Here is a 57,553-nt window from a genome sequence, read left to right as displayed (position 1 = left end):
GGCGAATGGAACGCCGCGCGGACGCCGGTGCCGCATTTGCGCAAGCCGCACGGATACGCCCTTTGTCGCAAGCCGCACAGGGTGCCGCTTTTCTGGAGTATGACGTTGCCAGCCTCCCGAACCGCGCGGCCTATCACGCCAGAATTGCCTACACGCTGAACCCGAACCAATTATCGATGCGCGACTGGCTTATCGACTATATGGGCGAACGCCCTGCCCCGACGTTGCGGCCTTTGGCATGGCAGCCACCGACTGTTGATCGCGAAATCCGCTATTTGCAGGTGCTCGCGCCGGTGGACGACCGCGAAGAGACCCAAAAGGCAATTGAAGAGATGATCAATTTCTTTGGGGGCGAGTCCTATCCGCGCCCCGATACAGCGACGATCTATCGGCTGTCGTTCTCGGGGGATGATCCCGAACGATTGCAACCACGCCGCATGATCGAACATGAAAGTGAGGACAGCCCCTTGGCGCCCCCGCCACAGGGCGTGTTTCGCGGCCTGTTTCAACTGGACCTGCAACCCTTGGGGCCGGAAACACCGGTTATGCGCCCTGTCTGGACGAACGGGGCGCGCCCCGCGGATGTTTGGCCATTAGAGGCGGGAAATCAGGCAAATGGCCGCGCCATATTGCAGATTGAATGCGTCGATGGCGGCGGTGTCCCTGCATTCATGATGGGATGCACGTTCGGGGTCGAAACGGTTGATATGGGGTTCTTTGATTGGACAATTGCCATTTCGACCGAGGCCATTCAAGTGCCGATGGGCGTTTTTGAAACCTATCGCGTCAGCTTTTCACTGGATGGCGAGATCACGATTTTGGGCAAGACAAACGCCTTGCGTTATGACGCCAGCTACTGGGTTGAACCGGCTTTGAATACCTGGGTCGCCAGCATCTTTACCATGGGCGACCAATATGCGTTTTCTCAGGCGATGGAGGTTGTCGAACCCGCGCAGCCGTAAATCAAAACGGCCCGCAACATCGCAGCGGGCCGTTCGTCATTGTCAGGTCTTGAGGGGTTTACCCCTTGAGAGTTTTCGCCACTTCGGCGGCGAAATCTTCTTCTTTCTTTTCAATGCCTTCGCCGACTTCAAGACGCACGAAACCGGTGATGGAAACGCCCGCTTCCTTTGCGGCTTCCTCGACCGTCTGGTCGGGGTTCACCACATAGGCCTGCCCCAGCAGCGTCACTTCGGACAGAAACTTTTTCATCCGGCCAACGATCATCTTTTCGATCACGGCTTCGGGCTTGCCGCTTTCGCGGGCAATCTCGATCTGAACCTGCTTTTCCTTTTCCACCAGCTCGGGGTCAAGGTCGGCTTCGCTCAGGGAGGCGGGGTTGGCGGCGGCGATGTGCATGGCGACCATTTTGCCGAATGCATCGTTGTCACCGTCCAGCGCGACCAGCACGCCGATCTTGCCCATGCCTTCGGTGGCGGCGTTGTGGACGTAGGACACGACAGTCTTGCCCGACACGGTGGCCATGCGGCGCACCGACATGTTTTCACCGATGGTGGCGACCTTGGCGGTGACCACGTCGGCGACCGTCTTGCCGCCCAGATCGGCGGCCAGCAATTCTTCGGTGGTCGTCACTGATTTGGCGACATTGGCGATGCTGGCGACCATCGCCTGGAAATCGGCGTTCTTGCCGACAAAGTCGGTTTCCGAGTTCACTTCAACGGCAACGCCCTTGCCACCCTCGACGGCAACCGCGACCAGACCTTCTGCAGCGGTGCGGCCGGATTTCTTGGCGGCCTTGGCCAGACCCTTGGTGCGCAGCCAGTCAACGGCGGCGTCGATGTCGCCATCAGTTTCGGTCAACGCCTTTTTGGCGTCCATCATGCCTGCGCCCGTGCTGTCGCGCAGTTCTTTAACCATTGCAGCAGTGATTGCCATCTTTGGTCTCCTTGGAATTGATGAGGGATCGGGCAGGTTGGTCCCCTGCCCGATGAAAATGCCTGAAGGCGCGGCTTATTTGGCTGCGGCGTCTTCGGTTTCCGGTGCTGCGGTTTCCGGTGCTGCGGCTTCTTCAGCAGCGGGTGCCGGTTCTGCCACAGTTTCTTCGACCATCTGTTCCATCTCGCCCATGTCGACACCGGCAGCGCCAAGCTGTGCAGACATCCCGTCAAGGGCTGCGCGCGCGGCCAGATCGGTGTAAAGCGCGATGGCGCGGGCCGCGTCATCGTTGCCGGGGATCACATAGTCGATGCCGTCGGGCGAACAGTTGGTATCCACCACGGCCACAACCGGAATGCCCAGCTTTTTGGCCTCGGCGATGGCAAGGTCTTCCTTGTTCACGTCGATGATAAAGATCAGGTCGGGCGTGCCGCCCATTTCGCGGATCCCGCCAAGCGAGGCTTCCAATTTGCCCTGCTCGCGTTCCATGCCAAGGCGTTCTTTCTTGGTCAGACCTTCAAAGCCACGTTCCGAGGCTTCATCGATTGCCTTGAGGCGCTGGATCGATTTCGACACGGTCTGCCAGTTGGTCAGCGTGCCACCCAGCCAGCGGTGGTTCATGTAGAACTGCGCGGATTTTTCGGCGGCATCCTTGATCGGGGCCTGTGCCTGACGCTTGGTGCCAACGAACAGGATGCGGCCACCCTTGGCCACGGTGTCGCGGATCACGTTCAGCGCCTGATCCAGCATCGGAACCGTCTGTGTCAGGTCCATGATGTGGATGCCGTTGCGCGCACCATAAATGTATTGCTGCATCTTTGGGTTCCAGCGTTGCTTCTGGTGACCAAAGTGAACGCCTGCTTCAAGAAGCTGACGCATGGAGAACTCGGGAAGAGCCATGTCCGTATTCCTTTCCGGTTTAGCCTCAGCGGGGGTATCATCGCGGATCAAGTCCGGGACAACCGGTGGATGCCTTGGGATTTCTCCCCAACACACCCGCCCCCGCCTGCGGGATTAAGTGCGCGCCGTATAGAACGGGTGTGCCGGGCGCGCAAGGGCTTTGTTTGGCGGGGTTTGCCCGTGAAATGCGAGGATGATCGCCAGCCCGCGGGCCGATGTTGCCCCTGCCCCTGCGGCTATCGGGGCATCCCTTGTCGCGCGGGGCTGCCCTGCTATACCGCGCGCATGACCAACGTCGACCTGACCCAAGATTGCGCCAGTTGCGCCGCCCTGTGCTGTGCCGCACTGCCCTTTGACAGCGGGGCGCAGTTTGCCATCGACAAACCTGCCGCCGCGCCCTGCCCCCATCTGTCCGCCGATGCGCGCTGCACGATCCATGCGGGGCTGGCGGATGCGGGCTTTGGCGGCTGTGTGGCCTTCACCTGCTTTGGGGCGGGCCAACGGGTCACGCAAGAGATGTTTGGCGGGCGCTCGTGGCAAGATGATCCCAGTTTGGTGGCGCCGATGTTCAATGCGTTTCAGGATGCCTTGCGGGTGCATAACCTGCTGGTATTGCTTGAGGAAGCGGCCAAGCTGCCCCTGCCTGACCCGGCCGGATGCGCCGCCCTGCGCGCCGCGTTGACCCCCGATGGGCCGCTGACCACCGACTGGCTGCACACTGTGCTGGCAGGCGATATCCAGCCCCGGGTCATGGCCTATCTGCAGACCCTGCGCGGGGTTGCGCGCCCCTAGAAAAATACCCGTTCGACAAACCAAAAACCGCCGACAATCGCAATCGCCACCGAGGCGGGTATCGCGACAATCCGGCGGTAGGCGTGCAACTGGTCGCGAAACGACACCGACAGGAGACACAGGAAAAAGATCGCCGCCAGCGGGACAAAGAACACCAGTGGCGACATTTCAAGGGTCTGCGTCAGCCGTGGCCACGACAGGAAACTCAGCACCAGTGTGGCCAGCAGCAAAACGGAATACAGCACCGTGGCCTGCATCACTTCGTTGCGGCCCCGATCCACGCGGATCGCCTGCACGACACAGATGAACATCACCCCGATCACGAAAAGCTGCCCGACCTCGACCCCGATGTTAAAGCCGACCAAGGCCGGGACAAAGGCATAGTCGGGCAGGCCAAATTCGGCCAATACGCTGGCAAAACCCAGCCCGTGCAACAGGCCAAAGCCAAAGACAACCAGCGGTCGCCACGGGTTCAGCCCCTTGGCAAAGATGTTTTCAACCGCGACATAGACGATCGAGGCGGCGATCAGCGGTTCGACAATCGCGGCCGGCACGTTGACATAGCCAAGCGCGGCCAGCGCCAGCGTGATCGTATGCGCCAGTGTAAAGGCGCTGACCTGCCAGATCAGCGGGCGGATCCGTGCCGCCAGGAAAAACAGCCCCAGAACGAACAGGATATGGTCCAGCCCCTTGGGCACGATATGGTCAAATCCAACCGGGATATAATCGACAAACGTCTGCCAGCCGCTGGCCTGATCGCCGCCCGCGATATTGATCGGGTCAGACAGGGCCCCGCCGCTGAGATAGCCGTCATAGGGGGCTTCGACCCCCATCTGGCGCACCACCAGCACGCCAAAGCGTGGTTCCCAACCCACGGTCAGGAATTGCGCCCCCGGTGGCAGGTCTGCGGTGATCACAAATGTCGAGGCGCGCACAACCGCGACATCGGCCACTTCGGGCACGCTCACGCTGACCAGCGTCAGCGGCAGATCGACACCATCCGCCTGCATGGTGATCCCGGCAGCCATTTGCGGCCAAAAGGCGGTGAACCGCGCGGCCATCTCGTCAGGCGACAGGGCGCGCAGATCGTCATAGGCTTCGGCCTGGGGGGCGGCGCCCGTGTCATCAAGCCCGTCCAGATCAATGGCGGCAACAAAGCTTTCCAGATTGGCGCTGATCGACAGGGTCACGACCCCGTCCGAGACCGTCAGATCACCGATCGCGGGCAGGACCTCATGGGCGGATACCACCGAGGCCAGCGCCAGCCAAAGTGCGACCGCTGTTGACATCACCGCCGCAAGGGACACCTTTGTCATATTGGAAAAGGAAATGATCATGCGCGCACTCGTTCTTGCTTTCTCGGTTCTTGCTACCCCTTTGGCAGCCCATGAATTCTGGCTTGAACCGCTGGCCTATCAGGTCGCCGCAGACGGTAGGCTTGAGGCCGAGATTGTCAACGGTCAATACTTTGAGGGGGCGAAGTTATCCTATCTGCCGCAACGCTTTGTGCGTTTCGAACACTACGCTGGCATTCGCCGCGCCGATGTCGAGGGGCGGCTTGGGTCAACGCCTGCGCTGAATGCGCCCGCCCTGTCGGCAGGGCTGAATGTGGTGATCTATCAATCCAGCATCGCCACCGTCACCTATGACGATTGGGAAAGCTTCCAGCGCTTCGTCGATCACAAGGATTTCGGCGATGTGCGCAGCCGTCACGATGCCCGCGCCCTGCCCGACGCCGGTTTCCGCGAGGCCTATGGCCGCTTTGCCAAGACCTTGATCAATGTCGGGGATGGTGTCGGTCGCGATCTGCGCACCGGGCTCGAGACCGAAATCGTCGCCCTCACCAACCCCTATACCGACGATCTGACCGATGGCATGCGGGTGCAGGTGTTTTACGGCGACGATGTGCGCGCCGACACGCAGCTCGAAATCTTTGACAAGGCCCCCGACGATACGGTCGTCATCACCACCACGCGCACCGACAGCGACGGCATTGCCGTGGTGCCGGTGATCGCGGGTCATTCCTATATGCTGGATGCGGTGCTGCTGCGCGAGCCAAGCGCCGAACTGGCCAGCGGAACCGAAGCCGTCTGGGAGACGCTATGGGCGAATTTGACGTTTGGTGTGCCTGACTAAGTGCAAAAAGGGGAAACGCGGACGGGAACTGCCCCTGATCATGGTAATCACCGTATCGCGGTTTCTTTCGTAGCTTGTGCGTTGACGCCCGTCGATACGCGCGCCACAAACCCGACATGACAAACCAACCTGACATCCTGTGCATCGGATCGGTCCTTTGGGATGTGATCGGGCGTGCGTCCAGCCACATGCGTGCGGGCAGCGATGTGCCCGGCCGCATCACCCGTCTGCCAGGCGGCGTGGCCATGAACATCGCCATGACACTGGTGCAATTCGGCATGCGCCCTGCCCTGATTTCCGCTGTCGGACGCGACCCCGAAGGCGATGAACTGGTCGCCGAGGCCGACCGCATGGAACTGATCACCAGCTACCTTTACCGCAGCGACGATCTGCCTACCGATGTCTATATGGCCGTTGAAGGCGCGAACGGGTTGATCGCCGCGATTGCCGACGCCCATTCACTGGAACAGGCGGGCGCGAAGATTCTGCGGCCCCTGTCGGATGGACGCCTTGGCGATGCGGCGCATCCGTTCAACGGCCCCGTGGCACTTGATGGCAACCTGACCGAAGAGCTGCTGCACGACATCGCCGCCTCGCCGCTGTTCACGGCCGCCGATCTGCGGGTCGCGCCTGCCTCACCGGGCAAGGCAAAGCGGCTGATGGCGCTGCGCCATCATCCTTCGGCCACGCTTTATGTGAATCTGGAAGAAGCCGGATTGCTGTGCAACACCGTCTTTCAATCCTCGGCCGAGGCCGCCGTCGGATTGATCGCCCAAGGCAGCCACCGCGTGCTGGTCACCGATGGAAGCAAATCCGCCTCTGAAGGGGTCGGCGACAGCATCATCACCCTGACCCCGCCCGAGGTTCTGGTGACCCGCGTGACCGGCGCGGGCGACACCTTCATGGCCGCCCATATCGCTGCCGAAAGCGCCGGTGTGGACCGCGAAACCGCCCTTGCCCGCGCCCTGCGCGCCGCCGCCACCTATGTATCAGGAGAGACCCCGCGATGATCCACTATGCCCCCGAAGTGGCCGCCGCCAAGGCCGCAGGCGCGCCGATCGTCGCCCTTGAAAGCACGATCATCACCCACGGGATGCCCTATCCGCAAAACGTCGAGACCGCCCGTCTGGTCGAAGGCGATATTCGCGCGGGTGGGGCCACGCCCGCCACCATCGCCGTGATCAAGGGGGTTTTGCACATCGGGCTTGAGGACGACATGCTGGAGTCCCTGGGACAGGCGCAGGATGTGGCCAAGCTGTCACGCGCGGACTTTGCCGCCTGTATCGCCCGCAGTGGCACAGGCGCGACAACCGTGGCCGCCACAATGATCGCGGCGCGGATGGCGGGGATACATGTCTTTGCCACGGGCGGGATCGGCGGTGTGCATCGCGGCGCTGAAACCAGCTTTGACATCAGCGCTGATCTGCATGAATTGGCGCAAACCCCTGTCACGGTCGTGGCCGCCGGGGCCAAGGCCATCCTTGATCTGCCCAAGACCTATGAGGTGCTGGAAACCCTTGGCGTGCCGGTGATCGCCTATGGGCAGGACAGCCTGCCCGCCTTTTGGTCAGCCACTTCCGCGATGGCCGCGCCTTTACGCATGGACAGCGCTGCCGATATTGCGCGCGCGCATCTGTTGCGCGGGCAGATGGGCCTGCCCGGTGGTCAGTTGATCGCCAATCCGATCCCTGCGGGCGATCAGATCCCCGCCGCAACCCTTGCCCCCCTGATTGATCAGGCCCTGGCCGAGGCCGCGGCGCAGGGTATCGCCGCGAAATCCGTCACGCCGTTCCTGTTGGGGCGGCTGTTTGAGCTGACCAATGGCGCATCACTAAGAGCAAATATCGCGCTTGTGCGCAATAATGCGCGTCTGGCGGCTGAAATCGCCTGTGAAATGGTCAGGATCGACCCGTAAAGCCCAGCAAATGCAACTGCTCGCTTGTGGCTGGCCCGTGCAACACATAAATCGTAGGTCAAGCAACACGGAAAACGTGACATGACGACGAATACCCCACCCGAGCCGCACCGCCGTGGCCTGATCGCGCGCATTCGCGGCAACTTTCTGGCCGGTTTGATCATCATTGCGCCGATTGGTCTGACGCTTTGGCTGATCTGGACGGTTGTCGGCTGGATCGATTCATGGGTCTGGCCGTTTGTGCCGCGCGGCTATCAGCCCGAAGAACTGGTGAACTGGGTCAACCAGATGATCCGCGGCCCCGAGGCCGAGCGCATCAGCGTCAACGTGCGCGGGATCGGCGTGTTCGTATTTCTGACCTTCACGGTCTTTGTCGGCTGGCTGGGCAAGGGGCTGATCGGGCGATCCTTCCTGCGCTGGGGCGAAGGGATCGTGGAACGCATGCCGGTCGTACGCTCGATCTACAGCGGTGTGAAACAGATTGCCGAAACCGTATTTTCCCAGCGCGATACATCCTTTGATAAGGCCTGCCTGATCGAATACCCGCGCAAGGGCATCTGGGCGATCGCCTTTATCAGCATCAACGCCAAGGGCGAGATCAGGACCAAGATCCACGGCGACAAGGAAATCGTAACCGTGTTTTTGCCGACCACGCCGAACCCGACGTCGGGGTTCTTGCTGTTCCTGCCCCGCGACGAGGTGATCGAGCTGGACATGACCGTGGAAGACGCCGCGAAACTGGTGATTTCGGCCGGTCTTGTCTATCCCAACGGCAAGGATCCAACCACGCCGCCTGCGGTCTTATAGCGCGTGTTTACCCCTGCCCTGATTGGTTTCACGACCGGCTTTGCGCTGATCCTCGCGATTGGTGCGCAAAACGCATTCGTCTTGCGTCAGGGTTTGCTGCGCCGGCATGTGTTCTGGCTGTGCCTGTTTTGTGCCGCCTCGGATGCGCTGCTGATCGCGGCGGGCGTCATCGGATTTGGGGTGATCGTGGCGCAGTTTCCCGCCCTGCCGGTTTTCATGGCCTATAGCGGCGCGGCCTTTTTGTTTGTCTACGGCGCTTTGCGGCTTTGGGCGGCCTGGGTGGGGGAATATGCGCTGACACTGGCAGGCACTTCCGCCTCTCTTGGGGCAACCTTGGCCACGGCGGCGGCGTTTACCTGGCTCAACCCGCATGTCTATCTGGACACGCTTGGGCTGATCGGCGCGGTATCCACGGATTTCGAAGGGGTGGCTGCCAAGACCGCCTTTGGGATCGGTGCGGTCACATCCAGTTTCGTGTTCTTCTTTTCGCTGGGTTACGGCGCGCGACTGCTGGCGCCGGTCATGCAATCGGCGCGGGCATGGCAGGTGCTTGACCTGCTTATCGGTGTGGTGATGTGGGCGCTGGCGCTGAAACTTGTGACCTAGCTGAACATGGCCCGCAGATCGATGGTTTCACGTTCGTTCAGATCATCAAAGTGAGACGCCAGAAACGCATCCGCCGCCGCCTGCCCCGCCGCCTTGAGCCGCGCCAGCACCACCGGTGTCGCCAGCGTCTTGGTTGCCACGTTCAGATCGTTCATCAATAAGTCATCGGCAATCATATGCACCAGCACGCGCTTCATCTGGCCCTGTTCGACCTTGCCGTCGGCAATCAGGCGCTGCACGAATTCAATCGCGCGCAATTCGCGCAAAAGCGATGAATTAAAACTGATTTCGTTGATCCGGTTCTGGATCGTTTGCGGATCGGTCGGCACCGTGTCGCGCACCAGCGGGTTGATGTTCACCACCAGGATATCGTCGGGCAAATGGCGCGCGAACAGCGGAAACAGGGCCGGATTGCCGGTATAGCCGCCGTCCCAGAACGCCTCGGATTTGCCGGTGGCGGGATCGTCAAATTCGACGGCGCGAAACAGGGTCGGCAGACAGGCCGAAGCCAAGATGGCATTCGCGGAAATCTCGTGCCCCGCAAAGACGCGAATCTTGCCGCTGCGCACATTGGTGGCGCAGATGTGCAGCTCGGGTCCGTCTTGATCACAGACCGCGTCATAGTGGAATTGTTCCACGATCCGTTCCAGCGGGTTGGCAAACACCGCGCCAAAGACATAGGGCGAAAACATCCGCGACGCGGCGTCAAAGGCGGCGTAGGCGGGCGAATAGGCCAGCGCCTGGGCCATAAAGGGGGTGGCGGGGCCAAATGCAGCCACCCAATCGGTGAATCCCGGTGCTGAAATCGCCCCGACCTGTTTCCAGAGCCAGTCAAGGTTGGCGCGCGCGCCGTCCCGCCCGTTTTCGATCATGCCGGCCTTGAGGGCGGCGCCATTCAGCGCCCCCGCCGAGGTGCCCGAAATCGCCGCGATCTCGATCCGGTCATCCTGCAGGACCCGGTCCAGCACGCCCCAGGTGAACGCCCCATGCGCGCCGCCGCCCTGCAGACCAAGATTGATCCGTTTCACAGCGCGGTCCAGCCGCCATCGACGCTGATCGTCGTGCCGGTGATCTGGGCTGCGGCGTCTGAACACAGGAACACGGCTGTGCCACCCAATTGTTCGACGGTGGCGAATTCCTTGGAGGGTTGGCGCGTCAGCATGACGTTCTTGATCACATCCTCGCGCGACATGTCGTATTCCTTCATCGTGTCGGGGATCTGGGATTCCACCAGCGGTGTCAGAACATAGCCCGGACAGATCGCATTGCAGGTGATCGGTTCCTGCGCAGTTTCCAGTGCGACAGTTTTCGACATGCCGACAATTCCGTGTTTCGCCGCGACATAGGCGGATTTATAGGGCGAGGCCGTCAACCCGTGCGCGCTGGCGATATTGATCACCCGCCCCCAACCGGCCTTGCGCATCAGCGGCAGGGCGGCGGCGGTGGTGTGAAAGGCGGAACTCAGGTTGATCGCGATGATCGCATCCCATTTTCCGCTCGGAAATTCGTCAATCGCGGCGACATGCTGGATGCCTGCGTTATTGATCAGGATATCGCATTTGCCCGCCTGCGTGATCAGGGCGCGGCATTCATCCCCTTTGGACATGTCCGCCTTGATGTAGCGCGCGGTTACGCCGGTGTCCTTGGCGATTGTGGCGGCCAGCGCGTGATCTTCGTCGCTTTCGGTGAACGAGTTGAGGACGACATCCGCCCCCGCCCGCGCCATCTCCCACGCGATGCCTAGGCCAATGCCCGAATTGCTGCCCGTAATGATCGCGGTTTTTCCTGAAAGTGTCATCTGTCGCTTCCCTTGGTGGTGCGGTGATCTGTGCTGCCGTGCAGCATAACCGTTGTGCCAGCCGCCACAAGGCCGCCCCCGCGCCTCAGAATGGCCCCGAAATAACACTGCCGTGAGTTGATCAAAAACTTGAGAGAGCCAGACTCATGCCCAATACAGTTATCAAATCCAGCGAAACCACCTTTATGTTCGGCGATTACAACGCCTTTGGCGAGTTCGTTGTGTGATCGTCAAGGGCGTGAACCTGACCTATGGCGTCGACGGCTTTCCCGATGGCGGCACGGTCAACTGGATCACGCTTTGGACCTGGACCCAAGATCTCACAAAGGCGGTGATGCGTGGCTTGCCTGTCACGGATGTTGCATCACTGAACGCCGACTACCCCGGATGGTCACGCCCGATCAGTTCTTTGCCTTTTGGGATGCCGCAGGCACACCACCCCTGAAGGTCTGGCAGGGCGACACCACCGGTTTCACCGGAAGCGATCAAGCCGACACGCTGGCGATGGGCACCTATAGCGGCGAATTGTTCGGCGCGGGTGGCGATGATCTGCTTTATGGCGGCATCGGCAATGCCAATCTTTATGGCGGCAGCGGCAATGACCGGCTTTATGCCAAGCACGACAATGACCGGCTTTGGGGCAACGCGGGCGATGACCGCTTCTTTGCCTCTGGCGGGGATGACTCGGCCTATGGCGGCACTGGCAATGATCTGATCCTTGGCGGGGCGGGTGATGATTGGATTTCTGGCGATAGCGATGGCTACAGCACGACCGAAATCCCCGGCGCGCCCGGTGGCGATGACAAACTGCGCGGCGGTGCTGGCCGCGATGTGATCTATGGTAATGCCGGTGATGATCGCCTTTTGGGCGACGGCGGCGATGACGGGCTTCATGGCGGTGACGGGAATGACATGCTCAAGGGTGGTGTCGGTGCCGACTGGGTCGTCGGGGATGACGCCGCCGGACTGACCACCGGCGATGATGTGCTGTTTGGCGATGCTGGCAATGACACGATCATCGGTGGCAGCGGCAATGACCGGATGTATGGCGGCGACGACGGCGATCTGATCTACACAGGCTCTGGCAATGACACAGCGTTGGGTGGTGCGGGGCGCGATACCTTTATGGTGGGTGGTGAGGGCAGCAATACTCTGTCCGGTGGGGCGGACGCCGATGTGTTCTATTTCGCAAATTCCGGTGCGTCAGGTGACACGCTGATCAAGGATTTCGATCCGGTCGACGAAGTGCTGATCATCCAATACGCCGTTGCCACAACCCCACAAGACCAGTTGGCCAGCTTTCTCGCCGGCGCCGTGCAAGCGGGACAGGACGTGATCTGGACCAATGACGCCGGAACCCACAGCATCACCCTCAACAACACCGCCCTGACGGATCTGACCGCGGACAACTTCTTTGCCGCCGGGGATACGCCTTACGAAACCTACTGACACCGCACCAAAGCAACACGACCCAAAGCCCCTGCCCGCACCGGCGAGGGCTTTGGGTTTCTGTGCCGGGCGATCTGGCAGGACTGATGACGCACTTCCGTCACTACTATACATAATTTATTCCTGTATAGTAGTTGCGTTACTGAACATGAAACCTTAATGTATAGTAATCAGCATGTGAGGAAACCAGATGGTAGAACTGAGAAGCGTAGCGCGGTCGGCCTATAGTGACCTCTTGCGCCTGCTGAAAGACGATATGGTGGCCGATCTGCGAGGATCTGTCACAAGCAAGCAAGTCGGAGGCAAGCAGCACTGGTACACCACCGAGCGCATCGGTTCCGACGTGAAGTGGTGGTATATCGGCCCCGACAACAGTGACACGCGCCAGCGCATCGAGCGTATACGTGCTCTGCAAGAACATGCGCCGGATCGCCGCAAAGAGCGGGCACGACTGGTGCGCCTGCTTCGCGCCGAGGGGCTCACCCCGGCTGATCGAGAGACCGGTAGCCTGCTGTTCAACATGGCCAAGGTCGGGACGTTCCGACTGGGTGGCACGCTCGCCGGCACCCACGCCTTTCGCTTGATGGAGGGAGAGCTTGGCGTGACCCTGCCCGGTGATGGCGCGGAGAATACAGGCGACATCGACATCGCCCAATTCGAGCGTCTTTCGCTTGTGTTGGAAGACAGAGTTCAACCCCCACTGGCCGAAACCTTCACCGCCCTGAAATTTGATCCCATCGAGTCTATTGACCGCAACAGCGTTTGGCGCTGGCGGCAGGCAAAGTCTGGCACGTTGGTTGAGTTTCTCACCCCGTCTTTCGAGGAAGACGAGGGTATCAAGGCCCTGCCTGCGCTTGGCGTGAGTGCACGGGCGCTGCATCACCTGAATTATCTGATCGCCGACCCCATCTATGCAGCCGCATTATACCGCGAGGGCGTCCTGGTGCAGATACCGCGCCCCGAGCGTTACGCGATCCACAAGTTGATTGTAGCCGACCGCAGGCGCGATGACACCGAGTCAGACAAGGCATTCAAGGACCGTCAGCAGGCCGCATGGTTGATCGAAAGCATGGCCGAGGACCGGCCAGCAGATGTTTGGCAGGCCTATCAGGATGCACTGGAACGCGGCCCGAAGTGGAAAGAGCGAATTGGCCGATCCCTGGACCGGATGCCGACTGTGCGCGACATTCTCGAGGACTGTGCAAACTGATCGGGCCAACACGGTTTCCGACACCCCAAAAAGAAAAAAACGCCAGCACAAGGCTGGCGTTAAGTTATTGAGGCAGGTTTCATACAGGCAAGAAACCTATCGAGCAGTGCCCTCTTTATAAGCAATCTGTCGCGTGTGTCCAAGCTAAAAGTTTGAAAACACTTGGAACCCTGTTTAGGCTCTGCGCCAACAGGCACAGGGATCAAAGGGATTGTCTCCAAAATGACCACAGAGTTTTTCGTCACATTACGCCGGATATCCCGCCGTTTTGTCGCTGCGGCAACCATTGCGCTTTGTGCCGGTTTCGCCGCCGCCGAGCCCCAATATGGCATAGCTATGTATGGGGACCCGGCCCTGCCACCAGATTTTGCGCATTTGCCCTATGCCAACCCTGACGCGCCCAAGGGCGGGCGCATCGTCACGGCCGAAGTCGGCACCTTTGACAGCCTCAATCCCTACATCCTGAAAGGGTCGGTGCCGTGGCAGTTGCGCTTCCTCACCGGAGAGAGCCTGATGGCGCGCTCGCTGGACGAACCTTTCACGCTTTACGGCCTTCTGGCCGAATCGGTCGAGACCGGACCGAATCGCGAATGGGTCGAATTTACCCTGCGCGAGGAGGCCCGATTCTCGGACGGCACCCCCGTCACGGTCGAAGATGTGATCTGGTCTTATGAAACCCTCGGGACGGTCGGTCATCCGCGCTATCACGGGTTCTATGGCAAAGTTGCCAGCATCGAACCGGTGGGCGAACGCGGCGTGCGCATGACCTTCAACACCGAAGACCGCGAGTTGGCGCTGCTGGCCGGTATCCGCCCGATCCTGCAAAAGGCGCAGTGGGAGGGTCTGGATTTCGCCGAAAGCGGACTGGACGTGATCCCCACCACCTCTGGCCCCTATCAGATCAGCGACTTCGAGGCGGGCCGTTTTGTCGAACTGACCCGCAATCCAGATTACTGGGGTTATGATGTCGTGCCTTTTGTGAACGGGCTTTATAACCTCGATACGATCCGGCTTGAATTCTTTGGTGATGAAACGGCCGCCTTCGAGGCTTTCAAGGTCGGCGAGGTCAATTCAAACCGCGAATTCAACGTCGCCAAATGGGAAAGCCAGTATAACTTCGAGGCGATCACCGCGGGCGATGTTGTCCTGTCGGTCCTGCCCCATTCGCGCCCCAGCGGTATCACCGGTTTCGTGATGAACACCCGCAAGCCGCAATTCAGCGATATCAACGTGCGCGATGCGATGATCCAGGCTTTCAACTTTGAATTCATCAACGAGGCCATGACCGGAAGCGCGCAGCCCCGGATCACATCCTATTTCAGCAACTCGCCGCTGGCGATGCAGGACGGGCCCGCAACGGGGCGTGTCGCCGATTTCCTTGAACCCTTTGCCGATAGCATTCCGGCGGATGCGATCAGCGGCTATGCCCTGCCCGTCGGCGATGGCAGCGAACGCAACCGCGCAGGGACCGCCGCCGCGCTCGAGTCGATGGAGCGGGCCGGATATACCGTCAAGGATGGTGTCATGTCCGATGCGGCGGGCAATCCGTTCACATTCGAGATTTTGCTCGGGTCAGGCAGCAGCGAAAACCAGTCGATCATCGACATGTATGTGCAATCGCTTGAACGGATCGGGGTGACGCCGACCATCGCCGTGGTGGACGGGGCGCAGTATAAGGAACGCACCGACGCCTATGATTTCGACATGACCTATATGCGGCGCGGCCTGTCGCTGTCGCCGGGCAACGAACAGAACCTGTACTGGGGCTCTGCGACGGCCAATGAACCGGGCGGACGCAACCTGATGGGCGTGCAAAGCGCGGCGATCGATGCGATGATCGACCGCTTGCTGACCTCGCCCAATCAAGATGATTTCCTGGCCGCGACCCGTGCTCTGGACCGGTTGCTGACCGCAGGGCGCTATGTGATCCCGATCTATCAGTGGAACATCAGCCGGATCGCCCATGACAAGAACCTGCGCTACCCCGACACCATGCCGATCTTTGGCGACTGGCCCGGCTGGCAGCCCGATGTCTGGTGGTACGACGAGGGCTAAGGCATCGCGCCGGGGCATGTCGCCCCGCTTCAACATGGCCGCCTACGTGCTGCGCCACGCCAGCACCCAGCCCGACAAGGTCGCGCTGTCGGTGCTGGGGCCGCATGGCTGCGATGATCTGCGGTACGGCGACCTGCATGCGGCTGTGGCCGGTACGGCCACGGGGCTGATCAGCCGTGGCCTGCGCCCCGGTGATCAGGTCCTGATGCGGCTTGGCAATACGCCGGAATTTCCGATCGTCTATCTGGCTTGCATCATGGCGGGGCTGATCCCCGTGGTCACATCAGCGCAGTTGACGGCGCGTGAAATCACCGCGATCTGCGCCGATCTTGATCCAAAGCTGATCGTCGCCGCCCCCGACGTGGCCCTGCCCGATGGCAACATTCCGGTGATTGATCTTGCGATGGTGGCGGATTTTCACACCCTGCCTGCCGCCGCGCCGGTGATGGGCGATCCAAACCGCCCCGCCTATATCATCTTTACCTCGGGCACCGCGGGCAAACCGCGCGCCGTGCTGCACGCCCACCGCGCGATCCTTGCGCGCCAGATGATGTGGGACGGCTGGGAGGGGCTGCGGCCAGATGACCGCCTTTTGCATGCGGGCGCGTTCAACTGGACCTATACGCTGGGAACGGGCCTGCTTGATCCTTGGGCCATCGGGGCCACGGCCCTGATTGCCGCACCCGCCACAACCGACATGCCTGCGCTCATGAAACGCCACCGCGCCACGATTTTCGCGGCTGCACCAGGGGTCTACCGACAACTACTAAAGTCGAAAATCGCCCCGCTGCCCGCCCTGCGCCACGGGTTGTCCGCTGGTGAAAAACTGCCTGCAACAATCCGCGCCCAGTGGCGTGCCGCCACCGGCACCGAAATCCACGAGGCCTTTGGCATGTCGGAATGTTCCACCTTCCTGTCGGGCAGCCCCGCACGTCCTGCACCCGACGGCACGCTGGGATATCCGCAGGACGGGCGGCGCGTGGCCTTGATTGCCAATGGTGCCCCCGCCGATGCCGGCGTCATTGCTGTGCACCGCGACGATCCGGGCCTGATGCTTGGCTATGTGAACCACGCCGAGGAGACAGCCGCCAAATTCAGCGGCGACTGGTTTCTGACCGGCGATCTGGGGCGTTTTGATCCCGGCGGCGCGATCATCTATGAAGGGCGCAGCGATGACATGCTGAACGCGGGCGGGTTCCGCGTCTCGCCGATCGAGGTCGAGGATGCCCTGCGCCCCCACCCCGCGATCGACGACATTGCCGTGACCGAGGTGCGCATCAAAGCCGACACGACCGTTATTGCGGCCTTTTATCTAAGCGCCGATGTGATAGAGGATGACGCATTGGCCGCCTATGCTGCCACCAGACTGGCCCGCTACAAGACACCCCGTTTGTTTGTGCGCGTCAAAGCCCTGCCACGGGGCGCCAACAACAAACTGCTGCGCCCTGTGTTGCGCCAGAACTGGGAGGCCGCACATGGTCAAACTTGATATCATCTCGGACCCGATCTGCCCCTGGTGCTATATCGGCAAGACCGCTTTGGACGCGGCCCTTCTCAAGGTGCCTGACCACCCGTTCACCATCGAATACCACCCCTTTCAGTTGAACCCCGATATGCCCGCCGAAGGGATGGACCGGCGCGAATACCTTGAAACCAAGTTCGGCGGCAAGGAGGGCGCGATCAAGGCCTATGCCCCGGTTGTGGAACGGGCCGAGGCGGCGGGACTGGCGATCAATCTCGACGCGATCAAGACCACACCCAATACGCTCAACGCCCACCGGTTGATCCATTGGGCCGGCATCGAGGGGCATCAGCTGTTCGTCGTGCACAAACTGTTCGAGGCCTATTTTGTCGAAGGGCGCGACATCGGCGACCCCGAAGTGCTGGCCGATATCGCCGACAGTGCGGGCATGGACGCCGCGCTGGTGGCCAAACTGCTGGCCAGCGACGCCGACATGGACGACATTCGCGCCCGCGACCAGCACAGCCGCAAGATGGGCGTGCAATCGGTGCCGACCTTTATCGTCGCGCAGCAACATGCGGTGCCCGGCGCACAACCAACCGAAACATGGGACAGCGTGATCGCCGAGATCATGACGCAAATCGCCGATCAATGATCACCGCACACCTGCCATCGGGCTATGTGCTCGGGCGGCTTTGGCCTGCCGCGCCACTGGTTCTGCCTGCGGCGCTGATCGGCGGCGTGCTGCCCGATTTCGACTTGATCTGGTTCTATCTGGTTGATGACCGCGCGGTTCATCACCACCGCTACTGGGTGCATGTTCCGGCGTTCTGGGCGATGGTGGCGGGGATTTCCCTGCCGCTGGTCGCGCTGTTGGCGCGGCGCTATCTGCTGGCGGCGGCGGCGTTTTTCGCCGCGCTGATCCTGCATGTCAGCCTTGATACCATTTCCGGTGACATCATGTGGCAATGGCCCTGGTCCGACCGGTTCACCCATCTGGTGACAATCCCGGCGCGCTGGGACAACTGGGTGCTGAACTTTGTCCTGCACTGGGTTTTCGCCCTTGAGCTTGTGGTCTGGGCGCTGGCCATATTCCTGTATCGCAGACGCCCATGACAGCCCCGACCGCCCGCCTGTCGCAGCTGGAATTTGTCGCCCTGATCGCCATGATCATGGCCACGGTCGCCTTTTCGATCGATGCGATGTTGCCGGCCCTGCCCGCCATCGCGTCCGAGCTGTCACCGGGTGCCCCCAACCGCGCGCAGCTGATCGTCACCAGCTTTGTGCTGGGCATGGGACTGGGCACATTCGTGACCGGCCCGCTGTCTGACCGGTTCGGGCGCAAGCCGGTAATGATCGCGGGCGCGGTGATCTACTGCGCGGCGGCGCTGATCGCCTGGGCGGCGCCAACGCTGGAAACGATGCTGGCGGCACGCCTTTTGATGGGGCTGGGCGCTGCGGGGCCACGGGTCGTTGCGGTTGCCCTGGTGCGCGATATCTATTCGGGCCGCGATATGGCGCGGATCATGTCCTTCGTGATGCTGATCTTTGCGCTGGTGCCGGCACTTGCGCCAAGTATCGGGATGATCATCATCACCCTTGCAGGCTGGCAGGCGGTGTTCCTGGCCTTTGTGGTCTTTTCCGGCACCACCGTGGTCTGGCTGGCCCTGCGCCAACCCGAGACGCTCACCCCCGCGCGCCGCCGCCCGCTGGATTTCACCAGCCTGTGGTCCGCGACCCGCGAGGTGCTGGGCCACCCCACAACGCGGCTGTCGATCATTGTGCAGACGCTGGCAATGGGCATGTTGTTTGCGTTGATATCCTCGACCCAGCAGATCTTTGACGTGACCTATGGACAGGGCGATTACTTCCACGTCTGGTTCGGCGGGATTGCCATTCTGGCCTCCTCGGCCAGCCTGCTGAATGCGCGTATCGTCGGGCGTCTGGGGATGCGCCCGATCATCAAGACGATGTTCTTGGTGCAGGTCGGGGCCTCGGCGCTGATGATCGTCGCGATGTTTGCACCGCTGTCGCCCCGCGTGGAACTGTTGATCTTCGCGGCATGGAACGTGTCGGTCTTCTTTCAGGTCGGGATGACGGCGGGCAACCTGAATGCGCTCGGCATGGAACCGATGGGCCATATCGCGGGGATGGCCGCGTCACTGATCGCGGCGTTTTCGACGATTGGGGCGGTGATGATTGCCGCGCCGATCGGACTTGCCTTCAACGGCACGCCCCTGCCGCTCGCGCTGGGTATCCTGATCTGCGCTGCATTGGCATTCTGGCTGACCACGATGATCCGGCGCGACAGCGACGGTTAAGTCTTGCTCGCCTTCGCCTTTTCCGCCTCTTTCACCTTGGCAGCCAGATCACGGGCAATGCCAAAGGCACCCTGAATCTTGTCGCGTTCCTTGGTCCAGTCGCGCCGGATCACGATCTTGTTGTCGCGCACCTTGGCCAGCCCGCGCTGGTCTTCGATAAAGTCGACCAGCCCCTTGGGAGAGACGAACTTGTCGTTGTGAAACTGGATCGTCGCGCCCTTTGGCCCACCGTCCAGTTTGGCAATCCCCGCCTTTTTGCACATCGCCTTGATGCGCACGACCAGCATCAGCGTGTTGACCTCGCGCGGGAGCGTTCCGAACCGGTCGATCAGTTCCGCGGCAAAGCCCTCAAGTTCGACTTTGGTGGTCAGGTCCGACAGGCGACGATAAAGGCCAAGGCGCACGTCGAGATCGGGCACATAGTCTTCGGGAATCAATACGGGCACGCCCAGATTGATCTGCGGCGACCATTCACCATCGTCTTGCAGGCCCTCAGCCTCGCCGGACCGTATCCTGGAAATCTGTTCTTCCAGCATCTGCTGATAAAGCTCGTAGCCAACCTCGTTCATCTGGCCCGACTGTTCTTCGCCCAAAAGGTTGCCCGCGCCGCGAATATCCAGATCCTGACTGGCCAGCGTGAACCCTGCCCCAAGACTGTCTAGCGAACCGAGAACCCGCAGGCGCTTTTCGGCGGTGGCAGTCAGCTTGGTGCGTGGCTTGGTGGTCAGATAGGCATAGGCGCGGGTCTTGGAGCGCCCCACCCGCCCGCGAATCTGGTAAAGCTGCGCCAGCCCGAACATATCAGCGCGATGCACGATCATCGTGTTGGCCGTCGGAATATCGAGCCCGCTTTCGACAATGGTCGTGGCCAGCAACACATCGTATTTGCCATCATAAAAGGCGTTCATCCGGTCATCGAGCTCACCCGCCGCCATCTGCCCCGTGGCCGTGACAAAGGTCACCTCGGGCACCTGATCTCGCAGGAAGGTTTCGATTTCCGGCAGGTCGGCAATACGCGGCACAACAAAGAATGACTGCCCACCGCGATAATGTTCACGCAACAGCGCCTCGCGGATCGTGATCGTGTCAAATTCGCTGACATAGGTGCGGATCGCCAGACGGTCGATGGGCGGCGTGCCGATGATGCTCAGGTCGCGCACACCGGACAAACTTAGCTGCAAAGTCCGCGGGATAGGCGTCGCAGTTAATGTCAGGACATGCACATCCGTGCGCATCTGCTTCAAGCGTTCCTTGTGTTGCACGCCAAAGTGCTGTTCCTCGTCGATCACCATCAGCCCAAGGGTCTTGAACCGGATGGATTTTGCCAGCAAGGCATGGGTGCCGATGACGATATCCACGGTCCCGCGCGCCAGCCCTTCGCGGGTCAGATTGGCATCCCTTGCTGAAACAAAGCGCGATAAGGGCCTGACATTGATTGGAAAACCCCGGAAACGTTCCGCAAACCCCTTGTAGTGTTGCCGCGCCAGCAGCGTGGTTGGCGCGATGATCGCCACCTGCACACCCGACATGGCCGCCACAAAGGCGGCGCGGATCGCCACCTCGGTCTTGCCAAAACCCACATCGCCGCAAACCAGCCGGTCCATTGGCCGCCCCGAGGACAGATCGGTCAGCACATCCTCGATCGCCTGCAGCTGGTCTTCGGTTTCCGCATAAGGAAAGCGCGCAAGGAACTGGTCCCACATGCCCTCGGGCGGATCAAAAACCGGTGCGGTGCGCAGGGCGCGTTCGGCGGCAACACGGATCAACCGCTCGGCCATCTGGCGGATACGCTCTTTCAGTTTGGCCTTTTTGGCCTGCCAGGCACCGCCGCCCAGCTTGTCGAGCAACCCGACCTCGTGGCCGAATTTGCTAAGAAGTTCAATGTTTTCAACGGGCAGGTAAAGTTTCGTCTGTTCCGCGTATTCCAGCAGCAGACATTCATGGGCGGCACCCGCGGCCGTGATCACCTCGAGCCCGACAAACCGGCCGACCCCGTGATCCACATGCACCACCAGATCGCCCGGTGTCAGACTTTGGGTTTCGGTCAGGAAGTTATCGGCGCGTTTCTTGCGTCTGGTTTGGCGGATCAACCGGTCGCCCAGCACGTCAGTTTCCGAAATCACCGTCAGGGATGTCTTGTCGCCTGCCGCGGCGTAAGGCGCGGCGAGCGGGCCTTCAAACCCGTGTTCCAGCGCCCAGACGGCCAAGTGCACGCCGCGTTTGCCCACACGTGACATATCGGTGACGGGGATCGCCTCGGCGATGCCTTCGTCCTCGATCAGCCCCATGAGGCGTTCGCGCGCACCCTCGGAATAGCTGGCGATCACCACCGGTCCATCTTCAAGCTTTGCTTTAATATGCGCCGCCAATGCCCCAAAAAGGCTGATATTTTCCTGCTGGCGTTCAGGTGCGAAATTGCGCCCGATCCGCCCGCCTGCATCCGTCACCCCCATGCCCGTCGCTTGCGGCAACTGGTTGAAGTTCAGGACACGGCGCGCACCAACGGCCGCTTCCCAGGCCGTATCATCCAGATACAGGGTGTCCGGGGGCGCGGGTTTGTAAACCGTGTCCATATGCGACTTTTGCTGCATCGCCTCGCGGCGCGCGTCATATTGGTCGGCAATCGCATCCCAGCGGGCCTTGCGCTGTGCGCCAAACTGATCATCAAGCGTGATGGTGGCGTCGGGCAGATAGTCAAACAGGGTTTCCAGATGATCATGAAAAAACCCCAGCCAGTGTTCTTCGCCCGCGTGTTTGCGCCCCGCACTCACCGCCTCGTATAGCGGATCATCCGAGCCAGCCGCACCAAAGGCGATGCGGTAATTCTGCCGAAAGCGCGTGATCGCCGCCTCGTCGAGAATGATCTCGGACACTGGTGCCAGTTCCACCCGGTCCAGCTTTTCTGTGGTGCGCTGCGTCGCGGGATCAAACCGGCGCGCCCCGTCCAGAACATCACCAAACAGATCAAGACGCACCGGACCCGATTGTCCGGGCGGATAGACGTCGATAATGCCGCCGCGCACGGCGTAATCGCCAGCCTCAAGCACGGTCGGACTTTGGGTGAACCCCATGCGCACCAGAAAGGATTTCAGCGCGGCCTCGTCGATCCGATCGCCCACCGCGGCGCGAAACGCCGCCTCGCGCAACACCTCGCGGGCCGGCACTTTCTGGGTGGCGGCGTTCAGGGTCGTCAGCAGGATGAACTGTGCCGGCATCCCCTGCACCAGCCCCGCCAGTGTGGCCATGCGCGCCGCCGCCACATCGGCGTTGGGCGACACACGGTCATAGGGCAGACAATCCCACCCCGGAAAGGTGATCACCGGCACGGTGGGCGCAAAAAACCGCAGCGCGGCCTGCATCGCCGCAAGGCGTTTGTCGTCGCGCGCGATATGCATTACCGGCGCGCCACTGGCCTGCATTTCCTGCACGACAAGCCGGGCATCAAAGCCTTCGGGCGCACCCGATACGGTGATATGTGCAGGTTTGGCCAAGGGGGTAACGCCTAGAATCCGGGGCCGACAGCAAGGTTTTGATACATGCCGAACATCGCCGTCACAAAGATCGAGATCATGCCGATCACCTGGGTCCAGATCCGGTGGCGATGCAGGCGTCGATGCAGCTCATCGCCTTTGGGTTCGTGCTGCTCAATCAGCCGCGCCGTGGACAGCGACAGCATTCCCACCAGCGTCATCGGAAAGGCGATCAGGAACACTGCCTGGGCAAACTCGATATCATAGACAAAGGCCAGCAGCCCCAGCGCCGTGAGCAGAAAACAGATAAACCCCAGCAGCCAAAGCCCCGACACACGCCCGATATAGAGCAGGCGGTTGACGTTGATGCGCACCATGTCCTCAAGGTCGGCCTCGGCCTGCCCGCCATGCTTTTTCGCGCGCTGGATCAAATCGAAAGGCACCCCAAGCACCCAATGGCTGGCCGAGGACCAGACCACGGCAAGGCCGATCCAGAACCAAAGGTTCGAGAACGATCGCATGTCGATCACTTCAAAGATTACTTGGGTCCAGTTCACGGGGGGCTGCTTGTCCAAATCGGTTTTGCGGGACACTAACGCCGCAGGCCGCCAATGCCCAGACTTGTGAGCACACAAAATCCGTGGCAGGCCTAGGGGTGTGACCAGAAAGGCCCGCCCATGAAACCGACCGTTGCCCCCTTTCCCGCCGCGCGCCTGCGCCGGACCCGCAAATCGCCCGCCCTGCGCGCGCTGGTGCGCCAGAATGCACTCAGCCCAGATGATTTCATCTGGCCGGTTTTCGTCATGGCAGGCAAGGACGCCGAAGACGCCGTGACCTCAATGCCCGGGGTGGTGCGGCGCACGGTGGATCGTGTGGCAAAGGCCGCGCGCGAGGCCCACGATCTGGGCATCCCCGCAATTTGCATCTTTCCCTACACGGACGCCGCCAACCGGACCGAAGATTGCGCCGCGGCCTGGTCGCCCGACAATCTGACCAATCAGGCGATCCGCGCGATCAAGGACGCCGCCCCCGATATCGCCGTGATGACCGATATCGCGCTCGACCCCTATAATATCAACGGCCACGACGGCTTTGTCGAAAACGGCGAAATCGTCAATGACCGCACGGTTGCGGCGCTTGTCAAAATGGCGTTGGCCCAAGCGGACGCGGGGGCCGATATCCTTGGGCCGTCGGATATGATGGATGGGCGGATCGGCGCGATCAGGACCGCCTTGGAAGGTGACGGCCACCAGAATGTATCCATCCTGTCCTACGCCGCCAAATACGCCAGCGCGTTTTACGGGCCGTTTCGCGATGCGGTCGGGGCGTCGCGCGCACTGACAGGTGACAAGAACACCTATCAGATGGACCCCGCCAATTCCGACGAAGCCCTGCGCCTTGTGCAGCGCGATCTGGCCGAGGGCGCGGATATGGTGATGGTCAAACCCGGCATGCCTTACCTCGATATCTGTCGCCGCGTGAAAGACACCTTTGGCGCGCCGACTTTCGCCTATCAGGTCAGCGGCGAATACGCGATGATCCGGGCAGCGGCCGCGAACGGCTGGCTGGACCACGACAAGGTGATGCTGGAAAGCCTGATGGCCTTCAAACGCGCCGGATGTGACGGAATCCTGACCTATTTCGCCCCTGCCGCCGCGCGCCTCTTGGGCTAAAACCTGCGCAACTGCATCTAGGTGCTGACAGGGCGCGGATTACTGCCTATAGTGTCGCCATAACGGCCAAAAAGGCCGACATATCGAGGCAGCACAATGACACATCTTACACGACGCAACTTTGCTTTGGGGGCCGTTGCAGGCACATCTTTGGCCGCATGTGGCAATGGCATCGGCGGACGCGGGGCGGAAACGATCGACGCGCGCGTCAACTCCACCCTGAATTTCATGTATGCGCAATACCCCGGCACCCGCGATCTGGCCAATAAATCGACGGGGATGCTGGTCATGCCGCTGGTGACCGAAGCGGGCTTTGGCCTTGGCGGGTCATACGGGCGCGGCGCGCTGCGGATCGGGGAAACCACGGTCGATTACTATTCATCCGCCGCCGCGAGCGCCGGTTTGCAGATCGGCGCGCAGCAGTTCAGCCATGTGTTGTTCTTCATGACCCAGAACGCGCTGGTGGAATTCCGTCAGGCCAGCGGCTGGGCGGCAGGCGCCAATCTTGAATATGCCCTGCTGGAACAAGGCGAATCCCTGCGCGCGGAAACGACAACGTCGCTTGCACCGGTGATTGCCGTGATCTTTGCCCAGACGGGGCTGCGCGTTGGCGCGACCCTTGAAGGCACAAAATATACACGCATCATTCCCTAAGCGTTTCCTGCGCAGAGATCAGTGCGATGTCTGCGCAGATCTCAGGCGCGCAGGCGTTCGCCCTTGGGGTCAAAGGGTGGCTCGGCCAGCACCACTCCGCGATGCGGTTTGCCAAGGATCATCACGTCGACCGCATCACCCGCCTTGACCCCCTTGAGATAGCCCAGAGCAAGGCTCATCCCGACGCTATAGCCATATGTGCCGCTGGTCACGCGGCCTACAGGCGTGCCATCGGGCAGGAAAACAGGTTCGCCCCCCGTGGCATCGGCGGTGTCGACATGCTGCACGTGGATCAACGATAGAACTTCACGCGATACATTATCTTTGATCTCTATATATGCGGATTTATTCAGGAAATCTTTTTCTTCTTTGATCAAACGATCCAGACCTACCTCTTGTGGCCAGTATTCGGGGCTGTATTCGCGCCCCCAACTGCCATAGCCCTTTTCGACCCGCAGCGACATCAGTGCGCGGCTGCCCACAGGCCCCGCGCCCAGATCCGCACCAGCCTGCAACAGCGCATCGTAAAGGCGCAGCTGATCATCCTGTTTGCAGTGCAGTTCCCACCCCAGATCGCCGGTGAAAGACACGCGCAGCGCGATGACGGACACCCCGGCGATGTCGATCCTCTGCGAGCGCATGAAGGGGAACGCCGCGGTGCTCAGGTCCGCATTTGTCAACTTTTGCAATAACTTGCGCGACAAAGGTCCAGCAATGTTAAAGCCGCAGATCGCCTCGGTCCGGCTTTCGAATGTGGTGCCTTCGGGCAGCGGCACCTCTTTCCAGAACCGTTGGTGATAACGTTCGGCCATGCCAGAGCCGATCACCATGAATTCATCCTCGCCCAAGCGCGTGACGGTGAAATCACCGGCAATGCCACCACGCACGCCGATCAGCGGTGTCAGACAGGACCGCCCGACCGGTTCGGGCATGTTATTGGCAAAGACCGCATTCAGCCAATCCGCCGCGCCCGGCCCTTTGCAGATGTATTTGGCAAAGTTGGAAATATCAATGATACCAGCGGCTTGGCGCAGCATCTTACATTCGCGACCAACGCTGTCAAACCACGTCTGGCGGGTAAAACCGGCGCTGTCTGGCACATCGGCATCGAAATAGGCCGGATGCTCCCAGCCATAGTTCAACCCGAACGCCGCGCCCATTTCCTTTTGCCGCGCGTATACCGGACGGCGCCGCAGCGGGCGGCCCGCCGCGCGCTCTTCGCCGGGAAAATGGATGCTGAAGCGGTGCGCATATTGGTCGCCCACCCGCGCCTTGGTAAAGGCCTTGTCGGCCCAATCGCCAAAGCGCGCCACATCCCAGGCGAACATATCATAGCGGCTTTCGCCAGTGGTGATCCAATCGGCCGCCATCAACCCCATGCCACCCGATTGGCTAAAGCCGGGGATGATGCCGTTACAGCAGAAATAGTTGCGCAGATCGGGGTGCGGACCAAACAACACGTTGCTGTCGGGCGACCAGATCATCGGCCCGTTGATCACCCGCTTGATGCCCGCCGCGCCCACGACCGGCACGCGATCAATCGCGCGCATCATATTGTCCTCGATCCGTTCCAGATCGTCGGCAAAAAGTTCATGTCCAAAGCCCTGCGGCGTGCCTTCCTCGGCCCAGAACCGCACATCCTTTTCATAGGCCCCGACCAAAAGCCCCTGCCCCTCCTGACGCAGATAGTATTCGCCGTCACGGTCCGCAACCGAGGGCAAGCGCCGATCCATCGCCGCAATTTCAGCGATGGTTTCAGTGACGAAATACTGATGTTCGGTGGGTTGCAGTGGCAGCGTGATGCCCGCGAGGGCCGCCACTTCGCGCCCCCACAGCCCGGCGGCATTGACCACCCAATCGGCACGGATATCACCCTTGGCGGTCTCCACGACCCATGTGCCATCGGGCTGCTGCAACGTGCCTGTGACGGGACAAAAGCGGATGATTTCCGCCCCCATCTGGCGCGCGCCGCTGGCATAGGCGTTTGTCACACCGCTGGGATCGACATTGCCGCCGTCGGGTTCATACATGATGCAGCGGATGCCATCGAAATCGACCAGCGGGTGCAGGCGCGCGGCCTCATCGCGCGACACTTCATGGAAGTTCATCCCGTAAAACCTGGCCTTGGCGGCTTGCAGGCGCAGCTGATGTTCGCGCGCTTCGGTCTGTGCCAGATACAGAGAACCCGGCTGAAACACACCACAACTTTGGCCGGTTTCGGCCTCAAGGGCATTATAAAGCTGCATCGTATAGTGCTGGATCCGGCTGATGTTGGTGCTGTCATGCAGCCCGTGAATATTGGCCGCCGCGTGCCAGGTGGAGCCGCTGGTCAGCTCGTCGCGTTCCAGCAAAACCACATCTGTCCAGCCCGCCTTGGCCAGATGGTAAAGGATCGAGCAACCAATGACACCGCCTCCGATAACGACAGCTTGGGCATGGGTGCGCATTTAGAGACCTTTCGAGCGAATCTTGCCCCTACCTTGACCCGCTGCTTTGGCCATCATTTGTATCAAGGCGACACAAGATGTCGCCAATGCGCTATCGTTTTGCGCGCCGTGGCCTGCACTGTGTCCCAACCTGCAGCGGAGTATCCACATGAAAACCACCACCCGGGCTGTCGTTATCGGCGGCGGCGTCGTTGGCGCCTCTGTCTTGTATCACCTCACGAAACTGGGCTGGTCGGACGTGATGCTGCTGGAACGCAGCGAGCTGACATCAGGGTCCACATGGCATGCGGCAGGTGGTTTCCACACGCTGAACGGTGATACGAACATGGCCGCGCTTCAGGGCTATACCATCAAACTTTACAAGGAGTTGGAGGCGATCACCGGCATGTCCTGCGGCCTGCACCATGTGGGCGGTGTGACATTGGCGGACAATCAGGACCGGTTTGACATGCTGGTCGCGGAACGGGCCAAGCACCGCTACATGGGTCTTGAGACGGAAATCGTCGGCCCTGCCGAGATTGCCAAGATCGCGCCAATCACCAATCTTGATGGCATCATCGGCGGGCTTTACGACCCGCTGGATGGCCACCTTGATCCTTCGGGAACAACCCACGCCTATGCCAGGGCCGCGCGCATGGGTGGCGCGACGATTGAACTGCATTGCAAGGTCGTTGAAACCAACCCACGGCTTGACGGCACATGGGATGTCGTGACGGAAAACGGCACGATCCACGCCGAACATGTGATCAACGCTGGCGGGCTTTGGGCGCGCGAAGTGGCAGCGATGGCGGGGCATTATGTGCCGCTCCACCCGATGGAACACCAATATCTGATCACCGAGGAAACCCCCGAAATCTATGAACGCGACGTGGAACACCCGCATGTCATGGACCCTGCTGGCGAAAGTTATCTGCGCCAGGAAGGGCGCGGTTTATGCATCGGGTTTTACGAGCAGCCCTGCCGCCCCTGGGCCGTGGATGGCACGCCGTGGGACTTTGGCCACGAATTGCTGCCTGATAACCTCGACAAGGTCGAAGACTCGGTCGCCTTTGCCTTCAACCGCTTTCCGGTGCTGGAACGGGCGGGCATCAAATCGGTGATCCATGGTCCTTTTACCTTTGCACCCGATGGCAATCCGCTGGTCGGCCCGGTGCCGGGATTGCGCAATTACTGGTCGGCCTGCGGCGTCATGGCGGGGTTCTCGCAGGGTGGCGGTGTCGGGCTGATGCTGGCGCAGTGGATGGTGCAAGGCGAATGCGAACGCGATGTCACGGCGATGGATGTCGGGCGCTATGGCGATTGGATTTCGCCCGGCTACACCCGCCCAAAGGTCGTGGAAAACTACCAGCGCCGCTTTTCGGTGTCCTATCCCAACGAGGAACTGCCCGCCGCGCGGCCCCATCGCACGACCCCGATGTATGATGTGTTTTCGGGGCTGGGCGCGGTCTGGGGGCAGCAATTCGGGCTTGAGGTGGTGAATTACTTTGCAACCGGCGACGAGCCGACCTTTGAAACCCCGTCATTCCGGCGCTCGAACGCCTTTGCCGCGACCGCCCGCGAGGTAAAGAACGTCCGACAAGCCGTTGGCATTAATGAGGTTCATAACTTTGGCAAGTTCAGTGTCACCGGTCCAAATGCCCGCGCGTGGCTTGACCGGATCATGGCCGGGCGCATCCCCAAGGTCGGGCGGCTGTCGCTGACGCCGATGCTGTCGCCCAAGGGGCGGCTTATGGGGGATTTCACCGTGTCCTGTCTCGCCGAGGATCACTTTCGCCTGACGGCCAGTTACGGTGCGCAGGCGATCCATCACCGCTGGTTCGACCAACATCAAGAAGATGGCGTAAGGGTCGAAAATATAAGCGATAAAGTGAACGGGTTTCAAATCGCGGGGCCGCGTGCGCGTGACCTTTTGGCGGCCTGCACGCGTGATCCGGTCGATCTGGCCTTTCTGGACCTTCGCGACATGGTTGTCGGGCAGGTCAATACGCTGGTGCAGCGGGTCAGCTATACCGGCGATCTGGGCTACGAGATTTACTGCGATCCGATGGATCAGCGACAGTTGTGGCAGACCCTATGGGGCGCGGGGCAGCCGATGGGCATCACCCCCTTCGGGATGCGGGCGATGATGTCGTTGCGGCTGGACCGGTTCTTTGGCTCGTGGCTGTCGGAATTTTCGCCCGATTATACGGCGGCGGAAACCGGGCTGGATCGCTTCATCAGTTTCAAGAAGAACGTCGATTTCATCGGCCGTGCGGCAGCCGAGGCCGAGCGCACGACCCCGCCTGCCCGCACCCTTGCCGCATTCGAGGTCGATGCGGCGGACGCCGATGTCACCGGCTATGAACCGGTATTCATTGATGGCGCCGTGCAGGGCTTCTGCACCTCGGGCGGTTATTCCCATCACGCGGGCAAAAGCATCGCCCTGGCGCTGATCCCGCGGACCCAAGCCGTGGCGGGCCGCAAGGTGCAGATCGAAATTCTGGGCGATCTGCGGGATGCGACCCTGATCACCACGCCTCTCTTTGATGCTGACGGGGCGCGGATGCGCGGCTAGTCTGGTCTCATGATCCTGATCCTTGCGGCTGGCGCTTCGACGCGTATGGGCCACGACAAATTGCTGCTTGATATCGACGGCCAGCCGATGCTGCGCCGGATGGTGGATATCGCCGCTGGGGTCGCCCCGGTTTTGGTCACCCTGCCACCGCGTCCGCATGCCCGCTATGGCGCCTTGAGTGGCGCGCCCTGTATTCTGGTGCCGGTGCCGGACAAGGGGTTTGCGGCCAGCCTGCGCCACGGTGTTGCCGCCCTGCCCGAGCACGCGGATTCTGTGCTGATCCTGCCCGCAGATATGCCAGATGTTTCCGCCGAGGACATGCGCGCGGTGATCAAGGCCAGCACGGATCATCCCGAATACCACATTTGGCGCGCCACCACGGCAGGCGGAAAACCTGGCCATCCGGTGATGTTTGATGCCAGCATGTTCGATCTGTTCGGTGCATTGTATGGCGAGGCGGGCGGCGCGGAAATCATCCGTAACTACCCCGCATTGACCTATGATGTGCCACTGAATGATGATCGGGCGCGCCGCGATATCGACACGCCCGAAGACTGGCAGGACTGGCTGAAAAATCGCTAGCTGGACAGCAGCCTTGCCTCGTGTTTTTTGAGAACCTTGCGCGCTGCGCCAAAGGCAGCGATTGCGCCCAGACCATCCAATTCCGGGAAAAGGCCCCAAATCTCAGAACGTTGCGACGCACCTATCCCGCGCATACCTTTCAGGTGTTTGGTCAATGATGATGCTGTCTTCGCCGCTGTCGCCCTAAATCGTGGCTTGCCCGTTCACACCGGGTATCGCACCCATCACAAAAAAGCGGGGACCGGTTTCCCGATCCCCGCTGACTACGCCCGATGAGGGCGGAGCTGCATATTACTTTACCAGGAGGCGTGCTTCGTGCTTTTTCAACGCCTTGCGGGCCGATTGGTAATCTTCAAGGCCGTCCTTCGACTTCAGCTCGGGGAACAGTTCAAAGATTTCGTTGCGCTGACCATTGCCAATGCCTTTGAGACTGTAATCGCCGGGCTGGAAGCTTTCGGTCCAGGCACCGTTGCCGAGCACCACTTCGTGGCGGTCGAACATGAAGTGGATATAGGCGGTGCCCATCACGTCGATCTCGTGGATGCCCGCGCTGCCGACCAGATGCTTGGCCGCGGCCAACACTTCACGCTCTTCAAAGTAAAGCTGCGTCATGTCGTTGGCGACCAGCATGCGGTGATTTGGCGACACGAGCATATCACGCTCGGGCAGACCATTGCCCAATGCGCCAGCCTTGATCAGGATCGGCTTGAGGTGCGGATTGGCAACCAGTTGCTTGCCCGTCATCTCCTTGCGGCCCACCCAGCGAATTTCCTGGATGCCGTTGTCACGGGTGATGATCCGGTCGCCTTCGCGCAGGTCTTCGACCAGACGCTCGCCTTTCGGGGTCGCGATCGTGGTGCCCGGCGTGAAGCAGGGGATCACGTTCTCGATTTCCGAGAAGGTCATGGTGGACCCGTCAAGGAAAGTCACTGTGCCCGCTTCGGGGTCGCCATCGACGTAGGTGATGAAATCGACGTTGGATCCGGTCAGATCAAGGACATCGACATCGCCATCATCGGGGTCTTCGCCACCGACGACCACATCGCCTGCACCGTCACCGGCTGTATCGACGATAAAGGTGTCGTTGCCAAAGCCGCCCGACTGTTCGTCGGACCCTTGGCCACCACGAATGATGTCGTTGCCGTCGCCGCCGTAGATTTCGTCGTCATCCACGCCACCGTCCAGATAATCCTTACCGGTGCCGCCAAACAGCGTGTCGTCGTCATCGGCCCCAAAGATCGTGTCGTTGCCAGCGCCGCCAAACAACGTGTCGTTGTTGTTGTCGGTCACAAGATCGGGACCAAACGGACCGGAGCCATCGTCAGGAATATTGAGCACATCGGGGAAGGATGGATCAAGACCGCCGTAAATCAGGTCATTGCCGTCATTGCCGTAGATTTCGTCGTTGCCTTCCGAACCGATCACGGTGTCGTTGCCGGTTCCGGCCTCGACGTAGTCATCGTCAACGCCAACGTCGATCGTATCATTGCCCGTGCCGCCAAAGACGGTGTCATTGTCGTCACCTGTGGTGATCGTATCGGCCCCGCTGCCGCCATAAACGGTATCAAGGTCGTTGTTGGGATCGTCGTCGGCGCCGTAAACACCGGGATAGGCCTGATCAGGCAGCGGGTTGTCATCACCCGAGGTGTCGATCACATCGTCACCCGAGCCACCGTCGACCTCGTCATTGCCGTCACCGCCGATGATGCTGTCGTCGTTGTTGCCGCCGTTGATGGTGTCGTTGCCGTCACCGCCGTCGATCAGGTCGTCGCCGCCGCCGCCATCAATGGAGTCGTTACCGTCCCCACCTTCAACGATGTCGTCATTCGCGCCAGCCCAAAGATCATCGTCGCCGTCGCCGCCGTAAAGCTCGTCGTCGCCGCCCGAGCCTTCCAGTTTGTCGTCGCCATCTTCACCAAACAGGATGTCGTCGCCAGCGCCGCCATCGATCATGTCATTGCCGGTGCCGCCATAGACAGTGTCATCGCCTTCGTCGCCGGACAGAATGTCGTTCCCGGTGCCGCCGAATACGGTGTCGTCGCCCACACCGGCCATGATGCTATCGTCACCTTCATCGCCAAACAGCGTATCATCGCCGCCGAGGCCTTCGCCGGTCACGACGTCATAATACATGTCCGTGATATTGATGCCGGAATTGCCCGAGCCATCCTGCGTATGTTCGACCACGATCTTGGCCACAGGTCCGGCAATCGAAACCTGAAGGTTGTATTTTGAGCTATCAATGTCGTCATAGCCGCCATCGCTATCGGCCGTATCGGCCCCATTCACGCCATCGGTGTCCAGCAGGGTCAGCTTGTAGCCGCCCACCAGATTGACGGGAATCTCGTTACCGTTTGCGTCGTAGGCGGTGATCTTGACAACACCGTCGCCATCGATGTCGTTGATGTTGAAATCGACGTCCGTGACCGGTGCCGAGAACACCCACTGGAATTTGCCGCTGCCGTCCTGGCCGTTGGTCACGGATTCAAGCGAACTGTCAGTGTCGATCGCTTCGCTGCCGCTGTCGATCCCGTCAACGTTCAACTGATCTGTGCCCAGCCGACTGTCGTGGCCGTTGACATCCTCGAGGCGGGTAAAGGTCACATCGACCGCGCCGGTGTCCTGCACGAATGTGGTGTCGACCTGTTGTTCCGTCGCTTGGTCCCATTCGAAACTCTCGCGCACGACGGTTTTGCCACCATCGCCAACGATGGTGTCGTTACCGGTCCCGCCGTATACTTCGTCGTCGCCGTTGCCTGCGACGATATTGTCGTCGCCACCATAGCCATAGATCAGGTCGTCATCCCCGACATCCCCGGGAAGGATTGCGTCGTTACCATCAACCTTGTCGCCGTCCGCGTCCGTGTAACCAAGGATGATTTGATCATCGCCATTCGTACCGTCAACCGTCCCGTCGCGCATGTCGACTTGCGTGTTCTTGGAGCCGGTATTTTTTGAGCCCGTATTTTTTGACCCGGTATTCGTCGACCCAGTATTTTTTGACCCGGTATTCGTCGAACCGGTATTCGTCGACCCAGTATTCGTCGAACCCGTGTATGTGGAGCCGGTGTGCGTGGATCCAGTATTCACTGAACTTGCGGTCGTCACGACCGTGTTTTTCGACCCAGTGTTTTTTGAAGAAATCGACATTGCTTCACCTATCTCAAATTTGGAACACACGTTCAGACGACCTTCGCCGCTGCACCCACGCTCGAATAAAGGGACTACTTCAGACCCAGACTCTTCGCCTGCCCCCCAGCACGCTTGGATCATTAATCTACAGACTGAGACAAAATATCGAGAAAAAAATGGCAGAAAAAAGGCGCGGCGGCCGATAGGAAATGGTTTTATTCAACAAATACAGCGTATTAACCAAATGCCTCTTCTGAGCGAGGTTCGCGCGCTCCATCTTACTTAGGCCGCATTTGCTGCCTAAAATGTGAACAATCCAAGAAAGCGGTATTAATTGTTTCAATCCTGCCACTAAAAACCGTCGAATCACCTCATGAGCACAAACCTTTCCAAGTCGTTAGCCGCTATCGGGCCTGATCGGCTTGCCGCGCGCCTTGACGCCCTGTCCGGCCGCACGGTCAAGACCATATCCCTGCCGGGCGGAAATCAGCGAAACGTGCTGCGCGTGACATTCCATGACGGCCCGTCGTGGATACTTATCAAAAGGGACAAGGATTACCGCGAAGCCCGCGAGCGTCAGGTGCTTGACGTTCTGGCCGCGATCCAGACCAAACGGGTGCCGCGTGTCCTGGGCGTGCTGGGTGAGTGGACGATCATCAGTGACCTGGGCAAGAACCGCCTGACCCATCATATTCAGCGCACGGCAGCAGCGGATCGCTGGCAGGTTGTGGAAAACACTGCCCGCGAGATATTGGCGTTTCAGGATGCGGCAAACGCATGCCCGGATATTGCATCGTTGCCGCCTGTTCTCTTGTCCGAGGATGAGCTATTGCATATCGCCACAGGCCCGGAACGCACCTGCACCCGCTACAAGCTGGACCTGCCGGTGCCCGTGCCTGACTCCCTGTTGCCCTGGATCGGCGCGCCCACGCCCCGCTTTATCAAGGGGGACTGCCGCGCCGCCAATATCGTCATGGACGACGACGGTGTGTTGGGCTGGATTGATTTTGAATACGCCGGATTGCGCCATGGCAGCGAGGATCTGGCATGGCTGCTATGTGATGAAACCTTGGCGGTGCCGCTTGATGGGCGGCTGGATGCGGTTGACGCCTTGATCCGCGAGGCCAGACCCGACGACCCTGAATCCTACCTCAAGTCCTTTTGCATCAACGCAACCCTTCACGCAGGCATGCGTTTGCGGGTGATCCATAACGAACTGCGCAAGGGTGCATGGCTCGACTATGGCAACATCATCAAGGATGATCTGGTCGGCGTGCACCCTGAACTGACGATGCGTCTTGCACGAAAGGCCGGCCTGCTCGCCGATCAATACCCCGAGACGCGGGCATTGGTCGACATTTACGCGGCCATTGGCGAGATGGTCGAACAAGCACGCACAGCACCGGACTGACAGCATAACCGTAGCCTGGGAAAATCGTTGGTACCGGTGGTCGGACTCGAACCGACACAACATTGCTGTCGGGGGATTTTGAATCCCCTGCGTCTACCATTCCGCCACACCGGCCAGCCAACGGGCGCGGTTTACCCCTGCCTGCGGGCCACGTCAACGCCCCTCAAGCCACCTTGCGCCAATGGCGTCACATTGGGTCAGATCGCGGCCTGCCACCGCGCACGCTTCCGGGCCGCCTGCCCCGCAAAATACGCATATCCTACGCGATCCCTGCACCCTGGCGCGCTTGACCTGCGCGCGCGCCCATGCCCTAAGGGGAAAAACAATTCGCGGCCGAGCAACCCATGATCAGACGACTTTACGACTGGACCCTGTCGTTGGTAGACAGCCCCCATGCGCTTTGGGCGTTGGCGGCGGTGGCGTTTATCGAATCCTCGGTCTTTCCGATCCCGCCTGATGTGCTGATGATCCCGATGATCATCGCGCGCCCGAACCGCGCGTTCCTGATCGCAGGCATTGCCCTGGTCGCATCGGTGCTGGGCGGGATGCTGGGCTATGCGATTGGCGCATTCGCCTTTGAAAGCATCGGCCAACCCATCCTGCAAAGCCTTGGCAAAGCCGATTCAATGGCCGAATTCAATACCCGCTTCAACGATCTGGGCTTTTGGGCGGTGCTGGTCGCGGGCATCACGCCCTTCCCCTACAAGGTCATCACGATCATGTCGGGCTGGACGGGAATGCCACTGGCGACCTTTATCATCACTTCGATCATTGCACGCGGCTTGCGGTTCTTTGTCGTGGCCGCGCTGCTGTGGAAGTTCGGCACACCAATTCGCGACTTCATCGAGCGTCGGCTGGGACTTGTGTTCACCGTGTTCTGCGTCCTACTGATCGGCGGATTCCTATTAGTGAGATACATATGACCCGCAATTCCCTGATTTTCATCGCCGCTGGCGGCTCGTTCGCACTTTTGGCCGGGGCCTTCCTGTTTCAGGCGATCGGCTATGCCCCATGTCAGCTGTGCCTGTGGCAACGCTGGCCCCATGCGGCGGCAATCGTGATCGGCGCGCTGGTGCTGGCAGCGGGTTTTTCGGGGCGTCTTTGGGCCTGGCTGGGGGCATTGGCGGCGGCGGCCACGGGCGGGATCGGGATATACCACACCGGAATCGAACGCGGCTGGTGGCAAGGGCCGACAAGCTGCACCGGCAGCGGCGATCTGGGCAGCGGCGCGGATCTGTTGTCGATGGACGGCCCGGCGCTGGTGCTGTGCGATCAGGTGTCGCTCTGGATATTGGGGCTGTCGATGGCCAGCTGGAACGTGATTTTCTCGCTCGCGTTCATGGCCATCTGGATCATGGCCGCGCGGCGCTAACGCCCCCGCCCGGCGCGCCGCGTCGATAGCAACAGATTGGTTTCACTGCGCGTCACGCCGTCAATCCGGCGAATGTCAAACAACACCTTGTCAAGTGCCTCAAGCGTGTCTGTGCCGATCTCGACCACCAGATCCCAAGCGCCATTGGTGGAATGCACAGCCGTGACGGCAACCATCCCCTGCAAGGACCGGGTGATCCGTTCGGTGCCACGCCCCTCGATCCCCAGCATCATCAGCCCGCGCACCGGACTTGGCGCGACATCGCGGCGGGTCTGCACCGTGAACCCGGCGATTTCCCCGCTTTGCAGCAACCGCGCCATGCGCGCACGCACGGTCGCGCGGGTCACACCCAGATCGGCCGCCAGATCGGACAGGGACGCGCGCCCGTCACGGCGCAGCGCGGCAATCAGGCTCGTATCAAGTTCGTCCATTTCGGCACATCTTTCTATCCAGTTCGGCCATTCGTCACCCATTTCGCACAAATTGACGCCTGACACCACCACCATAACGGACGACAGTCAGCTTATGGAAAACACACATTGCATTCTTATCGGCGCACCGGTGGACTGTGGCAAACGCAATCGCGGCTGTCTCATGGGGCCGGACGCCTATCGCACCGCCGGGCTGGCCGAGGCGATCACCGGCCTTGGCCATACCGCCACGGACCTTGGCAACCTGACCGCCGCCAAGGTGCCCGAAACGGCCCCGCGCAACCCGCTGGTTTACAAGCTGGCGGAAAATATCGGCTGGACAAGAACCCTGTCAGCCGCTGCGCGCAACGCGGCCAAGGAGGGAATGCCGATCTTTCTGGGTGGCGATCACGCGCTCTCGCTTGGCTCGGTCGCGGGGATGGCGGCGCATGCGGCAGACCAGAACCGGCCGCTGTTTGTGCTTTGGCTTGATGCGCATTCCGATTTTCACACGCCCGACAGCACCGACAGCGGAAATCTGCACGGCACGCCCGTGGGCTATCTGACGGGGCGCGACGGGTTTGACGCCTTCCCGCCCCTGCCCGCCGTGGTGCCGACGCAGAACATCTGCATGATCGGTTTGCGGTCCGTCGACAGTGCCGAACATGCGGCACTTCAGGGCAGCGATGTCACATATGTCGACATGCGCGCCATTGACGAGGGCGGGATCAAGGCACCGCTGGCCGATTTCCTTGCCAGGGTCGCGGCGGCGAACGGCCTGCTGCATGTCTCGCTCGATGTGGATTTTCTTGACCCATCCATCGCGCCTGCCGTCGGCACAACCGTGCCGGGCGGGGCCACGATGCGCGAGGCCCATCTGGTGATGGAACTGTTGCATGACAGCGCACTTGTGACCTCGCTCGATCTGGTCGAACTCAACCCCTTTCTTGATGATCGCGGGCGCACGGCGTCCCTCATGGTCGATCTCACCGCCTCCCTGCTGGGGCGGCGTATCTTTGACCGGCCCACGCGGAGCTTTACATGACAACCCCTTCCAAACTTGCCCTTGTTCCGTTCGTGTCGGTCGATCACATGATGCAACTGGTGCATTCCATCGGTATCCAGCAGATGCTGCGCGATCTGGCCGCTTATATCGAGGCCGATTTCAAACGCTGGGAATTGTTCGACAAAACCCCGCGCGTGGCCTCCCACTCGGCCGAAGGGGTGATCGAACTGATGCCCACCTCGGACGGGGAGGTTTATGGCTTCAAATACGTCAACGGCCACCCCAAGAACACCAAGGAGGGCCTGCAAACCGTGACGGCCTTTGGGCTTTTGGCCAATGTCGGCAATGGCTATCCGGTGCTGCTGTCGGAAATGACGCTGCTGACCGGGCTGCGCACCGCCGCCGCCTCGGCCCTGGTCGGGCGCTATCTTGCCCCCAAGGGCGCGACAACAATGGCGATGATCGGCAATGGCGCGCAAAGTGAATTTCAATGCATGGCGTTTCAAGCCATCTGCGGGGTCGACACGGTGCGCCTTTTTGATATCGACGCGGCGGCGCGCGAAAAATGCGCCCGCAATCTGGCGGGCTCGGGCCTCACGGTGGTGAAATGCACCACCCCCGAAGAGGCCATCATGGGCGCGCAGATCATCACGACCTGCACCGCCGACAAACAATATGCAACGATCCTGACCGACAACATGGTTGGCAGCGGCGTGCACATCAACGCCATTGGCGGCGATTGTCCGGGCAAGACAGAGCTGCACCGCGATATCCTGCTGCGGTCCGATATTTTCGTCGAATTTCCCGAACAGACCCGGATCGAGGGCGAAATCCAGCAACTTGACCCCGATCACCCCGTTACCGAACTGTGGCAGGTCATGACGGGCGCGGCCAAGGGGCGCACAGACGCGCGCCAGATCACGCTGTTCGACAGTGTCGGCTTTGCCGTGGAAGACTTCAGCGCCTTGCGCTACGTGCGCGACAAGATCAAAGGCACGGCATTTTACAGCGACCTCGACATGCTCGCCGATCCGGACGATCCGCGCGATCTGTTCGGCATGCTGTTGCGCGCAGGCTAACCCTTTCTTCTGTTCAAAATAACTCCGGGGGAGTCCGCAAGGACGGGGGCAGCGCCCCCGCGCCCGCCCGCCACACAAACAGGCCTTCGCCCATTGCACCCCAGCACTTGCGTCTGATATACCGCTGTTAACAAAATATAGCGGTTCAAGACCAGACAGGCGAGATACGTGAACGATACCCCGGAAACACCTGAAAACCCTGACGAAAACACGCCTGCGCGCTACGTCTATGATGGCCCTTCGATCTCGATCACCGACGAGATGAAGACCTCCTATCTGGACTATGCCATGTCGGTGATCGTCAGCCGCGCGATTCCCGACCTGCGCGACGGGTTGAAACCGGTGCATCGCCGCATCCTTTTCGCCATGAGCGAGACCAATAACAGCCACGACAAACCCTATCGCAAATCGGCCCGCCCGGTGGGCGATGTGATGGGTCAATACCACCCGCACGGCGATAGCGCGATCTATGACGCGCTGGTGCGGATGGCGCAGGATTTCTCCATGTCGCTGCCGCTGCTGGACGGGCAAGGCAACTTTGGCTCGATGGATGGCGATAACGCCGCCGCGATGCGCTATACCGAAGTGCGGATGGACAAGCCCGCCGCCTATCTTCTGGCGGATATCGACAAGGACACCGTTGATTTCCAAGACAATTATGACGGGAAACAAAAGGAACCCACGGTTCTGCCAGCCCGTTTCCCCAATATGCTGGTCAATGGCGCAGGTGGGATCGCCGTCGGGATGGCGACCAATATTCCGCCCCATAATCTGGGCGAAGTTGTCGATGCCACGCTGGCCCTGATCGACAAGCCGGACCTGAGCAGTGAAGAACTGATCGACTATGTCCCGGGGCCGGATTTCCCCACTGGCGGCATCATGCTGGGCCGCTCTGGCGCGCGCAAAGCCTATCTTGAGGGGCGCGGCAGCGTGATTATCCGCTCCAAAACCCACATCGAGGAATTGCGCAAGGATCGCTGGGCGATTGTGATCGACGAAATCCCCTATCAGGTGAACAAGGCCGCGATGATCGAAAAGATCGCCGAGGCCGCGCGCGAAAAGCGGATCGAAGGCATCGCGCATGTGCAGGACGAATCCGATCGCAATGGCGTGCGGGTCGTTGTTGAACTCAAACGCGATGCCACCGCCGAGGTCGTGCTGAACCAGTTGTTCCGCTTCACGCCGATGCAGACCTATTTCGGCTGCAACATGCTGGCCCTCAATGGTGGGCGTCCCGAAACGCTGACCCTGCGCCGGTTCCTCACATCGTTCATCGACTTTCGCGAAGACGTGGTCGCGCGCCGCACCGCATTTGAATTGCGCAAGGCCCGCGAACGCAGCCACATCCTGTGCGGTCTGGCCGTGGCCGTTACCAATATCGATGAAATCGTCGCTGCGATCCGGTCATCTGCGGACGCCGCCGAGGCGCGCGAGAAACTGATGACACGCCGCTGGCCTGCCCGCGATATCCTTGAATATATTGCCCTGATTGACGATCCGACCCATACGGCCAACGACGATGGCAGTTATAATCTGTCCGAAACCCAGGCCCGCGCGATTTTGGATTTGCGCCTGCAACGCCTGACCCAGATCGGCGTCAAGGAAGTGACGGACGAATTGCAGGAACTGGCCGGGAAGATCCGCGAATACCTTGCGATCCTGTCCAGCCGTGACCGGATCATGGACATCATCCGCACCGAACTGGCCGAGGTGCGCGACTTGTTCGCCGTGCCGCGCCGCACCGAAATCGTCGACTGGTCGGGCGATATGGAAGACGAAGACCTGATCGAGCGCGAGGACATGGTCGTCACCGTCACCTCGGGCGGCTATATCAAACGCACGGCTTTGGCCGACTTCCGCGCGCAGCGCCGTGGCGGCAAGGGCGTGGGCGGCATGGCCACCAAGGAAGAAGACGTGGTCACCACCCTGTTTGTGGCCAATACCCACACGCAGCTATTGTTCTTTACGACCGATGGCATGGTCTACAAGCTAAAGACATGGCGTCTGCCGCAGGGTTCGCGCACCTCCAAGGGCAAGGCGATCGTGAATATCCTGCCGATTCCGACGGGCGTGTCGATTGCCGCCATCATGCCGGTGGACCGCGACGAAAAAGACTGGGACGACCTGCAAATCATGTTCGCCACATCTGCTGGAAGTGTGCGCCGTAACCGGTTGTCAGACTTCACAAATGTGAAATCAAACGGCAAGATCGCCATGAAGTTCGAGGATGATCACGCCGACACCAAACTGATCAACGCGCGTATCTGCAGCGACGAAGACGACGTGATGCTGACGACCGATTCAGGGCGCGCGATCCGCTTTCGCGCCACCGATGTGCGGGTGTTCAACAGCCGCGCGTCGGTTGGCGTGCGCGGGATCAGATTGAACGGCGACGACACGGTCGTGTCGATGTCCGTCATTCGCCACTTCGAGGCCGATCCAGCCGAACGCGCCGCCTATCTCAAGATGCGCCGCGCGATGGCGGGCCTGGCCGATGATGCCGAAAACGAAGACGAAGAGGACGCCCCCGCAGGCGCGATTTCCCCCGAACGCTACGCCGAAATGTCAGCATCCGAAAACCTGATCCTGACGATTACCGCGGGCGGCGCGGGCAAGCTGTCCAGCAGCCACGACTATCCCCTGCGCGGGCGTGGCGGCATGGGGGTCATGGCGATGGACAAGGCGATGCGCGGCGGCGCGCTGGTCGCCTCCTTCCCCGTCGATCTGGACGACCAGATCATGCTGGCGACCTCGAAGGGTCAGTCGATCCGCGTACCGGTCGAAGGGATCAGCTTTCGCTCGCGCAGCGCCGGTGGCGTCAAGGTGTTCGACACCGGCAAGGGCGAAGAAGTGGTTAGCGTTGCCTGGATCGCCGAACAGGGCGACGCGGATGAAGGCGCAGAAGCCGAATAGACGTCAGGGTTCGCAAGTGACTGCGATCCCTGACGATTGTTCTGTCGTCTAGTAGGCGTTCCAGATCGACTGGTAGCTGCGCTGATCGAATCGTGTGCCGTTACCGAATTCATATCCCAGCGTGAACGCCATTTGATCGGCGGAACTGCCCGACTCTGTCACACGCCCCACTTCAAGCCCCGCGTAGAAACCGTTTGCCATTGAATAGCGCACGCCAAGTTCCGCGATAGTGTCATCAGTCCCGCCCGAGCGCATGAATTTTGATACGTTGCCTGTCAAGGCAAAGTCACCAACCGACGAAATTGTCTGCAGATCATATTCAAAACCAAGGCCGGCCGCGGTATTCCCGCTGTCACTCCCCTCGTAAAGGACCTGGGCCGCATAGCCTTGCAGGTAGAGCGGCCCGTTTCCATAGGCCGCTTCCAGACCGACATATTCTTCGGACGAGCCACCACCAAATTCGGTCGTGGTGTAGAATGCACCAACGGCAACGGCGTCTGTCACATCGTAATAAATGTGCAGTCCGTAAGTCGAGGTATCGGTCAGCGGGTTGTTGTCATAACTGAATACACCAAGATCAAGCTGAACACCGATACGGTCGGTGATGCCATAGTTCAATCCGCCCTCAAGGCGGGTGGCGGTATAGTTTGCTTCAAAGTCGTGATAAATCAGTTCGACCTGCGCGCCTTCGAAGCCCTGTGCAACCGCGCCCGTCGCCGCAAACACAAGTGCGATGCTGGTTGATTTCAACATAGGTAACCCCTTCTGGATAATTCTTGAGTTCATAACTTTAAATTTCGCAATCAGATGACCTAGGGTAACCGTGCACATTCCCCCCGGACAACCCGTCTGCCAGGCTTTGATCAAAGCCAGTGTCTGCGTGCCACAGCACCGGCCTTTGCAAGGCGATCAACGGATACAAGCGCGCCACCTGATCGACCGAAAACCGGCGGGCCTTTTCATTTGCGCATCCGCGCTCTACATCCGCCCTATGAACAACACACTGCATATCATCGGCGGCGGCATGGCCGGATCAGAGGCGGCCTGGCAGGCGGCAAACGCAGGTGTGCAGGTCGTGATCCACGAAATGCGCCCCAAGGTCGAAACCTTTGCCCATCGCACGGGCAATCTGGCGGAAATGGTCTGTTCCAATTCGTTCCGCTCGGATGACGATGAACAAAACGCTGTCGGCTTGCTGCACTGGGAAATGCGTGCGGGCGGTGGTATCATCATGGCCACGGCCGATCAGCACAAATTGCCTGCTGGCGGGGCCTTGGCAGTGGATCGCGACCCCTTTGCCGAAAGCGTCACAGCCACATTAACGTCACACCCTAACATATCGGTATCATTCGAGGAAATCGATACGCTTCCAGATGATGGCCAATGGATCATCGCCACTGGCCCGTTGACATCGGGCAAACTGGCCAAGGCGATTGCCGCCGAAACCGGGGCCGAGGCGCTCGCCTTTTTCGACGCCATCGCGCCGATCATCTACAACGACAGCATCAACATGGACGTAGCGTGGATGCAAAGCCGCTACGACAAGGGCGAAACCGAGGAAGAGCGCACGGCCTACCTCAACTGTCCGATGACCAAGGCCGACTACGAGGGGTTCATCGACGCGCTCCTCGCCGCCGAAAAAACCGCATTCAAAGAGGGCGAGACCGCCGGTTACTTCGACGGGTGCCTGCCGATCGAGGTGATGGCCGAGCGGGGCCGCGAGACCCTGCGTTTCGGCCCGATGAAACCTGTCGGCCTGACCAACGCTCATGACCCTTTGAGCAAGCCCTATGCCGTGGTGCAACTGCGCCGTGATAACGCATTGGGCACGCTTTACAATATCGTCGGCTTTCAGACCAAGATGAAGTATGGCGCGCAAACGGATGTTTTCAAACGCATTCCCGGCCTTGAAAACGCGAATTTCGCGCGCCTTGGCGGGATTCATCGCAACACATTCCTCAATTCGCCCAGCTTGCTGGATGATCAGATGCGCCTGAAGTCGCGCCCCAATATCCGCTTTGCCGGACAGATCACGGGCGTTGAAGGCTATGTTGAATCCGCCGCGATGGGCCTGCTTGCGGGGCGGCTGGCCGTGGCGGACCTGCGCGGCCAGACCCTACCGCCGGTTCCCGCGACCACGGCCACCGGGGCGCTGGTCACGCATATCACCGGCGGTGCCGACGCCAAGACGTTCCAGCCGATGAACGTCAACTTCGGGCTGTTCCCGCCCGTCGCGGGTCTCAAATCGGGCCGTCGCGGGCGCAAGGACCGCTACAAGGCCTATACCGAGCGCGCGAAATCCGACTGGCAGGCCTGGCTGACCCACACCGCACTGGACGACACCTGATCGGGCGCGCTAGCCTTGCGATATGGCCAAGACACCGATGAAACCCCAGTTGTGGACGCCCCGCCCCGTTGCCGAGACAGTCACAGTTTATCGCGACTGGGCCAAGGATTATGACGCCGATGTGGGCGCGCGCGGCTATGAGACGCCGACACGCATTGCGCAGGCGTTGGTGCCACACCTGCCCCTTGATACCCCGATCCTTGATTTTGGTTGCGGCACGGGGATGTCCGGCGCGGCACTAATCCGCGCGGGATATCACGTGATCGACGGCACCGATATCACCGACAAGATGGTCGAAATCGCACAGACCAAGGATATCTATCGCAAGCTCTGGATAAGCGAGCCGGGTGCGGTGCCCGCCGCGCCCGGCCAATACGGCGCGATCATTGCCACCGGCGTGATCAGCCTTGGCGCGGCACCGCCTGAAACGCTTGATCTTCTGATCGCGGCAACGGCGCCTAACGCGTTGATCGCATTGTCGTTTAACGATCCCACCCTTGCCGATGGCAGCTTTGATGCCGTGGTTGATGCGCGCCTTGCCGCAGGCCAGCTTGCGCTCGTCTCGCGCAGCCACGGCCCGCATCTCACCGCGATGGAGATGGGATCGGACGTCATCGTGCTGCGCCGTTCATGATCACCCGTTTCGCGCCGTCACCCACGGGGCCGCTGCACCTGGGGCATGCCTATTCGGCGCTTCTGGCCCATGACATGGCCAAGGGCGGCACTTTCCTGCTGCGGATCGAGGACATCGACCAGACCCGTGCAAGGCCTGCCTGGGAGGCGCAGATCTTTGACGATCTGCACTGGCTGGGGCTGCGATGGCCCAGCCCGGTGATGCGCCAATCAGACCGCCTGCCCGCCTATCGCGACGCCCTTGCACAGCTTTGGGCGCAGGGCTTGATCTACCCCTGCAGCTGCACGCGCCGCGATATTCAGGACGCCACGAATGCACCACAGGAAGGGGCCGCGGCCTTTGGCCCCGACGGGCTGATCTATCCCGGCACCTGTCGCCCCAGAACGCCACCCGCAGGCGCGCTCCCCGAAGCCGTCCTGCGGCTTGACATGGGGCGGGCCTTGGCGGCGCTTGGCCAGCCAAACCTGGCGTTCACCGAAACCGGCCCGGCCAGCGGGCAAATCACGTTTACTGAACAGGACGCGATCGCAACGATCGGCGATATCGTCCTTGCGCGGCGCGATATGGGCACCTCCTACCACCTTGCGGTCGTGCTTGATGACGCAGCCCAGGGCATCACCCATGTGGTGCGCGGCGAGGACCTGTTCGCGGCGACAAAAATTCACGTCATCCTGCAAAAACTGCTGGGCCTGCCCACACCACTTTATCACCACCACCGGCTGATCCGCGATGATCAGGGGCGCCGCCTTGCTAAGCGCGACGATGCGCGCGCCCTGTCAAAATACCGCGCCGATGGGCGCAGCCCCAAGGACATCCGCCAGATGGTCGGACTGTGACGCTCCGCACTTCATCTTGGCAAATACAACTCAATCCGCGCCATCCACCATCGGCGCCATCAGTTCGGTTTCGCCCCCGACCACGGACGTAAAGAAACAGGATCGCCGGTGTGTGTGACAGGCTGGCCCCACCTGCCGCACCACCGCCAGCAAGCAGTCGCGGTCACAATCGACCCGCAGGTCAATCAGCTCCTGTGTGTGGCCCGATGTTGCGCCCTTGATCCAAAACGCCGCGCGCGAGCGCGACCAATAGGTCACCCGCCGCGTCGCAAGGGTCTGCGCCACCGCGGCGGCATTCATCCATGCCATCATCAGCACCTCGCCGCTTTCGGCCTGGGCAATGCAGGGGATCAATCCGGCGTCATTATAGATCAGCGTGGCGGGGTCAAACGACATGGCGGGATTTCCTTTTGCGGTTCTCGGCCCTATCTAGGTGCCAAGATACGAAAGGGCAAACCCCGTGGCCGACCAAGACATGATCAAACTCTATTCCGCGCGCATTCTGGCACTGGCGACCGACATGCCGCATACCACCCGGTTGGCAGACCCGATGGGCAGCGCAAAGAAACGTGCGCCCCTTTGCGGATCGACGGTGACGGTGGATATCGACCTTGAGGGCGGAAAGATCAGCCGCTTTGGTCAGGACGTCAAAGCCTGCGCCCTGGGTCAGGCGGCAGCAGCGGTGATCGGCGCAGAAATCATCGGGCTGGACGAAGCCACGGTGCAAAAGGGCCGCGATGAACTGGCAGCGATGTTGAAATCGGGCGGGCCGGTGCCTGCCGCGCCCTTTGCCGGGCTCGAGGTGCTGCAACCGGCGGCGGATTACAAGAACCGCCATGCGTCAATCCTGCTGGCCTTTGATGCAACGCTCGAGGCCCTCAGGGCCGCTACATGAACATCACCTGACATCCCCTTGTGCCAAAGAAAAAACCGCCGCACATCACAGGGATGGCGGCGGCAGTCAAAGCGTTTCCGTGTGGGACCCGATAACCCCTTTCAGAGGAGGCAATCTCTTACAGGACAGGCAGTGTCGGTCATATCTTATGTTGGGACAGATCGATATGGATGGGCATCGGCGCGGATCGCAGGCAGGTCAGACCAATCCAGGCAGGGACAGTCCGACAAACAGAATAACAACCAAAGACAGGGCACCGATTGCGTCGGAAATGAGCGTGTCTTGCGACCGCGCGATCACGTTTTTGATCTCTTTCGCCATTGTGGTAGCTCCTGCGTTTGCTTTGTTGCTCCTTTGTTCTCATACCATTAACCATTACGCAAGAACTTTTTGAGAACATTTGAGAACAAAATGCGCCGCCTTGCGCTAACCCACTGATATCAAACGAATAGCTTTGTCCTGTTCCATCAGCCACAGCAGCACCCGCGCCGCCTTGCCCCGGGGTGTGTCCAGCGTCGGGTCATCATGCAGCAATTTGCGCGCATCCGATTGCGCCAGTTCCATCAGCGCCGCCTGACGCTCCAGATCGGCGATCCGAAAGCGCGGCAGGCCCGATTGTGCGGTGCCGATCACATCCCCTGCCCCGCGCATCGCCAGATCTTCCTCAGAAATCCGAAAGCCGTCTTCGGTCTCGCGCAAGATCTCAAGGCGCCGCTTGCCGCCCTCGCTGAGGGGGTGCTGATACATCAGCAGGCAGGTCGATTGCGCCGCGCCGCGCCCGACACGGCCACGTAGCTGGTGCAATTGCGCCAGTCCGAATTTTTCAGCCCTCTCGATCACCATGATGCTGGCATTGGGGACGTTCACGCCCACTTCGATCACGGTGGTGGCGACCAGCACCTTGGTGTCACCGGCCACGAACCGCGCCATCGCGGCATCCTTTTCGGTGGGGGGCATCTGGCCGTGCACCAGCCCGACAACATCTTCCCCCAATGCCGCACGCAACCGTTTGAACCGTTCGGTCGCGGCCGTCATATCGCTGATCTCGCTTTCCTCGACCAGCGGGCAGACCCAGTAACATTGCCGCCCCTCGGCCACGGCGGCGCGCAACCGGTCTACAACCGCATCCATCTTGGCGGTGCTGACCAGCGCAGTCGTCACCGGCGTGCGTCCGGGCGGTTTTTCATCGAGCACCGACACATCCATATCGCCATATTGCGCCAGCGACAGCGAACGCGGGATCGGCGTGGCAGTCATCACCAGCACATCGGCCAGCGCGCCCTTTGATCCCAGTTCCATCCGCTGCGACACGCCAAAGCGGTGCTGTTCATCAATGACCGCAAGGCGCAGATCGTGGAAATGCACATCCTTTTGAAACACCGCATGGGTGCCCACAAGGATATGAATATCACCGCTGGCGAGTGCGGCCAGTTTCGCGCCGCGTTCCGCCCCCTTGTCGCGTCCGGTGAGGATTTCCAGCACGACGCCCGCCTGTTCGGCCAAGGGGCGCAACCCCTCAAGATGTTGACGTGCAAGAATTTCTGTCGGGGCCATCATCACGCCCTGCCCGCCCGATTCAGTGGCCGCCAACAGCGCCATCAAGGCCACCAGCGTCTTGCCCGAGCCGACATCGCCCTGCAACAACCGATTCATCCGTTGCTTTGCGGCCATATCGGCACCGATTTCCGCCACTGCACGGGTCTGCGCATCGGTTGGTTTGTAAGGAAGCGCGGCCAGCACCTTTTGCTGCAAGAACCCCGTGCCGGGACTGGGCCGCCCCTTGCCACGGCGCAGGGTCGCGCGGGCCAGGGCCAGCGTCATCTGATGCGCCAGCAGTTCGTCATAGGCAAGGCGGTGGCGCGCGGGGTCGCTCATGGCCAGATGCACGCTGTCTTCGGGGGAATGGGCGGCCCGCAGCGCGGCGTGCCAATCAGGCCAGTTTTCGCGTTGCTTCAGCGCCGGATCAATCCATTCTTCCAGCTGCGGTGCCATATCGACCGCGGCGCGTGTCGCCTTCCACATCAGTTTCTGGGTGATCCCGGCGGTGAGCGGATAGACCGGTTCAAAGGCCGGAATTTGCGCGCCGTCCTCCACCGGCAGCACGTGATCGGGGTGGACCATCTGCGCCACCCCATCGAACAATTCGACCTTGCCCGAGATCAGGCGGCGTTGCCCCGTTGGCAGCAATTTGCGCACGTAATCCCCGTGCGCGTGGAAAAAGACCAGTTGAAACGTGGTCTGCGCGTCTTCCACCGTCACGCGGTAGGGGCGCCCCCGGCTGGCGGGCGCGGCGTGTTGCCCGACCGTCACTTCGACGGTGACTGTCGCAGGGGCAATCACATCGCGAATACTGTCGCGGCGGCGACGATCCACCCCGGAATGAGGCAGTGTGAAGAGCAAGTCACGCGGTTTTTCGATCTGCATCTGCGCAAAGGCTTGGGCCGTTTTCGGGCCAACACCGTCAAGTGTTTTCAGTTCGCCAAACAGCGGCCAAAGGGGTTCGGGGCGCCCCGTCATGCGTCACCAATCAGGGTCAGCCAGCCATCTTCGTCCAGGGTTTCGATGCCCAGCTCGGCCGCTTTTTTCGCCTTTGATCCAGCCCCCGGCCCCGCCACCAGCAGATCTGTTTTCGCGCTCACCGACCCGGCGACCTTGGCCCCAAGGGATTCTGCGCGCGCCTTGGCCTCGGCGCGGGTCATTTTTTCCAGGCTACCGGTGAAAACCACGGTCTTGCCCGCAACCGGGCTGTCGCTGGTCGGGCGCGCAGCGGCTTGCACGTCCAGTTGCGCGACAAGGCGGTCAATGCTTGCACGCTCGGCCGCTTGTTGCAGGGTCGTGATCACCGATTGTGCCAAGACCGCGCCAACCCCGTCGATGTTCATCAGGTCGTCCCACGCCGCGCCCGCGCCGATGTCAGCCTGTGTCAGCGCGGTTTCAAAGGCCTCCCAGGTGCCGAAATGGGTCGCGAGAAGTTTCGAAACCTGTTCCCCCACATGCCGGATGCCAAGGCCGAAAATCAGCCGGTGCAGGGGTATCTCGCGCCGCGCGTCGATCGCATCAAACAGGTTGGCGGCACTTTTGTCGCCCCAGCCCTCGCGGTTTTTCAGCTGTTGAAGGCCATTGCCGAACCTTTCACGCAGGGTGAAAATATCAGCCGGTTCGCGCACCCAACCGTCGGTATAGAATTGTTCGACCTGTTTTGCGCCCAGCCCTTCGATGTCAAACGCGCCGCGACTGACAAAGTGTTTCAGCTTTTCCACGGCCTGCGCCGGGCAGATCAGCCCGCCGGTGCACCGGCGCACGGCGTCGCCCTCCTCGCGGATTGCCTCTGACCCACACTGCGGGCAAACCTGCGGGAATACATAGGGCTGCGCACCGGCGGGGCGTTTGGACAGGTCCACATCCGCAATCTTGGGAATCACGTCACCGGCGCGGTAGACCTGCACCCAATCGCCGACACGGATATCCTTGCCGCCGCGAATTTCCTCGCCCTTGCTGCCGCGCCCCTTGATATAATCTTCGTTGTGGAGGGTCGCGTTGGATACGACGACACCGCCGACGGTAACCGGTTTCAGGCGGGCAACGGGTGACAGGGCACCAGTGCGCCCCACCTGAATGTCGATCGAGTCAAGCCTGGTCCAGGCCAGTTCGGCGGGAAATTTATGGGCCACGGCCCAGCGGGGCGTCGTGGAGCGGAACCCAAGCCGGCGTTGCAGGCCAAGGTCGTTGACCTTGTAAACCACCCCGTCAATATCATAGCCAAGGGTCGCGCGCTGGGTTTCGATCTGGCGGTAGTGGGCGATCATGTCATCGGGGCCGTCGCAAAGCGTGGTCAGCGCGTTTGTGACAAAGCCCAGATCGGCCAAACGCCGGATCGCGCCCATCTGCGTATCGGCCAAGGGGGCGGACAGATCGCCCCAGGCATAGGCGAAAAACCGCAGTGGGCGGGCGCGGGTGATGGTCGCGTCAAGCTGGCGCAGGGATCCGGCGGCGGCGTTGCGCGGATTGGCGAATTGCTTGTCGGACGTTTCAGCCTGACGCGCGTTCAGGGCGGCGAAATCGGCGTGGGACATATAGACTTCGCCGCGCACCTCGATGATCTCGGGCGCATCCGTCAGGGTTTGCGGAATATCGGCAACCATGCGCGCATTGGCCGTGACGTCTTCGCCCACCGCGCCATCGCCGCGCGTGGCGGCCGTGACCAGCGCGCCGTTTTCATAGCGCAGGGACAGCGAGAGCCCGTCGATTTTCGGTTCAGCGGTGTAGGAGAGCGTGCCGGGCGCCCCCAGAAACTTGCGCACACCCGCATCGAAATCGACAACGTCTTCGTCCGAAAACGCATTGCCAAGCGAGAGCATCGCGACACGGTGGGTGACCTTGCCGAACCCTTCGGCGGGGGCGGCGCCAATCTGTTCGCTGGGGCTATCGGGGCGTTTCAGCGCGGGAAAGCGCGCCTCGATTGCCGCGTTGCGCTGTTTGAGGGTATCATAATCGGCGTCTGACAGATCGGGCGCATCCTGGGTATGATAGGCGGCATTGGCCCGTGCCAGCACCTGCGCCAGTCGCGCCAGTTCGCCGCGCGCCTGCGCCAGGTTCAGATCAGCAACAGCGATGTCCGCGACCGTATGTGACTGGGTATCAGACAAACGAAACCCCTACCCTTGTGTTATCATCTAACCCAAGTGATAGGGGTGCGTCCCCAGCGCGTCCAGTCCGTGAGTGGTGGGCGCGTTGGTAATTCCGTCATGCGCCGATGGCGAGCCGTTCTGCATCCATCGCTGCGGGCTGCGGATCGCGCAACACATAGCCCCGCCCCCAAACCGTTTCGATATAGTTATCGCCACCCGTTGCCACGCTCAGCTTTTTGCGCAGCTTGCAGATAAACACGTCGATGATTTTCAGTTCCGGTTCGTCCATGCCGCCATATAGGTGATTAAGGAACATTTCCTTGGTCAGGGTCGTGCCCTTGCGAAGGGACAGCAGTTCGAACATCTGGTATTCCTTGCCCGTCAGATGCACGGGCTGGCCGCCCACCTCGACCGTCTTGGCGTCAAGATTCACGCCGATCTGGCCGGTCTTGATGATCGACTGCGCATGTCCCTTGGAGCGGCGGATGATCGCGTGAATCCGTGCAACCAGTTCTTCGCGGTGAAAGGGTTTGGTCATGTAATCATCCGCGCCAAAGCCAAACCCCTTGAGTTTGCTTTCGGTGCCGTCATCGCCTGACAGGATCAGGATCGGCGTATCAATCCGCGCAAGGCGCAACTGGCGCAGCACCTCGTGGCCATTCATGTCAGGCAGATTGATATCAAGCAGGATCAGGTCGTAATCATACAGTTTCGCAAGATCGATCCCCTCCTCTCCCATATCCGTCGCATAGACATTCAGGTTGGCATGGGTCAGCATCAGTTCGATGCTTTTGGACATGGTGGGGTCATCTTCGACCAGCAAAACGCGCATTTCAGTGTCTCCGCTATCTTTTCATCGTCCTTACCCTAAAACAACAATGGTTAATCACACGTTACTGGACCCGCCGAAGTTCGCACAACAACCTAGGGTTGTCTATACTTTTGCAAGGCCGTGGTGCGCAATGCCGCTTCGCCATGTTGCGTAACTGCCCTTTCCCATTCGGAAAACTCATCCTCGGACAGGCCGTAGGTCGATTTGGCGGTGTCGCGCGAAATCAATCCCGCAATCACCGCCCGCACCACCGCGGCCTTGCGCGAAGCGACCCAGCGGCGCGTATCGGGCTTGGGCAGATCGCCATGCGTCATCATGGTTCCGTCCGGCAGGGTCACGGCGCGCGGGCCGTCGATCTTTTTCAAATACATGTCTCACACCCCTATGTGACTGGTTGTCGGGGCACTTTGCCGGTTTGTTCTTAACGGGGGGTGAAACGCCCCCTTGAGAATAGGTTGGATTTTCATATATTCCAAAGCGAGCTGCCCCATTTGGAAATCCCATGCCCCTTGATCCTGCCCTGAATTCGCTTGGCTTTGCCAAACCCCCTGCCGACACCCGCGTGGTTGTCGCCATGTCGGGCGGCGTGGACAGTTCGGTTGTGGCGGCGATGCTGGCCGAGCAGGGCTATGATGTGGTGGGCGTAACACTGCAGCTTTACGATCATGGCGCGGCACTTGCCAAAAAAGGGGCGTGCTGTGCGGGCCGCGACATTCATGATGCGCGCCGCGTAGCCGAGGAGATGGGCTTTCCCCACTACGTGCTGGACTATGAAAACGTGTTCAAGGACGCGGTGATTGACGAATTTGCCGATAGCTATCTGGCAGGCGCGACGCCTGTGCCCTGTATCCGCTGCAATGAACGGGTTAAGTTCAAGGATCTGCTGAATACCGCCAAGGATCTGGACGCCGATTGCATGGCCACGGGGCACTATATTCAGCGCATGGTCGGGGATCATGGGCCCGAACTGCATGCGGCGGCGGATGCGTCCAAAGACCAAAGCTATTTTCTGTTTTCTACCACGCCCGAACAACTGGACTATCTGCGCTTTCCGCTGGGCCATCACGCCTCCAAGGACGAAACCCGTGCCCTGGCGCGCAGATACGGGCTGGCACTGGCGGACAAGCCCGACAGTCAGGACATCTGTTTTGTGCCCAATGGCAACTATGCCAGCGTGATCGAAAAACTGCGCCCCGGCGCGGCAGAACCGGGTGACATCGTCGATGTGGATGGCAATGTTCTGGGGCAGCACAACGGCGTGCTGCATTATACGATCGGGCAGCGGCGCGGGCTTGGGATCGGTGGTTTGGCCGATCCGCTTTATGTGGTGAAGCTGGACGTGGACAAGCGCCATGTAATCGTCGGCCCCAAGGATTTGCTGGCGACCCGCACCGTCCCTGTGCGCGAGGTGAACTGGCTGGGCGACGGGGCCTTTTTCGACGGACAAGAGCGGCATGTTTCGGTCAAGGTGCGCTCGACCAAACCGCCGACCGAGGCGATCCTGCGCCCGCTGTCATCCACCACAGCCGAAGTGGAATTGCTGGTCGCCGAAGAGGGCGTTTCGCCCGGGCAGGCCTGTGTGTTCTATGAAACCGGCGGCAGCCGCATTCTTGGTGGCGGCTGGATCTGGCGCGGATACTGACAAATCCTTTCAAGGATTTGCCCGCAGAGTTTCAAACTCTGCGACCTGAAATATCAATGAAAGGCCGGCCCATGACAAATACAGCCCTGATTACAGGTGCCTCAGCCGGCATTGGCAAGGAATTTGCCCGCTATCACGCCTCGCGCGGCGGTGATGTGATCATTACCGCGCGGCGCGCCGACCGGCTGCTGGATCTCAAGGCTGAACTGGAGCGCCATCACGGGATCACCGCCCATGCCTTTGCCCAGGATATCGGCACCGCTGACGGCGCGGTGGCGCTGGCCGCACAGGTCGATGGGGCAGGTTTGACTGTGGATATCCTGATCAACAATGCCGGTTTCGGTGGGCTGGGGCGCCATGTTGATCGCGCCCTGGAGGACGAGTTGGGCATGATTGACCTGAACGTCAAAACCCTGACCGCGCTGACGCATTATTTCGGTGCGAAAATGGCCGCAGCGGGGGGCGGCAAGATCCTGAACGTGGGATCGACGGCGGGGATGATGCCCGGCCCCAATCAGGCGGTCTATTTCGCGACCAAGGCCTTTGTGCAGTCGTTCAGTCAAGCAGTGGATCAGGAGTTGCGCGCCCAGGGCGTGACCTGCACCGTCTTGTGCCCTGGCTATGTGGAAACGGAATTTGGCGACACCGCGGGCCTGGAGGGCACCCCGCTGACGCAAAACAGCAAGACCACCGCCGCGCAGGTCGCCAAGATCGGCTATGACGCAATGCTGCGCGGCAAGCTGGTGGCGATCACCGAATTTCAACTGGCCGCGACCCTGAACTGGGTGATCCCGTTCCTGCCCCGCCGGATGGTGCTCAAGATGGTCGAAAAGACGCAATCCAAGTAAAGGGCGCTTGCGGGCCGTGATATCATCACATGCGGGCCGATCGCCGCAGAACCCAAGCCAGGGATCACGTGCCGATACGCGCCCGTTCGGCCCCTTTTGGGGCAGGCGAAGCGGCGCGCACGGGGATGACGCGCTTTTGGTGGTCTGCCATTCTTCGCGGCGCGCAAACGCGCAAAGGTGGCGACACTCGTCTGGTTCAGGGCAAAATCACCACGTATTCAGGTCTATCAACAGCCATACCACAAGTCCCCAGATGATCCCGGCCACAACCAGACCGACACCGGCCCATGCGACATAATCCCAATCATTGTCGAGTCCCCAGCCGAACATCGCGCCACCAGACGCGATCAGGATAATCGGCATGAGTAGGCCGATCAAGGAACGTATCACTTTATTCAAGGCGTAACTCTTTCAAATTTGCTGCCTTGAGTATAATAGGCCGTTGGACTGCTTGTAAATTCGTTACTTGGGTCGCCGTTAATGGACCTCGGCCGCATCGCAGTCAAAGCGCAGGCCCTGGGCCTGTCGGATCAGCGCGATACTTCCGGATAACGACGATATCGGATTTCGCCAGAAGGGTTGCAGGCAATCATTGGTTCAGGCTCGACGAAGGTTCGCATCGCCCACCACGCAGCGTTAACAACATGTCCACGCCCGCACGCAAATACCCAGCCACGGCGTCCCAACCGGCCATCGCGGTTGGATACAACGCGGTGTCCGACGCGATGTCGGTGGTCGGGACATTTGTCGCAGGGGTCCGGTGCCGGGCATGGCCAAATTAGCGCATGACGCAAGCGGGCGCAGGCCGGGCACCGCCATGATCGTGTCGGCACCCGCGTGATCATCCGGGCTGCCATCCCGCGCTTGTTCGGCTTGATTTGCACGCACCACAACGTAGGGTTCACAGGCGACATTCAGAACCGGGCAAACCAGCCAAAAAAATAGGGCGCGAGGTTAAAATGGATACAAACCCCATTCTAGGAACGTGGCGCCTATTAAGCTGGTATAACGAAAACGAAAGTGGCGAACGTCATTATCCGCTCACCGAGGCGGCGACCGGATATATCTCCTATACTTTGGATGGCTTTGTTTTTGTGCACATATCGGCGCCTGCACGCCAATCCTATAGGGTGAATGATCCCTTTGGCGGGTCACTGGAGGAAGACTCGGCGGCGATGAAATCGCAAATCACCTACGCGGGAACTTATGAATTCTTTGGTGATCGTGTCGAACACCATGTCGACCACGCATCTTGTCCCAATTGGGCCGGGACAACGCAAGTCCGGCAAGCAGCGTTCATCGATAAGCACCTTTGGCTGAGTGCGCCTGACACATTTCTGGACGGTAAGAAAGTGACGGCATGCTTGGAATGGGCGCGCGCTGAGGGCTAAACAGCGTTTTGCCCCGCCAAGCAGACCGGCCTGCCCGCACGGCCACCTGCACGGGTTGACCTAGCCGCGCCGCCGTCCGCCTGCGCGCCCTGCCCGACCGCGCCCTTCCTGACCGGCCTTTGGCGCTTCGCGGTTGGACAGGATCCATGCGGTGCCGGAGGGGTCGTTGTTGGTCAGGAAATTCGCCGCGCGGATCGCGGTCATTTCCGACCCTGCGCGGGGTTTTGTGCTGCCCATGCCGAACAGTTGCACAAAGGTTTCATCATCCATGTCGGCGGGCAGGATGATACCGGCGGCTTCGATCATGGCCTTCTTTTCGGCGATCTTCTTGGGCCCGATCGGCAAGGCCACGGGGTTCATGATGGCGCTGGTCATGCCAGCAGCCATCGCCATTGGCAAAAACGCATTGTTGATGCCGTGACGGTTGGGCAGGCCAAAGCTGATATTGGACGCGCCACAGGTGGTGTTCACGCCCAGTTCCTCGCGCAGGCGCCGCACCAACGTGAAGACCTGCAAACCGGCGGTGCCCATCGCGCCAATGGGCATCACCAGCGGGTCAACAACGATGTCATGGGCGGGAATACCGAAATCGGCGGCCCGTTCGACAATCTTTTTGGCCACGGCAAATCGCACATCGGGGTCTTCGGAAATGCCCGTGTCATCGTTGGAAATCGCCACGACGGGGACGTTGTATTTCTTGACCAGCGGCAGGACCAGCTCAAGGCGTTCTTCCTCGCCGGTGACGGAATTCAGCAGCGGGCGGCCTTCGGCAGCGGCCAGACCGTTTTCCAGCGCACCCGGCACGGATGAATCGATGCAGAGTGGCACATCGACCACGGCCTGCACCCGTTCAACCAATTCCTTCATCAAGGTCGGTTCAACAAAGTTGTTATCCGCATAGCGCGGGTCTTCGGCCATCTTGTTGGAAAACACCGCACCCGAGTTGACATCCAGCACCGTCGCCCCCGCCGCGACCTGGGCAATCGCATCCGCCTCGACACGGGAAAAATCGCCGCGCTCCAGTTCTTCGGACAGGATTTTGCGCCCTGTGGGGTTGATCCGCTCGCCAATCACGCAGAACGGCTGGTCAAAGCCGATAATGGCGGTCTTGGTTTTGCTTTCGACGATGGTGCGGGTCATTGGGGGGCTCCTGAAAGGCGCGCCAGCACGGGGGCAAGCGCAGGGTCGGTGAAATCTGAAAGGGTGACATGGGCGCCAGCGGCGCGCAGGGTTGCATCATCAAGCGACGACCGGATGCCGACCGTATAGGCCCCCGACGCTGCCGCCGCGCGCACGCCCGAGGGGCTGTCCTCAAAGGCGATGGCGTGTTCGGGCGCGACATCCAGCGCGGCCATTGCCGCCCTGTAGGGTTCAGGATCGGGTTTGCCGCGGCTGCATTCCTCGCCGATGATGATCGTGTCGAATTGGTCGCGCAGCCCGATCGCATCAA

General features: G+C 60.8%; 52 protein-coding genes, 1 tRNA gene and 1 pseudogene (2 of these 54 running past the window's edge). 32 read left to right on the top strand and 22 right to left on the bottom strand.

The features are described from left to right. Positions 1–962: the 3' portion of a tetratricopeptide repeat protein gene (locus FTO60_RS07535; RefSeq protein ID WP_172623839.1), read on the top strand. 487 nt of this gene lie to the left of the window's left edge; 962 of the gene's 1,449 nt are visible here — the last part of the coding sequence; its start codon lies off the left edge, out of view; its stop codon occupies positions 960–962. A 58-nt stretch (positions 963–1,020) separates the two neighbouring features. Here the strand turns inward: FTO60_RS07535 and tsf are convergent, their stop codons facing one another. Continuing rightward, positions 1,021–1,896, bottom strand: a complete 876-nt coding sequence (gene tsf, locus FTO60_RS07530) for a translation elongation factor Ts (protein WP_148055382.1) — start codon at positions 1,894–1,896, stop codon at positions 1,021–1,023. A 75-nt stretch (positions 1,897–1,971) separates the two neighbouring features. Next, complete coding sequence (gene rpsB / locus FTO60_RS07525) at positions 1,972–2,796, bottom strand: 30S ribosomal protein S2 (RefSeq protein WP_148055381.1); 825 nt, start codon at positions 2,794–2,796, stop codon at positions 1,972–1,974. Between the two features lie 285 nt (positions 2,797–3,081). On the opposite strand from rpsB, the gene FTO60_RS07520 reads away from it, so the two are divergent. Next, positions 3,082–3,588, top strand: a complete 507-nt coding sequence (locus tag FTO60_RS07520; protein WP_148055380.1) for a hypothetical protein — start codon at positions 3,082–3,084, stop codon at positions 3,586–3,588. Here FTO60_RS07520 and FTO60_RS07515 read toward each other — a convergent pair. Further along, positions 3,585–4,877 (bottom strand): HupE/UreJ family protein, encoded by a 1,293-nt coding sequence (locus FTO60_RS07515; protein WP_254696922.1) that lies wholly within the window; start codon positions 4,875–4,877, stop codon positions 3,585–3,587. The genes FTO60_RS07520 and FTO60_RS07515 overlap by 4 nt on opposite strands. Positions 4,878–4,923: 46 nt before the next feature. Between FTO60_RS07515 and FTO60_RS07510 the strand changes: the two genes are divergently transcribed. The 5 genes from FTO60_RS07510 to FTO60_RS07490 all read left to right on the top strand — a co-directional run bounded on the left by FTO60_RS07510 (position 4,924) and on the right by FTO60_RS07490 (position 9,052). Next, positions 4,924–5,724 carry a DUF4198 domain-containing protein gene (locus tag FTO60_RS07510; RefSeq protein ID WP_148055378.1) on the top strand — a complete coding sequence of 267 codons (801 nt, stop codon included), beginning with the start codon at positions 4,924–4,926 and terminating at the stop codon, positions 5,722–5,724. Between the two features lie 116 nt (positions 5,725–5,840). Beyond that, positions 5,841–6,734 carry a PfkB family carbohydrate kinase gene (locus tag FTO60_RS07505; protein WP_148055377.1) on the top strand — a complete coding sequence of 298 codons (894 nt, stop codon included), beginning with the start codon at positions 5,841–5,843 and terminating at the stop codon, positions 6,732–6,734. Beyond that, a complete protein-coding gene (locus tag FTO60_RS07500; RefSeq protein ID WP_148055376.1) occupies positions 6,731–7,639 on the top strand; it encodes a pseudouridine-5'-phosphate glycosidase in 909 nt (302 codons plus the stop codon). The genes FTO60_RS07505 and FTO60_RS07500 overlap by 4 nt, the downstream gene beginning before the upstream one ends. Before the next feature lie 81 nt (positions 7,640–7,720). Then, the gene (locus tag FTO60_RS07495) at positions 7,721–8,446 is read left to right on the top strand and encodes a DUF502 domain-containing protein (RefSeq protein ID WP_148055375.1); all 726 of its coding nucleotides are present in this window, start codon (positions 7,721–7,723) and stop codon (positions 8,444–8,446) included. 3 nt (positions 8,447–8,449) lie between these two features. Then, the gene (locus FTO60_RS07490) at positions 8,450–9,052 is read left to right on the top strand and encodes a LysE/ArgO family amino acid transporter (RefSeq protein WP_148055374.1); all 603 of its coding nucleotides are present in this window, start codon (positions 8,450–8,452) and stop codon (positions 9,050–9,052) included. Here the strand turns inward: FTO60_RS07490 and FTO60_RS07485 are convergent. Together FTO60_RS07485 and FTO60_RS07480 are read right to left on the bottom strand one after the other, a co-directional pair. Continuing rightward, positions 9,049–10,080, bottom strand: a complete 1,032-nt coding sequence (locus tag FTO60_RS07485; protein ID WP_148055373.1) for a patatin-like phospholipase family protein — start codon at positions 10,078–10,080, stop codon at positions 9,049–9,051. The two genes, FTO60_RS07490 and FTO60_RS07485, sit on opposite strands and share 4 nt — an antisense overlap. Beyond that, positions 10,077–10,850 (bottom strand): 3-hydroxybutyrate dehydrogenase, encoded by a 774-nt coding sequence (locus FTO60_RS07480; protein ID WP_148055372.1) that lies wholly within the window; start codon positions 10,848–10,850, stop codon positions 10,077–10,079. Before FTO60_RS07480 ends, FTO60_RS07485 begins: the two co-directional genes overlap by 4 nt. A 223-nt stretch (positions 10,851–11,073) precedes the next feature. Here FTO60_RS07480 and FTO60_RS17660 point away from each other — a divergent pair, with 223 nt between their 5' ends. From FTO60_RS17660 to FTO60_RS07445, 8 genes are all read left to right on the top strand, one after another. Next, positions 11,074–11,295, top strand: a complete 222-nt coding sequence (locus FTO60_RS17660; protein WP_172623838.1) for a hypothetical protein — start codon at positions 11,074–11,076, stop codon at positions 11,293–11,295. After that, positions 11,238–12,299 carry a calcium-binding protein gene (locus FTO60_RS07475; RefSeq protein WP_148055371.1) on the top strand — a complete coding sequence of 354 codons (1,062 nt, stop codon included), beginning with the start codon at positions 11,238–11,240 and terminating at the stop codon, positions 12,297–12,299. Before FTO60_RS17660 ends, FTO60_RS07475 begins: the two co-directional genes overlap by 58 nt. A gap of 190 nt (positions 12,300–12,489) precedes the next feature. Beyond that, entirely contained in the window at positions 12,490–13,509 is a 1,020-nt protein-coding gene (locus FTO60_RS07470; protein WP_148055370.1) for a GSU2403 family nucleotidyltransferase fold protein, read from the top strand. 336 nt (positions 13,510–13,845) lie between these two features. Beyond that, positions 13,846–15,564 carry an extracellular solute-binding protein gene (locus FTO60_RS07465; RefSeq protein WP_254696939.1) on the top strand — a complete coding sequence of 573 codons (1,719 nt, stop codon included), beginning with the start codon at positions 13,846–13,848 and terminating at the stop codon, positions 15,562–15,564. A gap of 16 nt (positions 15,565–15,580) precedes the next feature. Next, positions 15,581–17,053, top strand: coding sequence for a class I adenylate-forming enzyme family protein (locus FTO60_RS07460; RefSeq protein ID WP_148055368.1), 1,473 nt, complete (start codon positions 15,581–15,583; stop codon positions 17,051–17,053). Continuing rightward, a complete protein-coding gene (locus tag FTO60_RS07455) occupies positions 17,040–17,681 on the top strand; it encodes a DsbA family protein (RefSeq protein WP_148055367.1) in 642 nt (213 codons plus the stop codon). The genes FTO60_RS07460 and FTO60_RS07455 overlap by 14 nt, the downstream gene beginning before the upstream one ends. After that, on the top strand, positions 17,678–18,142 hold the full coding sequence (locus FTO60_RS07450) for a metal-dependent hydrolase (protein ID WP_148055366.1): 465 nt from the start codon (positions 17,678–17,680) through the stop codon (positions 18,140–18,142). Before FTO60_RS07455 ends, FTO60_RS07450 begins: the two co-directional genes overlap by 4 nt. Beyond that, positions 18,139–19,347: a multidrug effflux MFS transporter gene (locus FTO60_RS07445; RefSeq protein WP_148055365.1), complete on the top strand. Its 1,209-nt coding sequence runs from the start codon at positions 18,139–18,141 to the stop codon at positions 19,345–19,347. Before FTO60_RS07450 ends, FTO60_RS07445 begins: the two co-directional genes overlap by 4 nt. Here the strand turns inward: FTO60_RS07445 and mfd are convergent. After that, on the bottom strand, positions 19,344–22,838 hold the full coding sequence (gene mfd, locus FTO60_RS07440; RefSeq protein ID WP_148055364.1) for a transcription-repair coupling factor: 3,495 nt from the start codon (positions 22,836–22,838) through the stop codon (positions 19,344–19,346). The two genes, FTO60_RS07445 and mfd, sit on opposite strands and share 4 nt — an antisense overlap. 11 nt (positions 22,839–22,849) lie before the next feature. Continuing rightward, the gene (locus FTO60_RS07435) at positions 22,850–23,374 is read right to left on the bottom strand and encodes a component of SufBCD complex (protein ID WP_172623837.1); all 525 of its coding nucleotides are present in this window, start codon (positions 23,372–23,374) and stop codon (positions 22,850–22,852) included. Positions 23,375–23,494: 120 nt separating this feature from the next. On the opposite strand from FTO60_RS07435, the gene hemB reads away from it, so the two are divergent. Continuing rightward, positions 23,495–24,490, top strand: coding sequence for a porphobilinogen synthase (gene hemB / locus FTO60_RS07430; RefSeq protein WP_148055363.1), 996 nt, complete (start codon positions 23,495–23,497; stop codon positions 24,488–24,490). A gap of 96 nt (positions 24,491–24,586) precedes the next feature. Continuing rightward, entirely contained in the window at positions 24,587–25,144 is a 558-nt protein-coding gene (locus FTO60_RS07425; RefSeq protein ID WP_148055362.1) for a YSC84-related protein, read from the top strand. Between the two features lie 41 nt (positions 25,145–25,185). On the opposite strand, the gene FTO60_RS07420 is transcribed toward FTO60_RS07425, so the two are convergent. Then, positions 25,186–27,591: an FAD-dependent oxidoreductase gene (locus FTO60_RS07420; RefSeq protein WP_148055361.1), complete on the bottom strand. Its 2,406-nt coding sequence runs from the start codon at positions 27,589–27,591 to the stop codon at positions 25,186–25,188. A 148-nt stretch (positions 27,592–27,739) separates the two neighbouring features. Between FTO60_RS07420 and FTO60_RS07415 the strand changes: the two genes are divergently transcribed. Then, positions 27,740–30,145 carry an FAD-dependent oxidoreductase gene (locus FTO60_RS07415; RefSeq protein ID WP_148055360.1) on the top strand — a complete coding sequence of 802 codons (2,406 nt, stop codon included), beginning with the start codon at positions 27,740–27,742 and terminating at the stop codon, positions 30,143–30,145. A 9-nt stretch (positions 30,146–30,154) separates the two neighbouring features. Then, positions 30,155–30,727 carry an NTP transferase domain-containing protein gene (locus tag FTO60_RS07410; RefSeq protein ID WP_148055359.1) on the top strand — a complete coding sequence of 191 codons (573 nt, stop codon included), beginning with the start codon at positions 30,155–30,157 and terminating at the stop codon, positions 30,725–30,727. Positions 30,728–31,018: 291 nt separating this feature from the next. On the opposite strand, the gene FTO60_RS07405 is transcribed toward FTO60_RS07410, so the two are convergent. Continuing rightward, on the bottom strand, positions 31,019–33,649 hold the full coding sequence (locus tag FTO60_RS07405; RefSeq protein WP_302849710.1) for a Hint domain-containing protein: 2,631 nt from the start codon (positions 33,647–33,649) through the stop codon (positions 31,019–31,021). Positions 33,650–33,712: 63 nt separating this feature from the next. Next, positions 33,713–33,877, bottom strand: a pseudogene (locus FTO60_RS18025) (hypothetical protein); the annotation flags it as partial. A 355-nt stretch (positions 33,878–34,232) separates the two neighbouring features. On the opposite strand from FTO60_RS18025, the gene FTO60_RS07400 reads away from it, so the two are divergent. Further along, positions 34,233–35,270, top strand: coding sequence for a phosphotransferase family protein (locus tag FTO60_RS07400; protein WP_148055357.1), 1,038 nt, complete (start codon positions 34,233–34,235; stop codon positions 35,268–35,270). Between the two features lie 28 nt (positions 35,271–35,298). Here the strand turns inward: FTO60_RS07400 and FTO60_RS07395 are convergent. Then, positions 35,299–35,384, bottom strand: a tRNA-Leu gene (locus tag FTO60_RS07395). A 230-nt stretch (positions 35,385–35,614) separates the two neighbouring features. Between FTO60_RS07395 and FTO60_RS07390 the strand changes: the two genes are divergently transcribed. Then, a complete protein-coding gene (locus FTO60_RS07390; protein ID WP_148055356.1) occupies positions 35,615–36,193 on the top strand; it encodes a YqaA family protein in 579 nt (192 codons plus the stop codon). Continuing rightward, on the top strand, positions 36,190–36,642 hold the full coding sequence (locus FTO60_RS07385; RefSeq protein ID WP_148055355.1) for a disulfide bond formation protein B: 453 nt from the start codon (positions 36,190–36,192) through the stop codon (positions 36,640–36,642). The genes FTO60_RS07390 and FTO60_RS07385 overlap by 4 nt, the downstream gene beginning before the upstream one ends. Here FTO60_RS07385 and FTO60_RS07380 read toward each other — a convergent pair. Then, positions 36,639–37,073: an Lrp/AsnC family transcriptional regulator gene (locus tag FTO60_RS07380; RefSeq protein ID WP_148055354.1), complete on the bottom strand. Its 435-nt coding sequence runs from the start codon at positions 37,071–37,073 to the stop codon at positions 36,639–36,641. The two genes, FTO60_RS07385 and FTO60_RS07380, sit on opposite strands and share 4 nt — an antisense overlap. A gap of 94 nt (positions 37,074–37,167) precedes the next feature. On the opposite strand from FTO60_RS07380, the gene rocF reads away from it, so the two are divergent. From rocF to gyrA, 3 genes are all read left to right on the top strand, one after another. Then, complete coding sequence (gene rocF, locus FTO60_RS07375) at positions 37,168–38,097, top strand: arginase (protein ID WP_148055353.1); 930 nt, start codon at positions 37,168–37,170, stop codon at positions 38,095–38,097. Then, a complete protein-coding gene (locus tag FTO60_RS07370) occupies positions 38,094–39,137 on the top strand; it encodes an ornithine cyclodeaminase (RefSeq protein ID WP_148055352.1) in 1,044 nt (347 codons plus the stop codon). Before rocF ends, FTO60_RS07370 begins: the two co-directional genes overlap by 4 nt. A 168-nt stretch (positions 39,138–39,305) precedes the next feature. Continuing rightward, the gene (gene gyrA, locus FTO60_RS07365) at positions 39,306–42,050 is read left to right on the top strand and encodes a DNA gyrase subunit A (RefSeq protein ID WP_148055351.1); all 2,745 of its coding nucleotides are present in this window, start codon (positions 39,306–39,308) and stop codon (positions 42,048–42,050) included. Between the two features lie 48 nt (positions 42,051–42,098). Here gyrA and FTO60_RS07360 read toward each other — a convergent pair whose 3' ends face one another. Beyond that, positions 42,099–42,803: a hypothetical protein gene (locus FTO60_RS07360; RefSeq protein WP_148055350.1), complete on the bottom strand. Its 705-nt coding sequence runs from the start codon at positions 42,801–42,803 to the stop codon at positions 42,099–42,101. 238 nt (positions 42,804–43,041) lie between these two features. Here FTO60_RS07360 and trmFO point away from each other — a divergent pair, with 238 nt between their 5' ends. Genes trmFO through gluQRS form a run of 3 tightly spaced genes read left to right on the top strand, consistent with a single transcriptional unit; the run spans position 43,042 to position 45,867 of the window. Continuing rightward, positions 43,042–44,397, top strand: coding sequence for a methylenetetrahydrofolate--tRNA-(uracil(54)-C(5))-methyltransferase (FADH(2)-oxidizing) TrmFO (gene trmFO / locus FTO60_RS07355; RefSeq protein ID WP_148055349.1), 1,356 nt, complete (start codon positions 43,042–43,044; stop codon positions 44,395–44,397). 22 nt (positions 44,398–44,419) lie between these two features. Then, complete coding sequence (locus FTO60_RS07350) at positions 44,420–45,031, top strand: class I SAM-dependent methyltransferase (protein WP_148055348.1); 612 nt, start codon at positions 44,420–44,422, stop codon at positions 45,029–45,031. Then, on the top strand, positions 45,028–45,867 hold the full coding sequence (gene gluQRS, locus FTO60_RS07345) for a tRNA glutamyl-Q(34) synthetase GluQRS (protein ID WP_148055347.1): 840 nt from the start codon (positions 45,028–45,030) through the stop codon (positions 45,865–45,867). The genes FTO60_RS07350 and gluQRS overlap by 4 nt, the downstream gene beginning before the upstream one ends. A 30-nt stretch (positions 45,868–45,897) precedes the next feature. Here the strand turns inward: gluQRS and hisI are convergent, their stop codons facing one another. After that, positions 45,898–46,263 carry a phosphoribosyl-AMP cyclohydrolase gene (hisI, locus tag FTO60_RS07340; protein ID WP_148055346.1) on the bottom strand — a complete coding sequence of 122 codons (366 nt, stop codon included), beginning with the start codon at positions 46,261–46,263 and terminating at the stop codon, positions 45,898–45,900. A gap of 79 nt (positions 46,264–46,342) precedes the next feature. Here hisI and FTO60_RS07335 point away from each other — a divergent pair, with 79 nt between their 5' ends. Beyond that, positions 46,343–46,762 carry an iron-sulfur cluster assembly scaffold protein gene (locus FTO60_RS07335; protein WP_148057086.1) on the top strand — a complete coding sequence of 140 codons (420 nt, stop codon included), beginning with the start codon at positions 46,343–46,345 and terminating at the stop codon, positions 46,760–46,762. 198 nt (positions 46,763–46,960) lie between these two features. Here FTO60_RS07335 and FTO60_RS17965 read toward each other — a convergent pair whose 3' ends face one another. From FTO60_RS17965 to FTO60_RS07315, 5 genes are all read right to left on the bottom strand, one after another. Further along, positions 46,961–47,083 (bottom strand): hypothetical protein, encoded by a 123-nt coding sequence (locus FTO60_RS17965; RefSeq protein ID WP_302849709.1) that lies wholly within the window; start codon positions 47,081–47,083, stop codon positions 46,961–46,963. A gap of 105 nt (positions 47,084–47,188) precedes the next feature. After that, on the bottom strand, positions 47,189–49,279 hold the full coding sequence (recG, locus tag FTO60_RS07330; RefSeq protein WP_148055345.1) for an ATP-dependent DNA helicase RecG: 2,091 nt from the start codon (positions 49,277–49,279) through the stop codon (positions 47,189–47,191). Continuing rightward, positions 49,276–51,408 carry an NAD-dependent DNA ligase LigA gene (ligA, locus tag FTO60_RS07325; protein ID WP_172623835.1) on the bottom strand — a complete coding sequence of 711 codons (2,133 nt, stop codon included), beginning with the start codon at positions 51,406–51,408 and terminating at the stop codon, positions 49,276–49,278. The genes recG and ligA overlap by 4 nt, the downstream gene beginning before the upstream one ends. A gap of 97 nt (positions 51,409–51,505) precedes the next feature. Further along, positions 51,506–52,222, bottom strand: a complete 717-nt coding sequence (gene ctrA / locus FTO60_RS07320) for a response regulator transcription factor CtrA (protein WP_148055344.1) — start codon at positions 52,220–52,222, stop codon at positions 51,506–51,508. A 92-nt stretch (positions 52,223–52,314) separates the two neighbouring features. Then, on the bottom strand, positions 52,315–52,593 hold the full coding sequence (locus FTO60_RS07315; protein WP_148055343.1) for a DUF1153 domain-containing protein: 279 nt from the start codon (positions 52,591–52,593) through the stop codon (positions 52,315–52,317). A 131-nt stretch (positions 52,594–52,724) separates the two neighbouring features. Between FTO60_RS07315 and mnmA the strand changes: the two genes are divergently transcribed. Together mnmA and FTO60_RS07305 are read left to right on the top strand one after the other, a co-directional pair. Then, the gene (mnmA, locus tag FTO60_RS07310; RefSeq protein WP_148055342.1) at positions 52,725–53,864 is read left to right on the top strand and encodes a tRNA 2-thiouridine(34) synthase MnmA; all 1,140 of its coding nucleotides are present in this window, start codon (positions 52,725–52,727) and stop codon (positions 53,862–53,864) included. Positions 53,865–53,935: 71 nt separating this feature from the next. Further along, a complete protein-coding gene (locus FTO60_RS07305) occupies positions 53,936–54,712 on the top strand; it encodes an SDR family oxidoreductase (RefSeq protein ID WP_148055341.1) in 777 nt (258 codons plus the stop codon). Between the two features lie 207 nt (positions 54,713–54,919). Here the strand turns inward: FTO60_RS07305 and FTO60_RS17655 are convergent, their stop codons facing one another. Continuing rightward, on the bottom strand, positions 54,920–55,075 hold the full coding sequence (locus tag FTO60_RS17655; protein WP_172623834.1) for a hypothetical protein: 156 nt from the start codon (positions 55,073–55,075) through the stop codon (positions 54,920–54,922). Between the two features lie 596 nt (positions 55,076–55,671). Here FTO60_RS17655 and FTO60_RS07300 point away from each other — a divergent pair. Continuing rightward, positions 55,672–56,103 carry a lipocalin-like domain-containing protein gene (locus FTO60_RS07300; protein ID WP_148055340.1) on the top strand — a complete coding sequence of 144 codons (432 nt, stop codon included), beginning with the start codon at positions 55,672–55,674 and terminating at the stop codon, positions 56,101–56,103. A 60-nt stretch (positions 56,104–56,163) separates the two neighbouring features. Here FTO60_RS07300 and FTO60_RS07295 read toward each other — a convergent pair whose 3' ends face one another. Both FTO60_RS07295 and FTO60_RS07290 read right to left on the bottom strand, forming a co-directional pair. Further along, positions 56,164–57,243: a methyltetrahydrofolate cobalamin methyltransferase gene (locus FTO60_RS07295; RefSeq protein WP_148055339.1), complete on the bottom strand. Its 1,080-nt coding sequence runs from the start codon at positions 57,241–57,243 to the stop codon at positions 56,164–56,166. Further along, positions 57,240–57,553, bottom strand: partial view of an HAD family phosphatase gene (locus FTO60_RS07290; protein WP_148055338.1) — the final stretch only. Its footprint extends 352 nt past the window's final position; 314 of the gene's 666 nt are visible here — the last part of the coding sequence; its start codon lies off the right edge, out of view; its stop codon occupies positions 57,240–57,242. Before FTO60_RS07290 ends, FTO60_RS07295 begins: the two co-directional genes overlap by 4 nt.

It is taken from the genome of Octadecabacter sp. SW4 (genome assembly GCF_008065155.1).
Lineage (GTDB): Bacteria > Pseudomonadota > Alphaproteobacteria > Rhodobacterales > Rhodobacteraceae > SW4.
Note: the sequence above shows the minus strand (reverse complement) of the source record. Positions and strands in the feature narration are given on the sequence as shown.

Coding starts and splice junctions, on each gene's coding strand:
- tsf (WP_148055382.1), bottom strand. CDS start 1,896: ATGGCAATCACTGCTGCAATGGTTAAAGAACTGCGCGACAGCACGGGC.
- rpsB (WP_148055381.1), bottom strand. CDS start 2,796: ATGGCTCTTCCCGAGTTCTCCATGCGTCAGCTTCTTGAAGCAGGCGTT.
- FTO60_RS07520 (WP_148055380.1), top strand. CDS start 3,082: ATGACCAACGTCGACCTGACCCAAGATTGCGCCAGTTGCGCCGCCCTG.
- FTO60_RS07515 (WP_254696922.1), bottom strand. CDS start 4,877: ATGTCAACAGCGGTCGCACTTTGGCTGGCGCTGGCCTCGGTGGTATCC.
- FTO60_RS07510 (WP_148055378.1), top strand. CDS start 4,924: ATGCGCGCACTCGTTCTTGCTTTCTCGGTTCTTGCTACCCCTTTGGCA.
- FTO60_RS07505 (WP_148055377.1), top strand. CDS start 5,841: ATGACAAACCAACCTGACATCCTGTGCATCGGATCGGTCCTTTGGGAT.
- FTO60_RS07500 (WP_148055376.1), top strand. CDS start 6,731: ATGATCCACTATGCCCCCGAAGTGGCCGCCGCCAAGGCCGCAGGCGCG.
- FTO60_RS07495 (WP_148055375.1), top strand. CDS start 7,721: ATGACGACGAATACCCCACCCGAGCCGCACCGCCGTGGCCTGATCGCG.
- FTO60_RS07480 (WP_148055372.1), bottom strand. CDS start 10,850: ATGACACTTTCAGGAAAAACCGCGATCATTACGGGCAGCAATTCGGGC.
- FTO60_RS07475 (WP_148055371.1), top strand. CDS start 11,238: ATGGTCACGCCCGATCAGTTCTTTGCCTTTTGGGATGCCGCAGGCACA.
- FTO60_RS07470 (WP_148055370.1), top strand. CDS start 12,490: ATGGTAGAACTGAGAAGCGTAGCGCGGTCGGCCTATAGTGACCTCTTG.
- FTO60_RS07465 (WP_254696939.1), top strand. CDS start 13,846: ATGTATGGGGACCCGGCCCTGCCACCAGATTTTGCGCATTTGCCCTAT.
- FTO60_RS07460 (WP_148055368.1), top strand. CDS start 15,581: ATGTCGCCCCGCTTCAACATGGCCGCCTACGTGCTGCGCCACGCCAGC.
- FTO60_RS07455 (WP_148055367.1), top strand. CDS start 17,040: ATGGTCAAACTTGATATCATCTCGGACCCGATCTGCCCCTGGTGCTAT.
- FTO60_RS07450 (WP_148055366.1), top strand. CDS start 17,678: ATGATCACCGCACACCTGCCATCGGGCTATGTGCTCGGGCGGCTTTGG.
- FTO60_RS07445 (WP_148055365.1), top strand. CDS start 18,139: ATGACAGCCCCGACCGCCCGCCTGTCGCAGCTGGAATTTGTCGCCCTG.
- hemB (WP_148055363.1), top strand. CDS start 23,495: ATGAAACCGACCGTTGCCCCCTTTCCCGCCGCGCGCCTGCGCCGGACC.
- FTO60_RS07425 (WP_148055362.1), top strand. CDS start 24,587: ATGACACATCTTACACGACGCAACTTTGCTTTGGGGGCCGTTGCAGGC.
- FTO60_RS07420 (WP_148055361.1), bottom strand. CDS start 27,591: ATGCGCACCCATGCCCAAGCTGTCGTTATCGGAGGCGGTGTCATTGGT.
- FTO60_RS07415 (WP_148055360.1), top strand. CDS start 27,740: ATGAAAACCACCACCCGGGCTGTCGTTATCGGCGGCGGCGTCGTTGGC.
- FTO60_RS07410 (WP_148055359.1), top strand. CDS start 30,155: ATGATCCTGATCCTTGCGGCTGGCGCTTCGACGCGTATGGGCCACGAC.
- FTO60_RS07405 (WP_302849710.1), bottom strand. CDS start 33,649: ATGCGCGACGGGACGGTTGACGGTACGAATGGCGATGATCAAATCATC.
- FTO60_RS07400 (WP_148055357.1), top strand. CDS start 34,233: ATGAGCACAAACCTTTCCAAGTCGTTAGCCGCTATCGGGCCTGATCGG.
- FTO60_RS07390 (WP_148055356.1), top strand. CDS start 35,615: ATGATCAGACGACTTTACGACTGGACCCTGTCGTTGGTAGACAGCCCC.
- FTO60_RS07385 (WP_148055355.1), top strand. CDS start 36,190: ATGACCCGCAATTCCCTGATTTTCATCGCCGCTGGCGGCTCGTTCGCA.
- FTO60_RS07380 (WP_148055354.1), bottom strand. CDS start 37,073: ATGGACGAACTTGATACGAGCCTGATTGCCGCGCTGCGCCGTGACGGG.
- rocF (WP_148055353.1), top strand. CDS start 37,168: ATGGAAAACACACATTGCATTCTTATCGGCGCACCGGTGGACTGTGGC.
- FTO60_RS07370 (WP_148055352.1), top strand. CDS start 38,094: ATGACAACCCCTTCCAAACTTGCCCTTGTTCCGTTCGTGTCGGTCGAT.
- FTO60_RS07360 (WP_148055350.1), bottom strand. CDS start 42,803: ATGTTGAAATCAACCAGCATCGCACTTGTGTTTGCGGCGACGGGCGCG.
- trmFO (WP_148055349.1), top strand. CDS start 43,042: ATGAACAACACACTGCATATCATCGGCGGCGGCATGGCCGGATCAGAG.
- FTO60_RS07350 (WP_148055348.1), top strand. CDS start 44,420: ATGGCCAAGACACCGATGAAACCCCAGTTGTGGACGCCCCGCCCCGTT.
- gluQRS (WP_148055347.1), top strand. CDS start 45,028: ATGATCACCCGTTTCGCGCCGTCACCCACGGGGCCGCTGCACCTGGGG.
- hisI (WP_148055346.1), bottom strand. CDS start 46,263: ATGTCGTTTGACCCCGCCACGCTGATCTATAATGACGCCGGATTGATC.
- FTO60_RS07335 (WP_148057086.1), top strand. CDS start 46,343: ATGATCAAACTCTATTCCGCGCGCATTCTGGCACTGGCGACCGACATG.
- FTO60_RS17965 (WP_302849709.1), bottom strand. CDS start 47,083: ATGGCGAAAGAGATCAAAAACGTGATCGCGCGGTCGCAAGACACGCTC.
- recG (WP_148055345.1), bottom strand. CDS start 49,279: ATGACGGGGCGCCCCGAACCCCTTTGGCCGCTGTTTGGCGAACTGAAA.
- ctrA (WP_148055344.1), bottom strand. CDS start 52,222: ATGCGCGTTTTGCTGGTCGAAGATGACCCCACCATGTCCAAAAGCATC.
- FTO60_RS07315 (WP_148055343.1), bottom strand. CDS start 52,593: ATGTATTTGAAAAAGATCGACGGCCCGCGCGCCGTGACCCTGCCGGAC.
- mnmA (WP_148055342.1), top strand. CDS start 52,725: ATGCCCCTTGATCCTGCCCTGAATTCGCTTGGCTTTGCCAAACCCCCT.
- FTO60_RS07305 (WP_148055341.1), top strand. CDS start 53,936: ATGACAAATACAGCCCTGATTACAGGTGCCTCAGCCGGCATTGGCAAG.
- FTO60_RS17655 (WP_172623834.1), bottom strand. CDS start 55,075: ATGCCGATTATCCTGATCGCGTCTGGTGGCGCGATGTTCGGCTGGGGA.
- FTO60_RS07300 (WP_148055340.1), top strand. CDS start 55,672: ATGGATACAAACCCCATTCTAGGAACGTGGCGCCTATTAAGCTGGTAT.
- FTO60_RS07295 (WP_148055339.1), bottom strand. CDS start 57,243: ATGACCCGCACCATCGTCGAAAGCAAAACCAAGACCGCCATTATCGGC.